General features: G+C 54.5%; 36 protein-coding genes. 14 read left to right on the top strand and 22 right to left on the bottom strand.

Features of this window, described 5'->3' with window-relative positions; genetic code table 11:
• The 8 genes from Q3O12_RS09405 to Q3O12_RS09370 all read right to left on the bottom strand — a co-directional run.
• Positions 1–210 (bottom strand): hypothetical protein (locus Q3O12_RS09405; protein ID WP_301670202.1); only part of this gene is annotated, 210 nt, incomplete at its 3' end.
• Between the two features lie 118 nt (positions 211–328).
• On the bottom strand, positions 329–1,720 hold the full coding sequence (hrpA, locus tag Q3O12_RS09400) for an ATP-dependent RNA helicase HrpA (protein ID WP_301670204.1): 1,392 nt from the start codon (positions 1,718–1,720) through the stop codon (positions 329–331).
• 189 nt (positions 1,721–1,909) lie between these two features.
• The gene (locus Q3O12_RS09395; RefSeq protein ID WP_301670201.1) at positions 1,910–3,319 is read right to left on the bottom strand and encodes a chloride channel protein; all 1,410 of its coding nucleotides are present in this window, start codon (positions 3,317–3,319) and stop codon (positions 1,910–1,912) included.
• 71 nt (positions 3,320–3,390) lie between these two features.
• Positions 3,391–4,611, bottom strand: a complete 1,221-nt coding sequence (gene argJ / locus Q3O12_RS09390) for a bifunctional glutamate N-acetyltransferase/amino-acid acetyltransferase ArgJ (RefSeq protein WP_118784174.1) — start codon at positions 4,609–4,611, stop codon at positions 3,391–3,393.
• A gap of 65 nt (positions 4,612–4,676) precedes the next feature.
• The gene (locus Q3O12_RS09385; protein ID WP_118784175.1) at positions 4,677–5,369 is read right to left on the bottom strand and encodes an LrgB family protein; all 693 of its coding nucleotides are present in this window, start codon (positions 5,367–5,369) and stop codon (positions 4,677–4,679) included.
• A complete protein-coding gene (locus Q3O12_RS09380) occupies positions 5,366–5,713 on the bottom strand; it encodes a CidA/LrgA family protein (RefSeq protein ID WP_003710651.1) in 348 nt (115 codons plus the stop codon). The genes Q3O12_RS09385 and Q3O12_RS09380 overlap by 4 nt, the downstream gene beginning before the upstream one ends.
• Positions 5,714–5,852: 139 nt before the next feature.
• Positions 5,853–6,071: a hypothetical protein gene (locus Q3O12_RS09375; protein ID WP_096108886.1), complete on the bottom strand. Its 219-nt coding sequence runs from the start codon at positions 6,069–6,071 to the stop codon at positions 5,853–5,855.
• An 18-nt stretch (positions 6,072–6,089) separates the two neighbouring features.
• On the bottom strand, positions 6,090–6,671 hold the full coding sequence (locus Q3O12_RS09370; protein WP_114936015.1) for a C40 family peptidase: 582 nt from the start codon (positions 6,669–6,671) through the stop codon (positions 6,090–6,092).
• 244 nt (positions 6,672–6,915) lie between these two features.
• On the opposite strand from Q3O12_RS09370, the gene hslO reads away from it, so the two are divergent.
• Positions 6,916–7,824 carry an Hsp33 family molecular chaperone HslO gene (gene hslO, locus Q3O12_RS09365; RefSeq protein WP_301670203.1) on the top strand — a complete coding sequence of 303 codons (909 nt, stop codon included), beginning with the start codon at positions 6,916–6,918 and terminating at the stop codon, positions 7,822–7,824.
• 85 nt (positions 7,825–7,909) lie between these two features.
• Here the strand turns inward: hslO and mgtE are convergent, their stop codons facing one another.
• The 3 genes from mgtE to purL all read right to left on the bottom strand — a co-directional run bounded on the left by mgtE (position 7,910) and on the right by purL (position 14,400).
• A complete protein-coding gene (gene mgtE / locus Q3O12_RS09360) occupies positions 7,910–9,364 on the bottom strand; it encodes a magnesium transporter (protein WP_301670200.1) in 1,455 nt (484 codons plus the stop codon).
• A 233-nt stretch (positions 9,365–9,597) separates the two neighbouring features.
• Positions 9,598–10,350 carry a hydroxyacylglutathione hydrolase gene (gloB, locus tag Q3O12_RS09355; protein ID WP_013449586.1) on the bottom strand — a complete coding sequence of 251 codons (753 nt, stop codon included), beginning with the start codon at positions 10,348–10,350 and terminating at the stop codon, positions 9,598–9,600.
• 93 nt (positions 10,351–10,443) lie between these two features.
• Positions 10,444–14,400 (bottom strand): phosphoribosylformylglycinamidine synthase, encoded by a 3,957-nt coding sequence (gene purL / locus Q3O12_RS09350; protein ID WP_301670199.1) that lies wholly within the window; start codon positions 14,398–14,400, stop codon positions 10,444–10,446.
• Positions 14,401–14,623: 223 nt separating this feature from the next.
• Here purL and Q3O12_RS09345 point away from each other — a divergent pair, with 223 nt between their 5' ends.
• The 3 genes from Q3O12_RS09345 to Q3O12_RS09335 all read left to right on the top strand — a co-directional run bounded on the left by Q3O12_RS09345 (position 14,624) and on the right by Q3O12_RS09335 (position 15,989).
• Entirely contained in the window at positions 14,624–14,959 is a 336-nt protein-coding gene (locus tag Q3O12_RS09345; RefSeq protein ID WP_003754652.1) for a hypothetical protein, read from the top strand.
• Between the two features lie 123 nt (positions 14,960–15,082).
• A complete protein-coding gene (locus Q3O12_RS09340; protein ID WP_025456947.1) occupies positions 15,083–15,421 on the top strand; it encodes a P-II family nitrogen regulator in 339 nt (112 codons plus the stop codon).
• A gap of 94 nt (positions 15,422–15,515) precedes the next feature.
• Positions 15,516–15,989, top strand: a complete 474-nt coding sequence (locus Q3O12_RS09335) for a DUF2004 domain-containing protein (protein WP_003713577.1) — start codon at positions 15,516–15,518, stop codon at positions 15,987–15,989.
• A gap of 32 nt (positions 15,990–16,021) precedes the next feature.
• On the opposite strand, the gene Q3O12_RS09330 is transcribed toward Q3O12_RS09335, so the two are convergent.
• From Q3O12_RS09330 to fetA, 6 genes are all read right to left on the bottom strand, one after another.
• Positions 16,022–16,780, bottom strand: coding sequence for an iron ABC transporter ATP-binding protein (locus tag Q3O12_RS09330; RefSeq protein WP_301670198.1), 759 nt, complete (start codon positions 16,778–16,780; stop codon positions 16,022–16,024).
• A 78-nt stretch (positions 16,781–16,858) separates the two neighbouring features.
• The gene (locus tag Q3O12_RS09325; protein ID WP_301670197.1) at positions 16,859–17,485 is read right to left on the bottom strand and encodes a hypothetical protein; all 627 of its coding nucleotides are present in this window, start codon (positions 17,483–17,485) and stop codon (positions 16,859–16,861) included.
• Between the two features lie 88 nt (positions 17,486–17,573).
• The gene (locus Q3O12_RS09320) at positions 17,574–18,545 is read right to left on the bottom strand and encodes an iron chelate uptake ABC transporter family permease subunit (RefSeq protein ID WP_301670196.1); all 972 of its coding nucleotides are present in this window, start codon (positions 18,543–18,545) and stop codon (positions 17,574–17,576) included.
• Entirely contained in the window at positions 18,535–19,503 is a 969-nt protein-coding gene (locus tag Q3O12_RS09315) for an ABC transporter permease (RefSeq protein ID WP_301670195.1), read from the bottom strand. The genes Q3O12_RS09320 and Q3O12_RS09315 overlap by 11 nt, the downstream gene beginning before the upstream one ends.
• 166 nt (positions 19,504–19,669) lie before the next feature.
• Complete coding sequence (locus Q3O12_RS09310) at positions 19,670–20,629, bottom strand: siderophore ABC transporter substrate-binding protein (protein ID WP_301670194.1); 960 nt, start codon at positions 20,627–20,629, stop codon at positions 19,670–19,672.
• 135 nt (positions 20,630–20,764) lie between these two features.
• A complete protein-coding gene (gene fetA / locus Q3O12_RS09305) occupies positions 20,765–22,900 on the bottom strand; it encodes a TonB-dependent siderophore receptor FetA/FrpB (protein ID WP_301670193.1) in 2,136 nt (711 codons plus the stop codon).
• Positions 22,901–23,501: 601 nt separating this feature from the next.
• Between fetA and groES the strand changes: the two genes are divergently transcribed.
• The 4 genes from groES (at position 23,502) to Q3O12_RS10875 (ending at position 27,972) form a co-directional block, all read left to right on the top strand.
• The gene (gene groES / locus Q3O12_RS09300; RefSeq protein WP_002235240.1) at positions 23,502–23,792 is read left to right on the top strand and encodes a co-chaperone GroES; all 291 of its coding nucleotides are present in this window, start codon (positions 23,502–23,504) and stop codon (positions 23,790–23,792) included.
• Between the two features lie 92 nt (positions 23,793–23,884).
• Complete coding sequence (gene groL, locus Q3O12_RS09295) at positions 23,885–25,519, top strand: chaperonin GroEL (RefSeq protein ID WP_301670192.1); 1,635 nt, start codon at positions 23,885–23,887, stop codon at positions 25,517–25,519.
• An 828-nt stretch (positions 25,520–26,347) separates the two neighbouring features.
• A complete protein-coding gene (locus Q3O12_RS09290; protein WP_301670191.1) occupies positions 26,348–27,883 on the top strand; it encodes a sodium-dependent transporter in 1,536 nt (511 codons plus the stop codon).
• Entirely contained in the window at positions 27,880–27,972 is a 93-nt protein-coding gene (locus tag Q3O12_RS10875; protein WP_304685361.1) for a methionine/alanine import family NSS transporter small subunit, read from the top strand. The genes Q3O12_RS09290 and Q3O12_RS10875 overlap by 4 nt, the downstream gene beginning before the upstream one ends.
• 52 nt (positions 27,973–28,024) lie before the next feature.
• Here Q3O12_RS10875 and Q3O12_RS09285 read toward each other — a convergent pair whose 3' ends face one another.
• The 3 genes from Q3O12_RS09285 to lptM form a co-directional block, all read right to left on the bottom strand.
• Positions 28,025–28,459: a toxin-antitoxin system YwqK family antitoxin gene (locus Q3O12_RS09285; protein WP_301670190.1), complete on the bottom strand. Its 435-nt coding sequence runs from the start codon at positions 28,457–28,459 to the stop codon at positions 28,025–28,027.
• A 181-nt stretch (positions 28,460–28,640) separates the two neighbouring features.
• The gene (gene lysA / locus Q3O12_RS09280) at positions 28,641–29,885 is read right to left on the bottom strand and encodes a diaminopimelate decarboxylase (RefSeq protein ID WP_301670189.1); all 1,245 of its coding nucleotides are present in this window, start codon (positions 29,883–29,885) and stop codon (positions 28,641–28,643) included.
• A gap of 10 nt (positions 29,886–29,895) precedes the next feature.
• Positions 29,896–30,066: an LPS translocon maturation chaperone LptM gene (gene lptM / locus Q3O12_RS09275; RefSeq protein ID WP_002225850.1), complete on the bottom strand. Its 171-nt coding sequence runs from the start codon at positions 30,064–30,066 to the stop codon at positions 29,896–29,898.
• Positions 30,067–30,136: 70 nt separating this feature from the next.
• Here lptM and cyaY point away from each other — a divergent pair, with 70 nt between their 5' ends.
• The 6 genes from cyaY to mnmE all read left to right on the top strand — a co-directional run bounded on the left by cyaY (position 30,137) and on the right by mnmE (position 36,233).
• Positions 30,137–30,460 carry an iron donor protein CyaY gene (cyaY, locus tag Q3O12_RS09270; RefSeq protein WP_301670188.1) on the top strand — a complete coding sequence of 108 codons (324 nt, stop codon included), beginning with the start codon at positions 30,137–30,139 and terminating at the stop codon, positions 30,458–30,460.
• Positions 30,461–30,492: 32 nt separating this feature from the next.
• Positions 30,493–30,912, top strand: a complete 420-nt coding sequence (locus Q3O12_RS09265) for a DUF2251 domain-containing protein (protein WP_301670187.1) — start codon at positions 30,493–30,495, stop codon at positions 30,910–30,912.
• A gap of 21 nt (positions 30,913–30,933) precedes the next feature.
• A complete protein-coding gene (gene luxS, locus Q3O12_RS09260) occupies positions 30,934–31,440 on the top strand; it encodes an S-ribosylhomocysteine lyase (protein WP_118778050.1) in 507 nt (168 codons plus the stop codon).
• A gap of 129 nt (positions 31,441–31,569) precedes the next feature.
• The gene (locus Q3O12_RS09255) at positions 31,570–31,788 is read left to right on the top strand and encodes a hypothetical protein (RefSeq protein ID WP_373323078.1); all 219 of its coding nucleotides are present in this window, start codon (positions 31,570–31,572) and stop codon (positions 31,786–31,788) included.
• A 193-nt stretch (positions 31,789–31,981) separates the two neighbouring features.
• Entirely contained in the window at positions 31,982–34,672 is a 2,691-nt protein-coding gene (glnE, locus tag Q3O12_RS09250; protein WP_301670185.1) for a bifunctional [glutamate--ammonia ligase]-adenylyl-L-tyrosine phosphorylase/[glutamate--ammonia-ligase] adenylyltransferase, read from the top strand.
• A 214-nt stretch (positions 34,673–34,886) separates the two neighbouring features.
• Positions 34,887–36,233: a tRNA uridine-5-carboxymethylaminomethyl(34) synthesis GTPase MnmE gene (mnmE, locus tag Q3O12_RS09245; RefSeq protein WP_301670184.1), complete on the top strand. Its 1,347-nt coding sequence runs from the start codon at positions 34,887–34,889 to the stop codon at positions 36,231–36,233.
• Positions 36,234–37,512: 1,279 nt separating this feature from the next.
• On the opposite strand, the gene Q3O12_RS09240 is transcribed toward mnmE, so the two are convergent.
• Entirely contained in the window at positions 37,513–39,939 is a 2,427-nt protein-coding gene (locus Q3O12_RS09240) for a TonB-dependent hemoglobin/transferrin/lactoferrin family receptor (protein ID WP_301670183.1), read from the bottom strand.
• Between the two features lie 31 nt (positions 39,940–39,970).
• Positions 39,971–40,933 (bottom strand): Slam-dependent surface lipoprotein (locus Q3O12_RS09235; RefSeq protein WP_301670182.1); only part of this gene is annotated, 963 nt, incomplete at its 5' end.

The raw sequence follows: 40,933 nt of genomic DNA, 5'->3' as shown, positions 1-40,933 counted from the left end.
GGGGGGGGGGAATGGAATATCCCATTCTAATTGAAAAGAATCAGAACCCTGAGTTAGTAGATTTAAATGATTTTGTAAATAGGTAATACTGACAGATTTGTACAATTCAGCAACTGGTGATGTGGTATTTTGTAAATAATGGGTTATACAGGCAAGTTCATGCATGTCGCTATCAAAATTCAGCTTTTTTCTGACTGTAGAATATTTCATAAATTTCATCTTCCAAATTATATTTTATACACGTTTTTTTGAATTAAAGTGGTAGCCTATTTCAAAGCGGAACCGTCTGAAATATTGAGTTTACTGATATAAACTAAGTATTCTATTTTCAGACGGCCTCCACCGCACCCAATTCCAGCAATACCTGAAAACCGTCATTAATATACCTCTGGTCGGGGGCTTCGAGAAACGGAAACGCTGCCACATCGCCCAGTTTCAACGCTGCCATGCGCAGGATAACGGCGGCGAGGTTGCTGCGGACGATTTCGGGGTCGGTGAATTTGGTGCGGCTGTTGAAATCTTCTTCTGAAAACAGCCGGATACACACGCCTGCGGAGACGCGGCCGCAGCGTCCGGAGCGTTGGCGGGCGGCAGCTTGGGAGATTTTTTCGACATGAAGCTGCTCCACTTTCGCCCGTGCGGAATAGCGTTTGACGCGTGCGAGGCCGGTGTCGATGACGTATTTGATGCCCGGCACGGTGAGCGAGGTTTCGGCGACGTTGGTTGCCAGCACGATGCGGCGTTTTGCGCCGGAGGGGTGGAAGATTTTGTGCTGCTCGGCGTGCGACAGGCGTGCGAACAGGGGCAGGATTTCGTCGTTGCGGCGTAGCGTGGATTTGCGCAGGGCTTCGGCGGCTTCGCGGATTTCGCGTTCGCCCGGCAGGAACACCAAGATATCGCCTTCGCCGTAGCGTGCCAATTCGTCCGCCGCGTCGACAATCGCGTCCGTTAGCTCCACTTCTGCGTCGTCTTCGTCTTTGCCGGTCAGCGGTCGGTAGAGGATTTCAACAGGATAGGTGCGCCCGCTCACTTCTAAAACGGGCGAGCCGTTGAAGTGTTGGGAGAAGCGTTCTGCGTCTATGGTTGCCGAGGTGATGATAACTTTCAAATCGGGGCGGCGCGGCAGCAGCTGTTTCAGGTAGCCCAAGAGGAAGTCGATGTTCAGGCTGCGTTCGTGCGCTTCGTCGATGATAATCGTGTCGTAGGCGGCGAGATAACGGTCGGTCTGGGTTTCCGCCAGCAGGATGCCGTCGGTCATCAGCTTGACGTAGGCATCGCGCGAGGTGTGGTCGGTAAAGCGTACTTTATAGCCGACCGCGCTGCCGATTTCGGATTTCAGCTCTTCGGCAATCCGCTCTGCTACGGAGCGCGCGGCCAAACGGCGCGGCTGGGTATGCCCGATTAATCCTGCCACCCCACGCCCGAGTTCCAAGCAAATCTTGGGCAACTGCGTGGTTTTGCCCGAACCGGTTTCGCCGCAAATAATCGTTACCTGATTCTTGGCAATGGCTTTTTTGATTTCTTCGAGCTTCTCGTGAACGGGCAGGGTGTTGTCGAATTCGGGTTTTGGCAATGCGGCCAAACGCTTCAAAAAGATTTCGTGCGATTTTCGGTATTTTTCTTCGACTTTGGACAAACCGCCGTATTTGTTGGGATTTTTGAAGGCGGATTGCAGGAAGTGGCGGTCTTTGGAGAGGGTTTGGGAGAAATCGGGAAACATGATTGGTGCGTGTGCGGTAAAAAATAGAATTATAGCAAACGCTTTAGTTGGGTTCGGGCAATATCGGGATGGGGAAATGCCGTCTGAAAACCGCATTCTGTCGTTCAGACGGCATTGTTGTTGAAGTTTCAAGCAGCGGCGGAACGGTATTCAAATCAAGGCGGCTGCCGTCATTTGATTGGGGGCGTTTTAATTTTCAGACGGCATTCCCGTTTTGCTGTTTGCGGCTTGCGGTCTTGCGGGCGCATTGCCGGTTTGGGAGGCGGTTTCCTGAAGCACGCGCTGGCGGAAGCGCATTCCCGATGCGTGGTAGAACGGACGCGGCGAAAACTGGCGCGAAACCTGCGAGGCGAAAATGCAGGCAATCAGCATCCAAAACAGCAGGCTTTGTCCGCCCGTCATTTCCATAACGATGACGGCGGAAGTAATCGGCGATTGTGTCGCGCCCGCTAAAAATGCCGCCATGCAGATGAGGACGATGATGTTTGCACCCTGCGATATGTCGGCGATGGCGGCGATATGCTCGCCCAAAGCCGCACCTATGGTCAGCGAGGGAGTGAAAATGCCGCCCGGAATGCCTGCCCAATAGCTGAATACGGTGGCGAGCCATTTCGCCGCCGCCAGACCGAAGGGGGCTTCGTAAACGCCGTGCAACGCCTGTGCGGCCTCGTGGTAGCCGGTGCCGTAGGTTTTGCCCTGATAAAGCGTGCCCAATGCGGCAAGCAGCAGCCCCATGACAGCCACGAGCAGCAACGGACGGTTGCGGACGAAGCCTTGGATTTTGCGCGGGGAAAATGCCGCCGCGCCCTGATAGAGCAGCCGTCCGAACAGACCGCCTGCCGCGCCGCAAACCAGCCCGGCCGCCACAACCCACATCAAAATATTTTCCAACACGCCGCCGTTGAAACCGGAAAAATACGGGTTGTTGCCCTGAATGGCGACCTGTATGAAACCGGAGGCGAGCACGCCCAAAAGAATCTGCCGCTCCCAACGCAGCATAATGCCGCGCCCGAGTTCCTCAATGGCGAAAATCACGCCTGCCAGCGGCGCGTTGAATGCGGCTGCCAAGCCGCCCGCCGCGCCTGCCGCCATCAAATCGTTTTCCTGCATCCCTTTGAATGCCAAACCGTGTTTTTTGCACCACGCGCCCCACGCGCCCATCACTGCCGCGCCGACTTGGACGGACGGGCCTTCGCGCCCGATGGACGCGCCGAACAGCATACCCAAAAAGGTCAGCGGGATTTTCAGCAGTGTCGGTTTGAGGCGGAGCAGCCGTGTTTTTTGTGCGCCGTAGGGCAGCGACAGCGAGGCGATGACTTGGGGGATGCCGCTGCCCGATGTGTATGGCGCATATTTGCGTGTAAACCAGGTGATGGCGGGTAATCCCAGCGGCAGGGCAATCCACGCGAACCACGGGTATTGCTGAACCAGGCTGGTGTTCAGTTCCAGTGCAAAGTCGGCAAGTCGGGCGAAAAACAGCGCAGTCAGGGCGACAAGCGCGGAGCCTGCCAGAAGGAACATAAAGGCGATGCTTTTGCGCGAAATGCGGCGGGTTTGGCGGATTTTGCGGCGTAGATTGCGGATAAGTGTGCGGAACATAAGGCGGTGGCGGGAAAAACGGCTTTCAGACGGTCCTGCCTGCCGGCGATGCCGTCTGAAGGCCGGCGGGTTTAGGAGCGGTAGTCGGCGTTGATGGAGACGTATCCGTGCGACAGGTCGCAGGTATAGACGGTGGCGGCGGCCTGTCCGCGATGCAGTTTGATGCGGACGGTGATTTCGTCTTTCGCCATCACCGCCTGTCCTTGCGCCTCGGTGTAGCTTGCGGCGCGTCCGCCGTGCTCGGCAACCAAAATATCGTCGAGATACATTTCCACGAGGCCGGTGTCGAGGTCGGCAATGCCAGCATAACCGATGGCGGCGAGCAGCCTGCCGAGGTTGGGGTCGGAGGCGAAAAAGGCGGTTTTGACCAGCGGCGAACGGGCGACGGCGTAGGCGGCTTGGCGCGCCTCTTCGCGGGTTTTGGCGTTTTGCACTTCGATGGTGATGAACTTGGTCGCACCCTCGCCGTCGCGGACGATGGCTTGGGCGAGTTCGAGCGCGAGGCTGCACAACAATTCTTTGAGTTGGGCGTAGCGCGGGTCGGCGATGTTGTCGATTTCGCTTTGGCTGTTTTTGCCGGTGGCGATGATGACGAAGCTGTCGTTGGTGCTGGTGTCGCCGTCAACGGTGATGGTGTTGAAGGTTTCGTCGGCGATTTCCTGCGTCATCAGTTGGAGGACGGGCTGGGAAACTTTGGCATCGGTGGCGATAAAGGCGAGCATCGTCGCCATATTCGGATGAATCATACCGGAGCCTTTGGCGATGCCGGTGGCGCGGACGGTGTGCTTTTCGCCGACTTTGCCTTCGCGCGATGCGGCTTTGGGCACGGTGTCGGTAGTCATAATGGCGCGTGCCGCAACGTCCCAAAAGGCAGGCTGCATTTTGGGCAGGGCGGCGATGATTTTATCGGCGGGCAGCGGCTCGAGAATCACGCCGGTGGAAAAGGGTAATACCTGATTGGGCAAACAGCCCGCCCATCCGGCGGCGGCGGCACAAACCGCCAAAGCGTCCTGCCTGCCTTGTTCGCCGGTGCCGGCATTGGCATTGCCCGTGTTGATAATCAGGGCGCGCACGCCGTCTTCGTCGAAAAGGTGCGATTTGGCGACGCGGACGGGTGCGGCACAGAAACGGTTGGTCGTGAAGACTGCACCGACGGTGCTGCCGGCGGCTATGTCAATCAGCGTCAGGTCGTTTTGATCGGGTTTTTTGATGCCGGCTTGGGCGGTATAAAGGGTGATGCCGTCGATGCCGTAGAGTTGTTCGGCGGTTTTTTCGGTCAGTTTGACAGCCATAACGGTTCTCCTTGTGTCGTGCGGTGTTCAGACGGCATCGTCTGCCTATGCCGTCTGAAGCGGTTTCAAAATTCTAAAAGGGGTATCATCAACGGGGCGATGAGTGCGGTTAATACGCCGTTGAGGGTTAAGCCTAATCCCGCGTATGCCGCCATACGCCGGCTGCGTTCGAGCGAGGCGGCGATGCCCATCGCGTGCGAGGCCGTGCCGAGCGACATTCCGACCGACGAGGGCATAACGACCGTGTTTTTCAACATTTTGTAACCGGCAATCTGCCCCACCAAACCGGCGATGATGACGGTGGCGGCGGTAATGGCGGGAATGCCGCCGATGGAACGGGTAATTTCGATGGCGATGGGGTTGGTTACGGATTTGGCGGCAAGCGAGAGGACGACTTCGTGTTCCGCACCCAGCCATTTGGCGAAATACATTCCCGTAACGATGCCCGTAATGCTGCCCGCAAGTTGCGAAACGATGACGGGCAGCCACTGGTTGAAGATTTTACGGCGGTTTTGGTAGAGCGGCACGGCAAGCACGACGACGGCGGGCTTGAGCCAGAAATCGATAAACTGTGCGGCGTTGTGGTACACCGCATAATCGATGTCGAGGATTTTCAGGTAGGCAATCAGCACCATGGTGCTGACGAGTACGGGGTTGCAGAAGATGTTGCCCGTGCGCTTTCTGACAATGATGGCGAGCGCGTACACGGCAAGCGTGAGGAAAAGCAGGATGCTGGGCTGCCTGAGGATTTCGTTCATCGGATAATACCCCGTATCAGGCGGTGGACTTTGCCGGTAACGATTAGGACGCACAGCGTGCTGGCGGCGGTGGCGGTCAGGATGGGAAACCAGCCTTCGGCAATCAAATCCAAGTAGCTGATGACGGCGACGCAGGGCGGTACGAGGAACAGCGTTAAGTTTGCCATCAGCGCGTCGGTCAATTCTTGCAGCCACGCGGCTTGAACCCATCCTGCCTGAAGCATGAAAAACAGGATGCCCATACCGATAATGCTGCCGGGCAGTTTGATGCCTGCAAGGAAAACGGCGGCTTCGCCGGCGGCGAGGCAGCCGAGGATGATGAGTAGTGCGCGGATGATGTTCATAGCGGGTGTCCGGATGCCGGCGTGGTATGATTTATTTTGTTAATTGTTTAATCATAACGGTATTTATGCCGTCTGAAAAGCCGGAAGGCGGAAACGGAAAACGGCACGGACGAACCGTGCCGCATCGCGCCTGCCCTGTTTAAGCTTTGCAGTAAGGGTTTTCCAAGCCCTCGATCAGCGTGTGCAGGTAAGCGCGCAACTGGTTTTCGCCGCACCCCATCAGCAACGCGTCTTCAAACGCATCTTGTGCCGTCTGATACAGTTCGGTCATGTTTTCGGTCATTACTTTGACTTTTTCGGTACAGGATACGATTTGTCCGCCATCATCGTACCATTTGGGCATTTCGGGCATACTCATTGCGTATTCCTTGGAAAATCAGTTCAAAAAGCGGGACGGATCGTTTTTCTTGACCCGGCGGGCGAACGCATATTTGCCGCTCCAATATTTGTGGCTCAGGCTGGTGATTTCGATATTTTTCCCCGTGCGCGGCGCGTGGATGAAGCGGTCGTTGCCGATATAAAGCCCGACATGGGAAATCCGGCTGCCGCCCAGCGTGCGGAAAAACACCATATCGCCCGGCTGCAATTCGCTCCGGGAAACGGGGGAGCCCATCCGCGCCTGTTCTGCCGCCGTGCGCGGCAGGTTGATGCCCATCGCGCGTCTGAAGATGTGCTGCATAAAGCCGCTGCAGTCGAAACCGGTGGCGACCGATGTGCCGCCGTAGCGGTAGGCGATGCCCAAGAGCCCCATCGCGCTGCCGATGAGTTCGTCGGCATTGCCCGCCCGCCGGTCGGGGGCTTGGTTGACGGGTAAAACGGGCTGTTCGTTTTCGGCAAACTGTTTGAGAATCTGCTCGCGGGTGCTGAGCAGGTTGGTCAACTCGTCGGCAAAGGCGGGACGGGCGGCAAATACCGACCACAATACCGCCAAAACGACCGTCTTGAGAAAAGAATCCATATCGGCGTTTCCGTGCAGGGGCATCATACCGCCGTGCGATGTTATGCTGTATCAATTAAAAATATCTTGTTGATTGTATATAAAAAAACAGGCGTTTGGCAAAAAACGGCTTGTTAGATTTAGTTAATCTATTGATTTTGTTTGTTTTATCAGATATCCGGACAGGCGCGTCCGCAGCCCGACCTTGTTTTCGCGCCGACCGCAACCATATAGCCGCCATCCGAATAACCAGTCAGGGAAAATGATGAACCGAACGCCTGCCGATTGCGCCGATGCGCGTACCCGCTTTATTTTCGACGATATGCCCGTGCGCGGGCTGCACGTCCGTCTGGAAAACGTGTGGCAGCACATTGTAAAACAGAAAAACTATCCCGCCGCCATCCGCCGCGCTTTGGGCGAGCTGTTGGCGGCGGGTGTGCTGCTGTCGGGCAATTTGAAAAACGAAGGCACGCTGATTGTGCAGGTTCAGGGGCAGGGGCGGCTGAAAATGCTGGTTGCGGAAGCGGCTTCCGACCGTACCGTCCGTGCGACCGCGCGGTGGGACGAAACGGCGGAAATCGGTGAAGATGAAAGTTTGGCCGGCCTTTTGGGCGAGGGCGGCGTATTCGTGCTGACGCTGCAGCCCAAAGACGGCGAACCCTGGCAGGGCGTAGTGCCTTTGGAAGGCGGCGGTATCGCGCAAATGTTGGCGAACTATATGAAGCGTTCCGAACAAATCGATACGCACATCGTCCTGTCTGCAAGCGACGAAGCGGCGGGCGGTCTGCTGGTGCAGCGTCTGCCCGAAGCGGTGTCGGATGAAGGAGCGTGGGAACACGTCAGTACGCTGGCGCGCACGCTGACGGCGGAGGAGCTGGCAGAATTGGATGCGCAACACGTTTTATATCGCCTGTTCCACGAAACGCCGCCGCGCGTGTTCGAGCCGGAAACGTTTGAATTTTCATGCACCTGCTCACGCGGAAAGGTCAGCGATATGCTGCTGATGCTGGGCGGGGAAGAAGTCGGCGGCGTGGTGGTGGAACAAGGCAGCATCGAAGTCGATTGCGACTTCTGCCACAGCAAATACGTGTTTGACGAAACCGATGTCAACGCGCTGTTCGGAGAGGATGTAGTCGGCGTTGCCAAAGGGCTGCCCCGGCATACCGTCCAATAATCTTGAACAACAAGGATAAATAGTCAAATGCCGTCTGAAACAGCTTCCGCTTCAGACGGCATTTTTGCGCGGGTTCGGACGGCATTCAAAGCAGGAACAGGGTGGCGAGACCCAAGAAAATCAGGAAGCCGCCGGAGTCGGTAACGGCGGTAATCAGTACCGAACTGCCCAGTGCGGGATCGCGTCCGAACTTTTCCATAATGACGGGAATCAGCACGCCGACCGTTGCCGCCAGCAGCAGGTTGAGCGTCATCGCGGCAATCATCACCAGCCCGATGCCGAGGCTGCCGTAGAGCAGCCACGAAACCGCGCCCATGACGGTTCCCCAGATAATGCCGTTGACCAGGGCGACGCCGACTTCTTTTTTCAACAGCCGCCCCGCCTGCATATCCGTCAGCTGCCCCATCGCCATCGCGCGGACAATCATGGTAATCGTCTGGTTGCCCGAGTTGCCGCCTATGCCGGCGACGATGGGCATCAGCGCGGCGAGTGCGACGATTTTTTCGATACTGCCTTCAAACGCGCCGATGACGCGGCTGGCGACAAATGCCGTACAGAGGTTGACGGCAAGCCACGTCCAGCGGTTTTTCACCGAGTCCCACACGGGTGCGAACAAATCTTCTTCTTCCTGCAGACCCGCCATATTCAGCATATCCGCTTCCGATTCTTCGCGGATCACGTCCACCATTTCGTCAACGGTAATCCTGCCGATCAGCCTTTTGCCGTCATCGACCACCGGCGCGGTAACCAAGTCGTAGCGTTCAAATGCCTGCGCCGCTTCTTCCACGTCGTCTTCGGCGCGGAAACGCACGACATCTTTCGCCATCACGTTTTCCACCAAGTCTTCGGGGTCGGCAACCAAAAGTTTGCGGATGGGCAGCACGCCTTGCAGCACGTCGTTTTCATCGACCACGAAAATCTTGTCGGTATGGTCGGGCAGGCGCTCGAAGCGGCGCAGATAACGCAGCACCACTTCGCAGGCGACATCGGCGCGGATGCTGACCAATTCGAAGTCCATAATCGCGCCGACTTGGTTGTCTTCATACGACATCGCCGCCTTGACTTGGGCGCGTTCTTCCTCGTCGCGCGTCTGCAGTGCTTCGTAAACCACTTGGTGCGGCAAATCGTCTGCCAGCTCCGCCAGTTCGTCCGCGTCCAAATCATCGACCGCCGCCAACAATTCGTCTTTGTCCATCGACTCGATCAGCGTTTCGCGGACTGCATCGGACACTTCCAGCAGCACTTCGCCGTCGTCTTCCGGTTTGACCAAAATCCAGACGATATTGCGTTCGCGCGGCGGCAGCGATTCCAACACCGCCGCCACGTCGGCAGGGTGCAGCTCGCTCAAGAGGACGGTCAGCTCGGTCAGCTTGTCGCGCAGCGGCGCGTCTTCGAGCGGTGTGCCGTTTTCGATTTGTTCAAAAGCAGGTTCGAGGATTTCGCAGAGAGAGTGGACACGGTCGAAATCGGCGGAAACGCGTTCTACATCGTTTTCGATACCGTCGTTTTCAAGGTTCGGAGGGGTTGGTTCGATGCTCATAAATGCTCCGCCCGCCGTGTGCGGGGAGGCATTCCGGCGGGATGGTTATTGCGGGTTTGAATCGGATGGGGCGTTCAGTAAAAACGAACTGGGAAGGTCCATAATAAAAGCCCGAAAAATCAGGCACGGGATTGGAAACGGCATTATTCTACTCCTTTTTGCGGGAAACGGCTTGCCGTTTGTCCGACAAAATGCCGTCTGAAGCCTTCAGACGGCATTTTTCGGAGGACAGGTCAGCGGTAGGCGTTTTTCAGTCCGCGCAGGGCGGCGAATACTTCCAAACCGCTGTTCAGCGTTTTGCCGACCAGGGCTTCGGCACGTTGGCGGACGGCGGGGATTTCTGTCCGCAAAAACGGGTTGACGCGGCGTTCGTGGGCGAGGGTAACGGGCAGGGTGGGCGTATGCTCTGCCGCTTTCAATGCCGTCTGAATGTCGGCGTTGTCCGGCTCGATATGGGCGGCAAAACGCAGGTTGGCGGCGGTGTATTCGTGCGCCGGATAAAACAGGGTGCCTTCGGGTAATTGGTCGAACCGTTGGAAGCTGTCGTAAAGTTGTTCGATTGTGCCGGTGAACACGCGTCCGCAGCCGGCGGAAAAAAGGGTGTCGCCGCAAAAGACGTGTATGCCGTCTGAAGTTTCCATGAGGTAGCTGATATGGCGGCCGGTATGGCCCGGGGTTGCCCAAACGGTAACCTGCACGTCGCCGAAGGTGAATTGGGTGCCGGCGGTTACGGTGTGGGTGGCGGCTTCGATGTCGGTTTCGCCGTAAACGGGCGATTCCATATAGGCGCGCCATAATGCGGCAGCACCGCCTTCGTGGTCGGGGTGGGGGTGTGTAACCCAGGTTTGGGCGAGCATAAGGCGGTTGCGGACGAGGAATTCCAAGACGGGCGCAGGTTCGGAAGGATCGACGCAGACGGCCCGGTTGCCGTGCTGTATCATCCAGATGTAGTTGTCGGTCAGGGCTTTGACGGGTGTGATTTTCATGAGTGTTCCCCGGCGGCGGATGCCGTTTAAAGGATGGTATGCCGGAATGCCGTCTGAAATATTTTTCAGACGGCATTGGTTTGAGTAGGGCGGTTAGCCCAAGGCTTTTCTTGCACCGGCAAAGAGGCGGTACCAGCCGGACAATTCCGTCCAGTCTTCCGGTTTCCAGCTCATTTGCGCGGCGCGGTATACGCGTTCCGGATGCGGCATCATGATGGTCACGCGGCCGTCGGCGTTGGTTACACCGGCAATACCTTGCGGCGAGCCGTTAGGGTTGAGCGGGTAGGTTTGGGTAACCTGGTTTTGTCCGTCCACATATTGCAGCGCGATGCCCAAATCAGCGGAAATATTGCCGCCGTGAAGCGCGAAGTCGGCGCGGCCTTCGCCGTGGCTGACAACGACGGGCAGGCTGGAGCCTTGCATTTCGTTCAGAATCAGCGATGCGGATTTTGGAACATGAACCATACTCAGGCGCGCTTCAAACTGTTCGCTCAAGTTGCGTTTGAACTTCGGCCAGCCCGCTGTGCCGGGGATGATTTCGGCGAGGTTGCTGACCATTTGGCAGCCGTTGCACACGCCCAATGTCAGCGTGTCCGGATCGGCAAAGAAGGCGGCAAATTGGTCGCGCAAGGCGGGGTGGAACAGAATCGATTTCGCCCAGCCTTCGCCCGCGCCGAGTACGTCGCCATAGCTGAAGCCGCCGCACGCCGCCAGCATTTTGAAGTCGGCAAGGCGGACGCGGCCTGCCATCAGGTCGGACATATGCACGTCGTAGGCATCGAATCCGGCGCGGGTGAAGGCGGCGGCCATTTCGATTTGCCCGTTCACGCCCTGTTCGCGCAGGATGGCGATTTTGGGTTTTGCTCCGCTGTTGACGAAAGGTGCGGCGATGTCTTCGTTCACGTCGAATTTCAAGTCGGCAAACAATGCGCTGCGTTCGTTGTCGCCAATCAGGGCGAACTCGCTGTCGGCGCAGGCGGGGTTGTCGCGCAGGCGTTGGATGGCGTGGCTGGTTTCCTGCCATGCCCGTTGCAGGTCGGCGCGGTTTTGTTCTAGGAAATAACCGTAACCAAAGAAAGAAACAGTCTCATTGTCAAAATCAGGAGAGCCAATCCGGCTGACCGCACCGGTTAAGCCGGCCGCTTCAAATGCCGCATCAACGTAATCCCTATCTTGTTGGCGGATTTGGATAACCGCACCTAATTCTTCATTGAATAAGATTTTAATGGCGGCATGATTATAAAGTTCGTCAGATAAGTCTTCGGCCGGGTCGCCTTGGAAATCCGGGTAATGAATCGGCAGGAATTTATCCATCAGGCAATCTATATCGGCACTGATACCACACCGCCCCGCAAACGCCATTTCCGCCAACGTGGCAAACAAGCCGCCGTCGCTTCGGTCGTGATATGCCAAGAGTTTGTCTTCGGCGACAAGCTGTTGAATTACGTTGTAAAACGCTTTCAGACGGCCTGTATCGTCCAAATCGGGCGCGTCGCCGGTCATATTGTTGTACACCTGACCGAACGCGGAGCCGCCCATACGCGCTTTGCCGAAGCCCAAATCGACAAACAGCAATACGCTGTCTTCGACGTTTTTCAATTCGGGCGTAACGGTTTTGCGTACGTCTTGAACCGGCGCGAACGCGGAGATAATCAGGCTCAACGGCGAAACGACGGATTTTTTCTCTTCGCCGTCCTGCCATACGGTTTTCATCGACAGGCTGTCTTTGCCCACGGGAATGCTCAAATCCAGTGCCTGACAGGCTTTGGAAACGGCTTCGACGGTGCGGTAGAGTTTTTCGTCTTCGCCCTCGTTGCCGCACGCCGCCATCCAGTTGGCGGAAAGTTTGATGTTGCCGATGTCGCCGATATTGACCGCCGCGATATTGGTAATGGCTTCGCCGACGCACATTCTGCCCGAGGCAGGCGCGTCAAACAGGGCGGCGGCCGGTTTTTCGCCCATAGACATCGCTTCGCCGCGATAGGTGTTGAAGCCCATCATAGTCACGGCGCAGTCGGCTACCGGGGTTTGGTATTTGCCGACCATTTGATCGCGGTGCGTCAAACCGCCGACGCTGCGGTCGCCGATAGTAATCAGGAAGTTTTTGGCGGCTACGGCAGGCAGGCGCAAAACGCGGTAGGCGGCTTCGGTAATGTCGATATCGCCCGCGTTAAACGTTTTTTTGGACGGCGCAACCGTTTTGTCGGTACGCGTGGTTTTGGGCGGTTTGCCGAGCAAGACGTTCAGCGGCAAATCGACGGGGTTGTTGGAGAATAAATCGTCGCGTACTTTCAAATGGCCGTCGCCGGTCGCCGTGCCGACTACGGCAAACGGGCAGCGTTCGCGTTCGCAGATGGCGCGGAAGGCATCCAAATCTTTTTCCAAAATCGACAAGACATAACGCTCTTGCGATTCGTTGCACCAGATTTGCAAAGGCGTTAAACCGTGTTCTTCCAGCGGCACTTCGCGCAGCTCGAATACCGCGCCGCGTCCGGCATCGTTGACCAGTTCGGGGAAGGCGTTGGACAGACCGCCCGCGCCGACGTCGTGGATGGAGATAATCGGGTTTTTGTCGCCGAGCTGCCAGCAGCGGTCGATGACTTCCTGCGCGCGGCGTTCGATTTCGGGGTTGCCGCGTTGCACGGAGTTGAAGTCCAAAGACGCGTCATTTGTACCGGTATTCATCGAAGAAGCCGCGCCGCCGCCCAAGCCGATAAGCATACCCGGGCCGCCCAGTTGGATCAGCAATGCGCCTTCGGGGATTTCGTCTTTGTGTGTTTGTTGTGCCTGAATGCTGCCCAAGCCGCCGGCAATCATAATCGGTTTGTGATAGCCGCGAACCTGGCCGTCGAATTTTTCTTCAAAGGTACGGAAGTAGCCCAAGAGATTTGGACGGCCGAATTCGTTGTTGAACGCTGCGCCGCCGATCGGGCCTTCAATCATGATGTCTAAAGGGGAAGCAATATGGCCGGGTTTGCCGTAGGCTTGTTCCCAAGGCTGCTCCAAGCCAGGGATATTCAGGTTGGAGACGGTAAAGCCGGTCAAGCCTGCTTTCGGACGCGAACCTTTGCCCGTTGCGCCTTCGTCGCGGATTTCACCGCCCGCACCTGTTGCCGCACCCGCAAACGGCGCGATGGCGGTCGGGTGGTTGTGCGTTTCCACTTTCATGATGATATGGGTGTCTTCTTCGTGGAAACGGTAGCCTTGGTTTTCTGCCGCATTCGGATAGAAACGCTCGATTTTCGTGCCTTCGATCACAGACGAATTGTCTTTATAGGCAACGACTGTGCCTTCGGGATGCGCATTGTGCGTATCGCGAATCATGCCGAAAAGGGATTTCGGTTGTTTTTCGCCATTGAGGACGAAGTCGGCGTTGAAGATTTTATGGCGGCAGTGTTCGCTGTTTGCCTGAGCGAACATCATCAATTCAACATCGGACGGATTGCGGTTTAAAGCCTGATAGTTTTCAACCAGATAATCGATTTCGTCGGCGGAGAGTGCCAAACCCATTTCGGTATTGGCTTTGACCAATGCCTCTTTACCGCCGCCTAAAACATCAACGGTAGAGAAAGTTTCGGATTCGAGATGGTGGAATAATTTGGATGCCGTCTGAAAATCGGGCAGCACGGATTCGGTCATGCGGTCGTGCAGCAACGCTGCCCATTGCTGTTTCTGTTCATCGGTAAGCGCACCTTCCAGCCACACCGCCATGCCGCGCTCGATGCGTTCGATGCCTGCCAAACCGCAATTTTCCGCGATATTGGTTGCTTTGGAAGCCCACGGCGAAATCGTACCCAAACGGGGCGTTACCAAAAATAAATGCAAGCCCTCGCGCGCTTCGGGCGTTTCTTTAACGCTTTGCGCCGCCAACAAGGCTTGCAGTTTTTCGACAGTCGCGGCATCAAGTGCTTTCTCGCTGCCGACGAAATACCAAAATTCGCTGCTTAATTTGACTTCGGGCAGGCCGAGTGCGGCGGCTTTTTGCAAGAGTTTTTCAACACGGAAATCGGAAAGGGCGGTAACGCCGCGCAAGGGCAAAACGACAGACATGATTCAGCTCACAAATGCGGTTGGGAAAATGTCATTATACGCGAAAAGGACGGTTTCGTTAGCGCGTGTAAGCGAAGAAATGTTTACAATTTTACAAATACAATCAATGTAAAAACCTTTGTCATGTCAGTCGCGTTCTGAGAAATGTAATTTATATTCTGAAATATAGTAAAATCACGTCCGCTTTTGAAATTGTTTGGACAAGCTAAGAAGGAGTTATGCAATGTTTATTGTTTGGAGTGGGAAGGGGCTTTTGGTTGTTTTGTCTCTGATTATCGGAGTTATCTGTGGTTTTGCCTTGGGAGATTGGTTGAAAGATGCAATTTCCTCAAATTTCGTTTTTATGTTAAGCCTTTGTATTGCTGCACTTTGCAACTACTTCTTTAGTAAGTGGTTTATTTCCGATAAAGTAAAAACCTATACTGACAATGAAACAGGAGAAATAATCGGCGTGAGAGACAACTCAAGCCTGTTTTTTCTGCGCAACCGGTATTGGACATGGATTTTCGTCTTTTTGGCTGCTGTTTTTTTTGTAATGTTCATAATCGAACAATTTTAGCAACGAGGCATTGATATGTATGTTTTGCATGTCAAACACATTGTTTTATCGGACAGTAATCCCCGCAGGATGTCGACTCAAGAATTTCCGTAGATGCAAATATGGAATCCTAAAGGAACAATCATGAAAAAAATCGAAGCCATCATCAAACCTTTCAAACTCGACGACGTGCGCGAAGCATTGACCGAAATCGGCATTACGGGCATGACCGTCAGCGAGGTTAAAGGGTTTGGAAGGCAGAAGGGGCATACGGAGATTTACCGGGGCGCGGAATACGCCGTCGATTTCCTGCCCAAAGTCAAAATCGAGCTGGTGTTGGCGGATGACGCCGTGGAACGCGCGATTGACGTGATTGTCGAGGTGGCGCGTTCGGGCAAAATCGGCGACGGCAAGATTTTTGTGCTGCCGGTCGAGGAGGCAATCCGTATCCGCACGGGCGAACGTTCGGACGCGGCGGTTTGAGTGTTTGGAATGGAAATGCTGTCTGAAACGCGGAATACCCCTTTTCAGACGGCAGGAAAACACCACCCTGCCAATAATTCAAGGAAAACCAATTATGCCTGTTTCACATCCTTATTTTGAAACCTTATCGGCAGGAAGCCCAGAAAACGGACCGGACGTTTGCTGGGAACGCGAGCTGCCTGTCAACGGCGATACCGTCGAAGTCTGTTTATGGACTGGCGGCGACGATGAACTGACTGCCGAAAAATTAGACGCATTCGCCGCGTTTTTAGCGCGTTTGGAAGAAGCGGACAAAATGGCCCGAGCCGCCATTGCCGAATATTTAACCGAAGACGGCGAATATTTGAATTTCCACATCACTGAAATAGAAGATGCGGACTACCCCGACAACCCCGAAGAATTTGCCCGCGCCATGCGTTTGGAGAGCATCTCTTTATGGACGGAGGAACTGCCAGACTGCGACTCGATTGTGATGGACTACATGATAGACCGAGAAAAAAGCGACGAAATACTGGCCGTCAAACTGTTCGCCGACGGCGGCATATGCGGCATCGACTGGGAAAGTTAGCCCCTTTTCAGACGGCATTTTCTTTTTGAGCTTCAGATGTGGTGGACGATGAGTTTTTTGCCTTCGTAGTCGAGTACGTCCACATCCATGTCGAACAGTTCTTTGATGTTGTGTACGGTGAACACTTCTTCGGGCGTGCCGGTCAGGGCAACTTTGCCGTTTTTCATGGCGACGACGTGGTCGGCGTAGGCGGCGGCCTGGTTGATGTCGTGCAATACGACGACGGTAGTGCGTTTGTGTTCATCGGTCAGCCGGCGCAGGATTTGCATGAGGGAGCGGGCATGATACATGTCGAGGTTGTTCAGCGGTTCGTCCAGCAAAACGTAGTCGGTGCGCTGGCAGAATACCATGGCAATCATGGCGCGTTGGCGTTGGCCGCCGGAAAGCTCGGTCAGGTAGCGGTCGGCGAAGTCTTGCAGGTGGAACTCGGCAAATGCTTCTTTGACGATGGTTTTGTCGTTTTCAGACGGCCTGCCTTGGTGGTAGGGATAGCGGCCGAACATGAGCAGGTCGCGCACGGTAATGCGGCTCATGATGCTGTTTTCTTGGGTGAGGATGGAGAGCGTGCGGGCGAGTTCGGCGGTAGGGGTGGTTTTGATGTCTTTACCTGCGTAGCTGATATTGCCGTGTACCAAGGGCTGCAGGCGCGCCATAAAGGAGAGGAGGGTGGACTTGCCTGCGCCGTTCGGGCCGATCAGCGCGGTAATGCCGCCTTCGGGAATGTCGAGGCTGACGTCGTTGAGGATGGGGTTGCTGCCGATGGTGTGGCTGACGTTGCGGATGGTAATCATAGGCGGGTCCGAAAATGGAAATTGGGGTTTCAGACGGTCTTTAAATGATGAGGCCGTCTGAATTTTATTTCTGTGTGGTTAGATTTCGCTGACGGTAACAAATTCGGGGTTGTCGGCTTGGTCAATCAGGAAGGCGCGGACGCGTTCTTGCCAAAGATCGCCGAATTGTTTGAGTTCGTCAGCACTTGCGCTGCCGCTGACGGCTTTGGGCATGATGTCGCGCATTTGCGGTGCAAAGGGTTGGAGCGCGGCGTTGAGGCTGACGGCAACGGTTTTGCCGGTATCGCGGCGGCGGAGCGCGAGTGTGCCGTTGATTTCGCCTGCACCAAAGGACAAGAGGTGGCGGCGGGCAAAGCGCCCGGCTGGGCCTACGCCGCCAAAGCCGGTTTCAGGTGCCGCGCCGGTAAGGAGTTGGACGACGGAAGCGGTAACGCCGGTCGTGCCTTCGTCACGCTCGCCCTGCATAAAGGCTTCGATGTCGCCACGTTGCGGCAGCTCTGCGCCGTAAAGGGCTTTCAGGCCTTTGATGACCATTAGGTAGGCTCCGGCGACAGTCGGGCAGGAGTGGCCGCACAGGCGCACTGCATCGGCGTAGCGGTAAGTGAGGATGCCGTTTTCGGCTGCACCGAGGAAGTCGGCCAATGCGTCTTGGACGGTAATGGTCGGGGCGTCATCGAAGAATGAAGGGAGGCGTTCTGGTGTCATGAGGGTTGTCCTTTATGGGTTTGCTTAGGCCGTCTGAAGGTTTCAGACGGCCTGAATTTATTTTTGCGAGCGTTTGGGCACGTTTAATTTATTTCTTTTTCAACACCAAATATAAAAATACCAATCCGCCTGCAAATTCGACGACCACGCTCAATACGGCCTGCATGCCGAGGAAGTGTTCGAAGATGGTTTGCCCGCCGACCAACAGGATGCCGCCGACACAAAAAGTCATGGGCAGGCGGACGGAATGTTTGACCGACGGGGAAAAGTGGTTGGCAAGCGAGGCGGCGAGAAGCCCGAAAAAGCTCACCGGGCCGACCACGGCGGTCGCCGTCGCCACCAATGCGGCAATCCAAAGCAGTATCCATAAGGTGTTGCGCGTGTAGCTGATGCCCAAATTGACGGCCTGGTCGCGCCCCAAAAGGTGTACGTCCAAGCGGTAGCGTTCGCGCCAAACGACCGCCGCGCTGACAATCAGAATCAGCGCGCCTATGCCCAAAAGCTCGCTGTGGACGGTATTGAATCCGGCAAACATATTCGCCTGCGCCGCCGTAAATTCTTCGGGGTCTATCATGCGCGAAAGCAGCGATGACAGGCTGCGGAACAAAATCCCGAAAATCACGCCGATTAAAATCATGCGCGACAAATCGCGTCCGCCCTGTTTGATGAGCGTGTAGAACAGCAGCAGCGAGCCGCCCATCATGACGACCAGTTCAAAGCCGAATTTACCCGTCAACGGCAGGGAAGCATAGCCTACGCCGCCGAGCGTAAACACCAGCAAGGTCTGCAAAAACACATACAGCGAATCGAAACCCAAAATCGAAGGGGTCAGAATCGGATTGTTGGTCAGCGTTTGAAAAAGCTGGGTGGACACGCCGACCGCATACGCTACCAGCAGCAAAGCCGCGAGCTTGGTCAGCCGCAGGTGCAAAACAAAATCCCAATCGCCTTTGACGTTGAGCGTCATAAACAGAACGCAGGAAACCAGCAACAGTGCGAAAGCGATCCACAACGGACGGCTGCTTCCTACCATAAAACCGATATTTTTTTCAGACGGCATGAGCAGGTTTCCTTAATAAAAGCCATAAAAACAAAGCCGTCCCCATCACACCAAAAACTGTAGAGACCGGAATTTCAAACGGAAACACAATCACGCGTCCGACAATATCGCACAGCAACACCAAAGACGCGCCTAGCAAAGCCACCGCAGGCAGGCTTTGGCGCAGTTTGTCGCCCATCAGGCGGCTGATGATGTTCGGCACGACCAGCCCGATAAACGGAATATTGCCGACCGTAACGATAACCAGCGACGTAATCAAAGCCACAATAATCAAACCCGACCACAACACCGCCGTCCGGTTCAGACCCAGATTGACGCTTACTGCCTCACCCAGCCCCAGTATGGTCAGCCGGTCTGCAATCAGGTAGGCAAATAATGCCAATCCGCCCGTAATCCAAAGCAGCTCGTAACGTCCCAGCAGTACGCTTGAAAAGTCGCCCTGCTGCCATACGCCGAGCATTTGCAGCATCTCGAACTTGTATGCCACAAATGTTGCCACCGCCTCAACCACGCCGCCGAAAATAATCCCCACCAGCGGCACCATTAATTGCGCCGTCGGCGGCAGACGGCGGATAAGTATCATAAACACCAGCATTCCGATTAGCGCGGCAACGGCGGCAACCGACATTTTGACCGGCAGCGGCGCGGCAGGCAGCAGCAGGGACATCAGAAGCAAACCCAAAGCCGCACTCTGACCCGCGCCCGCCATAGAAGGCTCGACAAAACGGTTGCGCATCAAAATCTGCATAATCATCCCCGCCACCGCCATCGACGCGCCCGTCAGCACAATCGCAAACGTGCGCGGCAGGCGGCTGATGAACATCACTTGCTGGCTGTCCGACAGCGAAAACACATCAGACCAGCGGAAATCGGCAACGCCGACCGACAGGCTGACGGCAAACAACACCGCCAGCAGCAGGAGGTTGGTCAGGTTGAGGGAAAAAGGTTTGGCAGTCATAAACAGAAGGGAAAAGCGTTAAGGCGTAGAAGATTCAAACAAGGCAGTACGAACCGTCGGAGTGGAAAGCCTTGTTTGAAACCTCCGTATCGGGCAAATGCCGTCTGAAACACGGAGATTCAAACCGCCTCCTGTGTTTCAGACGGCATCGAATGCCGCCGTTTCATTATTTTGCCGCGTTAAAAGCGTCGGCAACCTGTTTGCTTGCATTCAGCAGCTCTTGCGCGCCGCCGGCCGCCAAATAAGTTTCGGGAACAAGGTAAACCACCTGTCCTTTTTTCCATGCGGTTGTTTCGGCAACCAGCGGATTGTTCAACACGTCTTTCGCCGCCTGACCCTCTTCGCCGATGGCCGCGCTGCGGTCAAGGACAAACAGCCAGTCGGGATTTTTCTCTTTCAGGTATTCAAAGCTGATAGGCTGACCGTGGCTGCCTTCTTTAATTGATTCATCGACAGCGGGAACGCCGATGTCTTTGTGCAGCCAGCCGCCCAAGCGTGAAGACGGGCCGAAGGCGGACATCTTGCCGCCGTTGACCAAAATCACCAAACCTTTGCCTTTGCCTTGCGCGGCAGTTTTCGCGGCTTCAAAAGACGCGTCGATTTCCGCCTTCAGCTTGTCGGCTTCCGCCTGTTTGCCGAAGATTTGCGCCAGCGCGTCGATACGCTCTTTGGCACTTTCTTTGAGGTTGGCGGTATCGGCGGTCATTTCGATGGTCGGCGCGATTTCGTTCAATTTGTCAAACGCTTTGGCTGCGCGGCTGCCGATGATGATGAGCTGCGGTTTGTAAGCGTTGAGTGCTTCGTAATCCGGCTCGAACAGCGTGCCGGCAGGTTTCGTGGATTTGAAATATTCGTCCAAGTAGGGCAGGCGATTTGTGTCGACGGACAAACCTGTTTTTACGCCCAATTTGTTTAAAGTATCGAGCATACCCAAATCGTAAACGGCAATGCGCTCCGGATTTTGCGGCACTTTCGCATCGCCGCGCGCCGTTTTGATGGTCAGGGACGCGCCTTCGGTTTGGGCGGTGGGAGCGGTTTGCGCGTTTTGGTTTGAAGCGGAATCTTTCGGAGAACATGCACCCAAAGCAAGGGCGCAGCATACGGCTGAAGCAGTTAAACGTAACATAGGATAATTTCTCTGTTGTGGGATTCGAGGATGCAGGCAAGACAGGCGGGGCATCAATACCCGACCTGCAATATCCGAATGCCGCCTTCAACGCCAAACGGGTTTCAGACGGCATCCGGATTTTACACTATGTTTTTAGAACTTGTAGTTCACACCCAAGCGTACATCACGTCCGGTACCTGGTAGGGTATTGGTCCAGCGTTGACTGTGCGGATAGTAGAACTTGTTGAACACGTTGTTAACTGAAAGATTGACATTGAGCGTGTCTTTGCCCAGCGGTTTCCAGTTGGCGAAGACATCGTTCACGCCGAAACCTTTGCGTACAACGTTTTCCAAGTTGCCGCTGCGGTCTTTTTGACCTGCCGCCAATATCGAACCCACGGCTTTTTGAACATAGCGTCCGCGCCAGCCGATTTCCAGATTTGGGTTTTTGAAGCGGTAGGCAAGGGAAGCCGTCCAAGTACGGCCGGTTTGTGCGCCAAATTCAGGGTTCGCGCTCAACAGCTTGTCTTTGTGCGTATCGTAAAAGCGCGGTTTGCTGTGGCTGACGCCGACTTTGGCAGTCAGGCCTCCGATGCGGTAGGACGCGCCCAATTCGTAACCGTGGTTTTTGATGTAGCCTGCGTTGACGGCTTCGCGGACGGCGACAGAGTCGTGGCGGTTTTGCGGATTGGCAAGCGCGTCTTTGATGGTCTGCCAGAAGTAGCTGCCGTTTGCGGCAAACGTGCCGTCGTTGTAGTTGAAGCCGATTTCGGTATTGCGCGCGCGTTCGGCTTTGGTACCGTCGGCAATCGAGATGATGCCGCGCTTGCCGTGGGTTTGCAGCGCGTCATACAGGCGCGGGCTGCGGCTGGCGTAGTTGTGGCTTGCGCTGAAGCTCCAGTGTTCGTGCGGCTGCCAAATTACGCCGAAACTTGGGTTAAGGCTGCTGCTTGAAACGGTTTTGCCGTCGTGGGTTTTCACCTTGAAGCGGTCGTAACGCAGCCCGCCGGTCAGGGTAAAGCCGTTAATTTCGTGAATGGCTTCGATATACGCGCCGGTATCGGTTTTGGTCGGGTTGGACAGTTTGTAGGCGTGAACAGTGGCTTCATTTGCACGGTTTTTTTGCATTTCTGCCGAGGTTGCACCAGTTTTATCTTCAATTTTAAATTGCGAGTTCAAAAACGCTTGCGGTTTGATTTCCTGATGGCGGTAGTTGATACCGTATTTCAACAGGGTTTGTTCGGCAAGGCGGCTGTCGAAGTTGAAATTCATACCCCGAGTGGTGATTTGGGTATGGTTGGGGCCGACCACATTGCCTGCGTAACCGCTGCCGCTGTCATCGGCGGAGTAGCGTTCGTTTTCCAACACATAGGCGTTGGCGTTCAGTTTTTCGACAAAGCCCAGGTTTTTACCCGTGTACTCCAAGTTGGTGTTGGATTGGGTAGTTTCGCGGTATGAGGGCTTCTGTCTGTCTTTTTTAGGATTGGGATCGAAGATTGTAAATTCTTCACGCACAGTGCGGATGCCCCGGTGCTGGTCTTTCATATGGCTCAACACGATGCGGTGGTCGCCGTCGCCGAAGCTTGTTCCGATTTTGGCGAGGTAGCTGCGTTTGTCCAGTGCGCTGTACAGTACGGTTTTGCCGCCGTTGGGACTTTTGTAGCCTTTACCTGCTTCGTAATCTTTTTCATCGTTGCGGTTGTAAGAGAACAAACCGTCGAAGTTGCCCTCTTTGCCGAATACGCTTGCGCCGTAGCTTACGCCTTCGTTGCTGGCAAAGCCGCTGTTGAGGCGCACGCCCCAGTTTTTATCCAAGCCTTTGAGCAGGTCTTGGGCATCGACGGTTTTGGCGATAATCGCGCCGTTGGTCGCGCCGATACCGGCAGAGGCGGAACCCGCGCCTTTTTGTACGGAAACGACTTTAACCAAAGCGGGATCGACAATAAATCTGCCTTGGTGGTAAAGGATTTGGCTGTCGGAATAGGCGTTGTCCACCTTGATGTCGACAGAGTTCTGACCCATGCCGCGCAAGGTCATGTGTTGGGACGTGCCGTTACCGCCGCCGAAATCGATGGACGGCTCTTCTTTTAAGAGTTCGCGCATATCGGTTGCGGTGCTTTCGTCTTTTTGTTGAAGCGTAACGATGTTGGTACGGATTTTACTGCCTTGGCGGTCGCCTTTTACGGTAACGGTATCCAGTACGACCTTGGCATTATTTTCTGCCGCGTGGGCAAAACCTGCCGCAAGTGTGAGCGAGAGCAGGCTGAGGCGGAAAAACGGGGCGTTCATTTGTTCGTCCTTTTGAGTGTATGAAGGGAAGTTAAGTCAAACCGTTAAGATTTGGCAGGATAAGAAAAATAATTAATAATTATTTTTATTTATATTAACAGGGGGGGGGGGATTTTTGCAAAGCTGATTATCGTTTTTATTTGCGAAGTGTTGTTTTTTGTTGACAGGTTTTGTCGGAAATGTAAAAAAACGGCGGGAATATAGTGGATTAACAAATGCGGGAATGACGAAGCCTGCGCGGGAATGACGAAGGGTTAAAGAAATGACGAGAAACGGCGGTAATTTATCGGGAATAACCGAAAACGAACGGAAATCAGGACAAGGCGACGAAGCCGCAGACAGTACAGATAGTACGGAACCGATTCACTTGGTGCTTCAGCACCTTAGAGAATCGTTCTCTTTGAGCTAAGGCGAGGCAACGACGTACCGGTTTTTGTTAATCCACTATAAATTTTTTCCGCCTCACTTGAATTTGCCCGCACACACCCTAATTTTGTCGACTTATACGGGCAGCTGCTTGACGGCTGTCCGGTTTCCACTTCAATCTGTCCGAACCGTTCGGGCAGATGATTGTTTTCAAACCATTTATCGGAGCATAAATATGACCATCCGTCCTTTACACGACCGCGTTGTCGTCAAACGCTTGGAAGCTGAAGAAAAAACCGCCTCTGGCATCGTTTTGCCGGGCGCGGCCGCCGAAAAACCCGATATGGGCGAAGTCATCGCCGTGGGCGCGGGCAAAATCGGTAAAGACGGCAGCCGCCGTCCGCTGGATGTTAAAGTCGGCGACAAAATCATCTTCGGCAAATACAGCGGTCAAACCGTAAAAGCTGACGGCGAAGAGCTGTTGGTAATGCGCGAAGAAGATATTTTCGGCATCGTTGAAAAATAAATACGGACACGATGCCGTCTGAAACGGCAAACCGCCTTCAGACGGCATAAACGGTTTTATCAGACAGTTTTAATGATTTTTGGAGAATTGAAATGGCAGCAAAAGACGTACAGTTCGGCAATGAAGTCCGTCAAAAAATGGTTAGCGGCGTGAACATTTTGGCAAACGCCGTCCGCGTAACCTTGGGCCCCAAAGGCCGCAACGTAGTGGTCGATCGCGCATTCGGCGGCCCGCACATCACCAAAGACGGCGTAACCGTCGCCAAAGAAATCGAACTGAAAGACAAGTTTGAAAATATGGGCGCGCAAATGGTGAAAGAAGTTGCGTCCAAAACCAACGACGTGGCGGGCGACGGTACGACTACCGCCACCGTATTGGCGCAATCCATCGTTGCCGAAGGTATGAAATACGTTACCGCCGGTATGAACCCGACCGACCTGAAACGCGGTATCGACAAAGCCGTTGCCGCTTTGGTTGAAGAGCTGAAAAACATCGCCAAACCTTGCGATACTTCCAAAGAAATCGCCCAAGTCGGCTCTATTTCCGCCAACTCCGACGAACAAGTCGGCGCGATTATCGCCGAAGCGATGGAAAAAGTCGGCAAAGAAGGCGTGATTACCGTTGAAGACGGCAAATCTTTGGAAAACGAATTGGATGTGGTTGAAGGTATGCAGTTCGACCGCGGCTACCTGTCTCCTTACTTCATCAACGACGCTGAAAAACAAATTGCCGGTTTGGACAGCCCGTTTGTTTTGCTGTTCGACAAAAAAATCAGCAACATCCGCGACCTGTTGCCTGTTTTGGAACAAGTGGCAAAAGCCAGCCGTCCGCTCTTGATTATCGCTGAAGACGTAGAAGGCGAAGCCTTGGCGACTTTGGTGGTGAACAACATTCGCGGCATTCTGAAAACCGTTGCCGTTAAAGCTCCGGGCTTCGGCGACCGCCGCAAAGCGATGCTGCAAGACATCGCCATCCTGACCGGCGGCGTGGTAATTTCCGAAGAAGTCGGCCTGTCTCTGGAAAAAGCGACTTTGGACGACTTGGGTCAAGCCAAACGCATCGAAATCGGTAAAGAAAACACCACCATCATCGACGGCTTCGGCGACGCAGCCCAAATCGAAGCGCGTGTTGCCGAAATCCGCCAACAAATCGAAACCGCAACCAGCGAATACGACAAAGAAAAACTGCAAGAGCGTGTGGCTAAATTGGCAGGCGGCGTGGCAGTGATCAAAGTCGGTGCCGCTACCGAAGTGGAAATGAAAGAGAAAAAAGACCGCGTGGAAGACGCGTTGCACGCTACCCGCGCAGCCGTTGAAGAAGGCGTGGTTGCAGGCGGCGGCGTAGCCCTGTTGCGTGCCCGTGCTGCTTTGGAAAACCTGCACACCGGCAATGCTGACCAAGATGCAGGCGTACAAATCGTATTGCGCGCCGTTGAGTCTCCGCTGCGCCAAATCGTTGCCAACGCAGGCGGCGAACCTAGCGTAGTCGTGAACAAAGTGCTGGAAGGCAAAGGCAACTACGGTTATAACGCTGGCAGCGGCGAATACGGCGATATGATTGAAATGGGCGTACTCGACCCCGCCAAAGTAACCCGCTCCGCGCTGCAACACGCCGCGTCTATCGCCGGCCTGATGCTGACCACAGACTGCATGATCGCTGAAATCCCTGAAGAAAAACCTGCTATGCCTGACATGGGCGGCATGGGTGGTATGGGCGGCATGATGTAAGAAATGCCGTCTGAAGCCTTCAGACAACAAGCCGCACGGTCAACGCCGTGCGGTTTTTTTTGCGAATAAGTGCGGCTAAGGCGCAAACCTTAAAATTGCCAACGCCGTTCTTTGCATTTTTGTTTTTTGATACGCGCGCTTTTGTTTTATTTCCCGCCATCCCAAAAACGAAGAGCGGCAGGAATTTATCGGAAAAACAGCAACCTTTCCGCTGTCATTCCCGCGAAAGCGGGAATCTAGGTTCGTCCGGTTTCGGTTATTTCCGATAGATTCCTGCCGTGTTGGGGTTCTGGATTCCCGCCTGCGCGGGAATGACGGGACTTTAGGTTTCTGTTTTTGTTTTTCTGTTTTTGTGGGGATGACGAATTTAAATATTGTAGGAATTTATCGGAAATTTAATATTCCACCATAGAAATTTATCGGAAAAACAGCAACCTTTCCGCCGTCATTCCCGCGAAAGCGGGAATCTAGGTTCGTCCGGTTTCGGTTATTTCTGATAGATTCCTGCCGCATTGTGTGTCTGGATTCCCGCCTGCGCGGGAATGACGGGACTTTAGGTTTTTGTTTTTCTGTTTTTGCGGGAATGACGGGGAAGTTGGCGGTTGTTTCTTATGGAGTGGTTTTTGTATTTGGATAAAAAATTTTTCGTTTTCAAGCCTTCACCGCTTGCCATCGGCGTTAAATTTTTTTACGATAAGCACATAGATTGTAAACAATCGGCCACAAGCCGGTTTGTTTTTTCAGAAGACATTATCCCTGTCAGACGCTGTTTCTATATATTTTGCCTATAACGGCTTGTTTTTAATAAATAACTCAAGAGGTATCAACGTGTCTGATTCCAAAACGAAAGAACGCGCCACATTCGGCACGCGCCGCGCGTTTATGATTGCCGCCATCGGGTCCGCCGTCGGCTTGGGCAATATTTGGCGTTTCCCCTATATTGCTTTTGAAAACGGCGGCGGCGCGTTCATCCTGCCCTATCTGGTCGCGCTTCTGACGGCGGGCATCCCGCTGCTGCTGCTCGATTATGCCATCGGCCACCGTTACCGTGGTTCTGCGCCCTTGGCTTTCCGCCGCCTCGGACGATGGTTTGAGCCTGTGGGCTGGTGGAACGTGATGACCAATATCGTCATCTGCATCTATTACGCGGTGATTATCGGTTGGGCGGCAAGCTATACCTATTATTCGGTCAACGCTGCCTGGGGTGCGGATCCGCAGGGTTTTTTCTTTAAGGACTTCCTGCAAATGGCGGGACCGGAAGCCTTGGGTTTGGATTTTGTCGGCAAAGTGGCCGGTCCTTTGGCGGGCGTGTGGGTTTTTACCGCCGCCATTATGGCTTTGGGCGTGCAAAAGGGCGTGGCGCGCGCCTCGTCGTTCTTTATGCCGCTGCTTTTGGTGATGTTTTTGATTATGGTCGGCATTTCGCTGACGCTGCCGGGTGCGGCAAAGGGCTTGGACGCATTGTTTACGCCCGACTGGTCGAAACTCGCCGATTCCAAGGTCTGGGTGGCGGCATACGGGCAGATTTTCTTTTCGCTTTCCATCTGCTTCGGCATTATGGTTACCTATTCTTCTTATTTGAAGAAAAAAACCGACTTGGGCGGAACGGGGCTGGTGGTCGGTTTTGCCAACAGCAGCTTTGAACTGCTCGCGGGTATCGGCGTGTTTGCCGCATTGGGCTTTATGGCGCAGGCGGGCGGTAAGGCGGTTAATGAAGTTGCCTCCGGCGGCATCGGTTTGGCGTTTATCGCCTTTCCGACCATTATCAACCAGGCACCGATGGGCTGGCTGATCGGCATATTGTTTTTCGGTTCGCTGGTGTTCGCCGGCGTTACGTCGATGATTTCCATCCTTGAAGTGATTGTGGCGGCGATTCAGGACAAGCTGAACATCGGGCGCGTCAACGCCACGCTGCTGGTCTGCATTCCGATGGGCATTGTTTCCACGCTGCTGTTCGGTACGGCGACGGGGCTGCCGGTTTTGGACGTGATGGACAAATTCGTCAACACCTACGGCATTGTGGCATCTGGTTTCTTGTATGTTTTGGCGATTATCGTATTCCGCAGGCTGCTGGAGTTGCGCAGGCACCTGAATGCCTTGTCCTCCATTCGTGTCGGCGGCTTGTGGACGGCCTGCGTCGTGTTTACCGTCGTGATGCTCGGCTATATGCTGTATCAGGACACCGCCGGATTGTTGGAGAAAAACTACGGCGATTATCCGGATGGTTTCCTCAATATTTTCGGCTGGGGGATGTCGGCGGCATTGGTCGTGTTCGGACTGCTGCTTTCGCTGCTGCCGTGGAAACACGGTCAGGATTTTAATGTCAAAGACGAACACGAACATGAACAAGGAGAAGAAAAATGAGTACTTCCGCCATTGTGATGATGATTGTCTCAATCGTGATAATCTGGGGAGGTCTGCTGCTTTCCCTGTTAAGGCTGCCGGAAGAGTAAGCCTTTAGAGCGTTAAAAATGCCGTCTGAACTGTTTCAGACGGCATTTGCCTTTACGGCTGCCATTCGCGTTCCACCTTGCCCGACGCATCCAAAGTTTGCGCTCGGATGATATGCCCGTCCCGGTACAGGATGCGCGTCCGCAATATGCCCTGTTCGGTATAGCCTTGCGACCAGCCTTGCGCCACGCCGTTTTCAACCGGCGTGTGCGAATGCAGTTTGCCGTTTGGGTGGTAAATATCGACAAAGCGGTCGAACACGCCGTTTTTGACGATGCTTTTCAATACGCGCCCGTTTGAGGCGCGGGTGCTAAATGCACCGTCCGGCGTGCCTGAAGGCGGACGGCTGTATGGGTTGGCGGGTTGGATGGGCGCGGCAGGCGGCAGTTTGTAAAGCGGGGTTTGTGCGGCGGGCAGGCCGGAACAGCCCGCCGAAAGGAGGGTGGCGGACAAAGCGGCAAGCAGGAGGATAATCGGGGCGTGTTTCATTTCAATTCCTTAGATATTGCACCCCATAACAGGGGCGCGTAATTTTTTTCAACCATTCCCTTCGGCAGCCCTGCGCGCCGGGGATTTGTTGCGTCGTCATTTGAAAACAGGCTGTGTTTGAATATTCCGCCGATGCGGCCCTAAGATGTAACTTTAAACGGATAATGCCGTCTGAACCGCTTCAGACGGCATTTTGATGTTCGGCTTGCAGGCAGGCGAGTTCGTTTGCCATTTGCTGTTCTAAGGTTTCGCGTCGGCGGATGAGTCGGTATTCGTTGCCGTCTACCAATACCTCCGCCGCACGGTTGCGCGCGTTGTAATTGCTCGCCATACTGGCCCCATATGCGCCCGCGCTGCGGATAAGCAGCAAATCGCCTTCTTCGCAGGCGATGGTGCGGTCTTTGCCGAGGAAGTCGCCGGTTTCACAAATCGGGCCGACGATGTTGGCGGTCAGCGGCGCGATGTTTTTTGGTTCTACCGCTTCGATGTGATGGTAAGCATCATATAGGGCGGGGCGCATCAAATCGTTCATCGCCGCATCGACCATCACAAAGTTTTTCTCTTCACCGTGTTTGACAAACTCGACGCGTGTCAGCAGCGAACCTGAGTTGCCGACCAAGCTGCGGCCTGGCTCAAGAATAAGTTTCAGACGGCGTGTCCCCATCAGTTTTTGAACCGCTTGGGCATACGCGCCCAAATCGGGCACTTTTTCGTCTTGGTAAACAATGCCGACGCCGCCGCCCAAGTCCAAGTGTTCCAACACAATGCCTTCGGCGGCAAGCGCGTCAACCAAAATCAAAATGCGTTCGCAGGCTTCGACCAGCGGGCTTAAGTCGGTCAGTTGCGAACCGATGTGGCAGTCGATGCCGATGATTTTCAAATTGGGCTGTTGTGCGGCATGGCGGTAGGCTTCGAGCGCGTCGGCATAAGCAATGCCGAATTTGTTGGCTTTCAGGCCGGTGGAGATGTAGGGATGGGTTTTGGCATCGACATCGGGGTTGACGCGCAGGGAGACGGGCGCGGTTTTACCCAAACGCGCGGCAACCTTTTGAATGCGGTCGATTTCGGGGATGCTTTCCATATTGAAGCATTTCACGCCTGCATTCAGCGCGAACTCGATTTCCGCCTCGCTTTTGCCCACGCCTGAAAATATGGTTTTTGCCGCATCGCCGCCTGCCGCCAAAATGCGCGCGAGTTCGCCGCCGGACACAATGTCGAAACCGCTCCCCAAAGAAGCAAAGTGTTTGATAATGCTCAGATTGCCGTTTGCCTTGACGGCGTAACAGACGAGCGGGTTTAAAGCGGCAAAGGCGGTTTGGTAGTGTTCAAATGCTTCGGTCAGCGCGGATTGGCTGTACACATAAAGTGGCGTGCCGAATGCTTCGGCAAGGCGGGGGTAGGGGACTTGTTCGCAAAATAGGGTCATGTTTTCGTTTTCATTTTTGGGTTTGTGGAGCGGATTGCGGTTTGCTTTGAAGTTGCAAACCGGTTTGGATTACGCCGAAACGCGCCTTGTCGCCTTCTTTGGGCAGGTAGAGGTCGCCTTTGTAACCGCAGGCTGAGAGCAGGAGGGCGGTTGCCGCCGCAAAAAATACGCCGTATTTCATCGGTAAACTTCCTTCATAAGCGCGAATGTGGCAAGATTCGGTATCTTAAACAAAAAACACGCAAAAAGCTATGATGACCGAAAGCGAGTTTATCCGCGCGAGCGAAGCATTATTTGAACACATCGAAGACCAAATCGACGAAAACGGCTGGGATTTCGACTGCCGGTTTGCCGGAAACGTCCTGACCATCGAAGCCGGAGACGGCACGCAAATCATCGTCAACCGCCACACGCCCAATCAGGAATTGTGGATTGCCGCAAAAAGCGGCGGCTACCATTTCGCCGAGCAAAACGGCAAATGGCTGGCAACGCGAGACGGACGCGATTTTTATGATGTTTTAAACGAAGCCCTGAGTGCGGCTTCGGGCGAAGCGGTGGCAATTGCCGAATTGTAATTTGAGAGTGATCACAAAGAGAGCGTTACCCAATGGCACAATTACCGCTATATCTGACTTCCGAAATCAAAGATTTTACTGTCGGCACGCCCGAAGTTTTACAATCATTTTTCGAACATGTCCCTTATGGCGTCGTCTTTGAAGACGACGGCGACACAGGCTACTTTTATGCTGCCTCGAAAGATGGGATTTTGGATGCTTTGCACATCTACAATGTCGAAGATGTATCCGACAAACATATCCCCAATCATGTCTTGATTTTATGGGATGATGCCTGCACCATAGCCGCATTGTGTGTCAACGACTACATTCATGCCGTCTATGATTTTGTCGAACAGGCAGGATATTGCCGCAACGGCTTCCCTGAGGCACACGGAGAATGGCTGAAAGTCACAGACCGCGTCTTGGACGATGAATTGCTGGACAAACTCCTCTCCCGAAAATCTACATAACCCGCACAAAAGGATACCCAAATGCCACTACTAGACAGTTTCAAAGTCGACCACACCCGTATGCACGCCCCCGCCGTACGCGTGGCGAAAACCATGACCACGCCCAAAGGCGACACCATTACCGTATTCGACCTGCGCTTTTGCGTTCCCAACAAAGAAATCCTGCCTGAAAAAGGCATACACACGCTGGAGCATTTGTTTGCAGGCTTTATGCGCGACCACTTGAACGGAAACGGCGTGGAAATCATCGACATTTCCCCGATGGGCTGCCGCACCGGTTTTTATATGAGTTTGATTGGTACGCCTTCCGAACAGCAGGTCGCCGACGCATGGCTCGCCTCGATGCAGGATGTGGGCAATGTCAAAGACCAAAGCAAAATTCCCGAATTGAACGAATACCAATGCGGCACCTATCTGATGCACTCGCTTGCCGAAGCGCAGCAAATCGCGCAAAACGTGTTGGCGCGCAAAGTGGCGGTTAACCGAAACGACGATTTGGCTTTGGATGAAAGCCTGCTGAACGCTTAATCTGTTTTGAAATGCCGTCTGAAAGTCAGAATCTGTCTTCAGACGGCATTTTGTTTTCCGACAGTTTATAAACTGTCGTTATTTCTTGACAGAAACAACGACCTTATTTATTTGAAACGATTGGAGGACATGATTATGGGTTTTTGGGATAGCGCGGCAAAAGCAGCAAAAGCAGTAGGCGAGGGAATGATTGAAGCAGCCAATGAGCATAAGGCGTTGAAAATGGAATATGCGGAGAAATCAAGTGAGGAGCTGCATGAAATCGTAAAGAGTGATGGTTTTTTTAAAAATTCCACACGAGAGAAAGGTGCAGCTTATGCTGTTTTAAAAGAGCGTGGCAAGATGTGAACAGGAAACGGCGGCATTTGCCGCTGTTTTTTTATTGGTAGGAGTCCGTCCAAATATCAGGGCAAGGTTTCAGACGGCATCGAAGATTGCTATGATATAGTGGCTTGACTTTAAACCGGTACGGCGTTGCCTCGCCCTGATCCAAAGTTAAACCACCATAACATTCCCATCATCCTTCCAAACGGAATCTGAAATGTCCGACCACCGCCTCGACACTGCACTCCGCCATTCCCTGTTCCTTGCCCGCCAGCTCGACAACGGCAAACTCAAGCCTGAAATTTTCCTGCCCATGTTGGACAAGGTTTTGACTGAAGCGGATTTCCAAGCCTTTGCCGACTGGGACACAATCCGCGCGGAAGAAAACGAGGAAGAATTGGCGCGGCAGTTGCGCGAGTTGCGCCGTTATGTGGTGTCGCAGATTATCGTGCGCGATATCAACCGCATCAGCGATTTGAACGAAGTAACCCGTACGATTACGCTGTTTGCCGATTTTGCCGTCAATACCGCGTTGGACTTTGCCTACGCCTATTATCGGGACATGTACGGCACGCCGATCGGGCGTTATACCAAATCGCCGCAGCATTTGAGCGTGGTGGCGATGGGCAAGGCGGGAGGCTATGAGTTGAACGTGTCTTCCGACATCGATTTGATTTTCATCTATCCCGAATCGGGCGATACCGACGGCAGGCGCGAACGCGGCAATCAGGAATTTTTCACCAAAGTCGGGCAGAAACTGATTGCGCTGCTGAATGACATCACCGCCGACGGGCAGGTGTTCCGCGTCGATATGCGGCTGCGGCCGGACGGCGATTCGGGCGCGCTGGTGTTGAGTGAAACCGCGCTGGAGCAATACCTGATTACGCAGGGGCGCGAATGGGAGCGCTACGCGTGGTGCAAAGGCCGCGTGGTTACGCCGTATCCGAACGACATCAAATCGCTGGTGCGCCCTTTCGTGTTCCGCAAATATCTGGATTACGGCGCGTATGAGGCGATGCGGAACCTGCACCGCCAAATCCGCAGCGAAGTCAGCAAAAAAGGCATGGCGGACAACATCAAACTCGGCGCGGGCGGCATCCGCGAAGTCGAATTTATCGCCCAGATTTTTCAGATGATACGCGGCGGGCAAATGCGCGCGCTGCAACTGAAAGGTACGCAGGAAACGCTGAAAAAACTTGCCGAAACCGGGATCATGCCGTCTGAAAACGTCGAAACCCTGCTCGCCGCCTACCGCTTCCTGCGCGACGTCGAACACCGCCTGCAATACTGGGACGACCGGCAAACCCAAACCCTGCCGACCTCGCCCGAACAGCGGCAACTGCTCGCCGAAAGCATGGGTTTCGACAGTTATGTCGCTTTTTCAGACGGCCTCAATGTGCATCGGAACAAAGTCAATCGGTTGTTCAACGAAATTCTAAGCGAACCCGAAGAACAAACGCAAAGCAACAGCGAATGGCAATGGGTTTGGCAGGACAAGCCCGACGAAGAAGAGCGGCAAGGTCGTCTGAAAGAACACGGGTTCGATGCCGAAACCATCGCCGCAAGGCTCGACCAAATCCGGCACGGCCATAAATACCGCCATCTCTCCGCACACGCCCAGCCGCGTTTTGACGCCATTGTGCCGCTGTTCGTACAAGCGGCGGCAGAGCAACCCAATCCGACCGATACATTAATGCGGCTGTTTGATTTCCTCGAAAACATCAGCCGCCGCTCCGCCTATCTCGCCTTCCTCAACGAACATCCGCAAACCTTGGCGCAACTGGCGCAGATTATGAGCCAAAGCTCATGGGTGGCGGCGTATCTGAGCAAATATCCGATTCTGCTGGACGAACTCATCAGCGCCCAGCTTTTGGATACCGCATTCGACTGGCAAGCCCTCGCCGCCGCCCTTTCAGACGACCTCAAAGCCTGCGGCGGCGACACCGAAGCGCAAATGGACACCCTACGCCGCTTCCAGCACGCCCAAGTCTTCCGCCTCGCCGTCCAAGACCTCGCCGGACTGTGGACGGTAGAATTCCTCTCCGACCAACTCTCTGCTCTCGCCGACACCATCCTCGCCGCCGCTCTGCCGTGCGCGTGGGCGGACATGCCCAAAAAACACCGCGACACCCCTCAATTCGCCGCCGTCGGCTACGGCAAACTCGGCGGCAAAGAACTCGGCTACGCCTCCGATCTCGACCTCGTCTATCTCTACGACGATCCCCATCCCGACGCAGGCGACGTGTACAGCCGCCTCGCGCGCCGCCTGACCAACTGGCTTTCCGCCGCCACCGGCGCAGGCAGCCTCTACGAAACCGACCTGCGCCTGCGCCCCAACGGCGACGCCGGCTTCCTCGCCCACAGCATCGCCGCCTTCGAGAAATACCAGCGCGAAAACGCATGGACATGGGAACACCAGTCCCTCACCCGCGCCCGTTTCATCTGCGGCACACCCGAAATTCAGACGGCCTTTGACCACATCCGTACCGAAATCCTCACCGCCGAGCGCGACCACACCGCCTTGGCAGGCGAAATCATCGAAATGCGCGAAAAAATGTTCCCCACCCATCCGCCGGTTGACAGCAACGTCAAATACGCGCGCGGCGGAGTGGTCGACGTCGAATTTATCGTCCAATATCTCATCCTTGCCCATGCCCGAAAATATCCGCAACTTCTCGACAACTACGGCAACATCGCCCTCTTAAACATCGCCGCCGACTGCGAACTCATCGACAAAACCCTCGCCGAACAAAGCCGCACCGCCTACCGCTTCTACCGCCAGCAACAGCACAACACCAAATTGCGCAACGCGGCAAAAACCGAAGTAAGCGACGAATTACTGTCCCATTACGGCAATGTCAGGAAATTGTGGTGGGAAGTGTTCGGGGAGGAAGCCAAAACGCTTTGAGCTTAAAGCAAGTTCAGATAAGAACGCCCATGCCGCAAGGGCATTCGATACGACAGAAACGCACTGTAGCGGCGGGTTTCACACCCGCCCAAACTACGTCCGTTCCGACATCTTCCAAGCGACCGTAAAAAATGCCGTCTGAAAGCCGAACCGTCGGACTTCAGACGGCATTTGCTATAATCACGGCTGTTTTTGATTGTTTTTCGGGGGTTTTATGTCGGATAACGTTCCAACGATTGCGGCAGTCGCTACCGCACCAGGGCGCGGCGGCGTGGGCGTGATACGCATATCGGGGAAAAACCTGCTGCCGATGGCAGAGGCTTTGTGCGGGAAAACGCCCAAGCCGCGCGTGGCAACCTATGCTGATTTTACGGACGCGGACGGACAGGCAATCGACAGCGGGCTTTTGCTGTTTTTTGCCGCACCGGCAAGTTTTACGGGCGAAGATGTCATCGAGCTTCAGGGACACGGCGGGCCGGTGGTGATGGATATGCTGCTGAACCGCTGTTTGGAACTGGGCGCGCGCCTTGCCGAACCGGGCGAGTTTACGAAGCGTGCGTTTTTAAACGACAAACTGGACTTGGCACAGGCGGAAGGCGTGGCGGATTTGATTGACGCATCCAGCCGTTCGGCGGCGCGTCTGGCGTTGCGCTCGCTCAAGGGCGATTTTTCGCGGCGGATACACGGTTTGGTCGAAGATTTGATTACCTTGCGGATGCTGGTCGAAGCGACGCTGGATTTTCCCGAGGAAGACATTGATTTTCTCGAAGCGGCAGACGCACGCGGCAAATTGGACGGCTTGCGCCGCGCCGTGGATGATGTGCTTGCCAACGCGCAGCAGGGCGCGATTTTGCGCGAAGGTCTGAATGTCGTATTGGTCGGCGCGCCGAATGTGGGCAAGTCCAGCCTGTTGAACGCGTTGGCTGGCGACGAAGTGGCGATTGTTACCGATATTGCCGGAACGACGCGCGACGCGGTCAGGGAACGTATCCTGATTGACGGCGTGCCGGTGCATATTGTCGATACGGCAGGTTTGCGCGAGACGGACGACGTGGTCGAACGCATCGGCATCGAACGCAGCCGCAAGGCGGTATCCGAAGCCGATGTCGCGCTGGTGTTGGTCGATCCGCGCGAGGGTTTGAATGAAAAGACGCGGATGATTTTGGACGCGCTGCCGCCGGAGTTGAAACGCATCGAAATCCACAGCAAATCCGATTTGCACGCACACGTGGCAGGCGGGTTCGGTACGGGCGCGGAAACCGTCATCGCGCTGTCGGCGAAAACCGGCGACGGCTTGGACGCGCTGAAACGGACGCTGTTGCGCGAGGCCGGTTGGCAGGGCGAAAGCGAAGGGCTGTTTTTGGCGCGGACGCGGCACGTCAACGCACTCAAAGCGGCGCAGGAAGAATTGTCGCTGGCGGCATTGTGCGGCAACCATCAAATCGAGCTGTTTGCCGAACACTTGCGGCTGGCGCAGGTCGCGTGCGGCGAAATCACGGGCGAGTTTACGGCGGACGACCTGCTCGGCGTGATTTTTTCGAGGTTTTGTATCGGAAAATAAACGGATCGAAAGCACCGGGGCAGTGTCCGGCTGAACATTCCGTTATCCCATAAAAACGGTAATCCGATCCGTTCGGTTTTAGTTTTTTGAATTTCGGGCAACGCTTGAATCTTCATTCCGCGCAGGCGGAAATTATCGGCGCGGTACGGCAACTTTTTTCAATATGAAAAGACCGTTATTCCTGTAAAAACAAAAAAATCAAAAACAGAAAATTGAAATATCGTCATTCCCGCGCAGACGGGAATCCAGCCCCGTCGGCACGGTAACTTATCGGGAAAACGGTTTCTTTAGATGTTACGTCCTAGATTCCCGCTTGCGCTAGAATGACAGGATTAAAGTTTCAAAATTTATTCTAAATAACTGAAACTCAGCGAACTAGATTCCCACTTTCGTGGGAATGACGAATTTTAGGTTGCTGTTTTTGGTTTTCTGTCCTTGTGGGAATGATGAAATTTTGAGTTTTAGGAATTTATCGGAAAAAACAGAAACCGCTCCGCCGTCATTCCCGCGCAGGCGGGAATCCAGCCCCATCGGCACGGAAACTTATCGGGAAAACGGTTTCTTTAGATTTTATGTCCTAGATTCCCACTTTCGTGGGAATGACGGCGGAGGTTGCTGTTATTTCGGATAAGTTACTGCGGTTTTGGGTTTCCGGATTCCCGCCTGCGCAGGAATGACGGGATTTTGGTTTCAAAATTTATTCTAAATAACTGAAACTCAACGAACTAGATTCCCGCTTTTGCGGGAATGACGTGGTGCAGGTTTCCGTGCCGGTTTGAACCGGTGGGGATGGTGCGGGAATGACGGCGTAAAAGTGGGCTGTGGGGCGGGAATGGCGGGCTGTAGGGCAGGATGTAGGGTGGGCTTCAGCCCACCAACCCAACCCAACTGAACCAATCCGCCAATCCCATCATTTCCGCCGTTTTCAGACGGCATTGGTTTGTCGGCACAAGTCGGCGCGTAACGGCACAGGTAAGATTGGTGGAATGATTGGGTTGGTGGGCTGAAGCCCACCCTACAGCCTGCTCTATACATCTGCCTTATGTGAATACCTAAACCGTCATTCCCGCGCAGGCGGGAATCCAGGTTCGTTGAGTTTCAGTCATTTCCGATAAATTCTTGCAGCTTTGCGTTTCTAGATTCCCACTTTCGTGGGAATAACGGAGAGTTGCGGGATTGGGCTTGGTACAAGCCTGAAAGGGGGCGGCGGTGCGACCGTAAAAAATGCCGTCTGAAACCCAAATCATCGGGTTTCAGACGGCATTGGCACATCAGGAGCTTAGAACTTCGCTTCGATGGTGAAATTGTAGCTCCTGCCCGGCGAGGTAAAGCGTTGGATGCCGGCGTGGGTTTTGTTGTCAACGCGGTTGACCGTGCCGAACTCGCGGATGCTGCGTAAAGATTCCCAAGTGTAGTACTGCTTGTTGGTAATGTTGTACGCGGCGGCGCGGAGCGTAACCTGTTTGCCGATGTTGAGGTAGGCGGAAAGGTCGAACAGCGTATAGGCCTTGCTGTGTTTGGCATAAGGCCACGGGTTGTTCAAGTCGTCGTTGCTGTGTACGGTGTCGGACGGCTTTTTGGCGGCGGTGCGCGTGGCGTAGGCGTTGATGCCCCAGCGTTTGGAAGGCGCGTCATAGCCCAGGCTGTAAACCGCCGTCCACGGCGAAAGCGCGTTGATGGGCGTTTCTTTGCCGTTGTTTTGCGTTGCCTTGCCTTTGATGTAGCTGACGTTGAGGCCGGTGTGCAGCCCTTTGGGCAAACCGATACTGTCGAGGTTCCACGTGCCGTTAAACTCTATGCCTTTCACCCAGGCGGCGGTGCGGTTTTGGTTTTGCCAAACGGGCGTGCCGACCAATGCCGTGCCGTTTGAAAGCGGGGCGTAGCGTGGATTGTTTTTATCGTTTGACGAACCGCCCATATACGTCAATTCGATAAAGTCGCGGTATTTGGTTTTAAAGCCCGAGAGCTTGAAGTTGCCCGCCTTGCCGCTGCCCGCCAGACCCAATTCCCAGTTTTTGGCTTTTTCGGCTTTCAGTTCGGGATTGGCTTTCAGGTAGAAATCGGGGTGCGGGAACAAGAGCCAGGTTTCGTCCGAAGTCGGGGCGCGGAAGCCGGTGCTGTATTTTGCCAACAAGTGCAGATGCTTGGTAAACCGCCAGTCAAATCCCGTGCCGTAGCTGAAGCCGGCGTGCGCGCGTTCCGAACCCAAATGGGGAATCTGCATGCGGATGGCTTGGGGGTATTTCGGATCGTCTTTCGCGCTGCTGCTGTTTTTGTCGTAGCGTATGCCCGCGTTCAGACGGAAGCGGTCGTTGCCGCCCAATTGGAACGCATTGTTCCAATAGGCAAATTTATATTTCGACCGGTTTTCGATCAGCATCGTGATTCTGGTATCGCTGGTAGTGGGGATTTTGGGGTCGTACAGTTTTACGTCATAGCTGTCACTCAAGTTGGCATTGTCCCCCTTGCCGCCGCCCAAGCCGTATTGCGCCGCCCAAACGGCTTTGGAAAAGTCGAGTTGTTTTTCAAAATCGGCAGTCCATTGCGCGGTGTTTTGGCGGATGTGGCGGAACGAATGGTAAACCTCGCTGTTGATGCCCTTTGTATCGTAATCTTTCGGGATGTCCCAAGTCCAGGTGTCCATATCGATGCGTTGTTTGTCGTAACGCAGCTTGAGGCTGTCCCACGGGCCGTGTTCCAACTCGTTTTTGTATTCGACGCCGGTGCGGCGGCGGTAGCTCACGTCTTGGCGGTGGCGGTAGTCGCCCGTCGCGGGAAAGTAAATTGTACCCACCCACAAATTAGACAGCTCGTTGGTAAAACGGTCGGTGCGCGAGTCTTCAAAAATCCAGCCGATGCGGTTGCGGTCGTTGAAATTGTAGCCCAGCTTGAACAGGGTGCTTTTGTTTACCCATTCTTGCGGGTCGGGGCGGGAGCGGGCAACCCCTGCGGCTTCATAGTCCTGGTAACTGCTGAACGGTTTGTTTGGGTCGAAAACATATCCCTTGTTTTTAATGGGGACATCGCCCTCGGTCGAGCGGTTTTTGGTTTCTTTGCCGAAGCGGCGGGTATAAACCAATAAGGCATCCAAACCAAAGAGCCTGCCGGCGGCGGTGATGCTGCTGAACTTCTGGCTGTTTTTGCCGACGCTGCCGCCCTTTATCCCCAAATGGTAGGGCTTGCCTTCGGAAACATAATCGCTTGCGGATTTGGTTTGGTAATTGACTGCACCGCCCAATGCGCCGCTGCCGGATTTGAGCGAGTCCGCGCCTTTGGTGATGGTTACTTCCGAGAAGTTTTCCGGCTCGGAAGTGTTGCGGTTGGCGTTGAAGTTGCCGTATGCGCCGAACAATTCTTGGAAGGCTTCGGAAGAGCGGCTTTCCGCCTGCGCCAGCCCGTCAACGTTGATGGCGACGCGGTCTTTGTCGACACCGCGTATGGTAAAGCCGTTGGAGCCCGCCCTGCCGCCTTCGACGACGGAAATGCCGGGGTCGTAGCGCACCAGGTCGTGTTCGTCGTTGACCAAGAGCTTGTCTAAGGTTTTTCGGCGGATTTTTTCTTCGCCGAGTTTTTGGGTTTTGTGCGTGCCGGTAACGGTGATTTCGTTCAGCGTTCGGGCGGACTGCGGCGCGGGGTCTGCCGCAAAGGCGGGAAACGCTTGGGCGATGGCGGCGGCAGCCAATACGGGCTTGAAGGGGAAGGGCATAAGAAAACCTTTTTTAAAAGCGGATGGATTATTATTTTTTGAGATGGTCGGTACTCATATCAGTGGTTTCATTAGGTTTTTTTTCATAACTCACGCCGCCGAATACGGTATCGAGGGAGCGGTCGTCTTGAAAAGTGATTTTGCCGCCTATGCTGGTTTCGCTGTCGCGGTAGCCGTTGAATTTGCCAAAAAACTTGCCTTCCAAGTTGCCGGTTTTGCCGCCGGAGGTGGCAGTGCCGGAAAAGTTCAGACCGTCAATCATTGCGTCTTTAATTTCCACATCCGGTCCGTAATCGCTGTTGCCGCGGATTTCGCCTGCCAGTTTGTTGCTGTTGAAATTGGCGGTAATAAAGGAAAGGACGGGGGTGTTTTCATAACCGTAATAAATGCTGCCTTTGGGCGGCGTATAAGAGGAGGTAACAAATTGCCCGTTTCTGACGCGGATGCCCCAAACCTGATAAGTGATTTTGCCTTTGGTTTCGGGTGTGGTGCTGCCGACAGACTCCGGCGTTTTGCCGACGGGGAAGCCGCCGGCGAAGAGGTCGATTTTGCCGTTGGGGCCTATCCACGCCCCGAATTTCATATAATCCTGCTTGGTGATTTCTGCGAAATCGTTAGCCCCGGATTCGCTGCAACAGATAAAGATGCGGCTGCCGTCGGCAAGCCGCTGGCCGGCGTGGCGGTCGGGCATTTTGAAATCGGGGGTTTCGTTGCTGGGGGGTATTATGGGGTCGGCGTAGGTTGAAAGGGCGTATTGCGCGCCGCCGGGTGTTTTGAAGATGAATGATGTTTCTTTGATTTTGTAGTCGGGGAAAGGTTCTTTTTCTACTTCCCGCTGCTGAATGGAAATGCCGGATGTGCTTCCGGTGCCGGCGGTGTTGATGTTTTTAATGTTGCCGTTATCGCTTGATAACGTTACCTCGCCGGCGGTCAGCGGCGTGGCGGTGGGGATGGACACGGGGACGTGCGGTTCGGCTACCCCCCCCCCCCCCGC

The organism is Neisseria benedictiae (genome assembly GCF_958267435.1).
Lineage (GTDB): Bacteria > Pseudomonadota > Gammaproteobacteria > Burkholderiales > Neisseriaceae > Neisseria > Neisseria bergeri.
The sequence above is the reverse complement of the archived record's forward strand: the minus strand, read 5'-3'. Positions and strand labels throughout refer to the sequence as shown.

Excerpts from the sequence above, each read along its gene's own strand:
- fetA (WP_301670193.1), bottom strand. The coding sequence starts at position 22,900 with ATGAACGCCCCGTTTTTCCGCCTCAGCCTGCTCTCGCTCACACTTGCG.
- luxS (WP_118778050.1), top strand. The coding sequence starts at position 30,934 with ATGCCACTACTAGACAGTTTCAAAGTCGACCACACCCGTATGCACGCC.
- Q3O12_RS09380 (WP_003710651.1), bottom strand. The coding sequence starts at position 5,713 with ATGAACATCATCCGCGCACTACTCATCATCCTCGGCTGCCTCGCCGCC.
- hslO (WP_301670203.1), top strand. The coding sequence starts at position 6,916 with ATGAACCGAACGCCTGCCGATTGCGCCGATGCGCGTACCCGCTTTATT.
- Q3O12_RS09335 (WP_003713577.1), top strand. The coding sequence starts at position 15,516 with ATGCCTGTTTCACATCCTTATTTTGAAACCTTATCGGCAGGAAGCCCA.
- purL (WP_301670199.1), bottom strand. The coding sequence starts at position 14,400 with ATGTCTGTCGTTTTGCCCTTGCGCGGCGTTACCGCCCTTTCCGATTTC.
- Q3O12_RS09330 (WP_301670198.1), bottom strand. The coding sequence starts at position 16,780 with ATGATTACCATCCGCAACGTCAGCCACACCATCGGCAGCAACCCCATC.
- lptM (WP_002225850.1), bottom strand. The coding sequence starts at position 30,066 with ATGAAATACGGCGTATTTTTTGCGGCGGCAACCGCCCTCCTGCTCTCA.
- groL (WP_301670192.1), top strand. The coding sequence starts at position 23,885 with ATGGCAGCAAAAGACGTACAGTTCGGCAATGAAGTCCGTCAAAAAATG.
- gloB (WP_013449586.1), bottom strand. The coding sequence starts at position 10,350 with ATGAAAATCACACCCGTCAAAGCCCTGACCGACAACTACATCTGGATG.
- lysA (WP_301670189.1), bottom strand. The coding sequence starts at position 29,885 with ATGACCCTATTTTGCGAACAAGTCCCCTACCCCCGCCTTGCCGAAGCA.
- cyaY (WP_301670188.1), top strand. The coding sequence starts at position 30,137 with ATGATGACCGAAAGCGAGTTTATCCGCGCGAGCGAAGCATTATTTGAA.
- Q3O12_RS09345 (WP_003754652.1), top strand. The coding sequence starts at position 14,624 with ATGTTTATTGTTTGGAGTGGGAAGGGGCTTTTGGTTGTTTTGTCTCTG.
- Q3O12_RS10875 (WP_304685361.1), top strand. The coding sequence starts at position 27,880 with ATGAGTACTTCCGCCATTGTGATGATGATTGTCTCAATCGTGATAATC.
- Q3O12_RS09310 (WP_301670194.1), bottom strand. The coding sequence starts at position 20,629 with ATGTTACGTTTAACTGCTTCAGCCGTATGCTGCGCCCTTGCTTTGGGT.
- mgtE (WP_301670200.1), bottom strand. The coding sequence starts at position 9,364 with ATGAGCATCGAACCAACCCCTCCGAACCTTGAAAACGACGGTATCGAA.
- Q3O12_RS09395 (WP_301670201.1), bottom strand. The coding sequence starts at position 3,319 with ATGTTCCGCACACTTATCCGCAATCTACGCCGCAAAATCCGCCAAACC.
- Q3O12_RS09315 (WP_301670195.1), bottom strand. The coding sequence starts at position 19,503 with ATGACTGCCAAACCTTTTTCCCTCAACCTGACCAACCTCCTGCTGCTG.
- Q3O12_RS09320 (WP_301670196.1), bottom strand. The coding sequence starts at position 18,545 with ATGCCGTCTGAAAAAAATATCGGTTTTATGGTAGGAAGCAGCCGTCCG.
- Q3O12_RS09265 (WP_301670187.1), top strand. The coding sequence starts at position 30,493 with ATGGCACAATTACCGCTATATCTGACTTCCGAAATCAAAGATTTTACT.
- hrpA (WP_301670204.1), bottom strand. The coding sequence starts at position 1,720 with ATGTTTCCCGATTTCTCCCAAACCCTCTCCAAAGACCGCCACTTCCTG.
- Q3O12_RS09340 (WP_025456947.1), top strand. The coding sequence starts at position 15,083 with ATGAAAAAAATCGAAGCCATCATCAAACCTTTCAAACTCGACGACGTG.
- Q3O12_RS09255 (WP_373323078.1), top strand. The coding sequence starts at position 31,570 with ATGATTATGGGTTTTTGGGATAGCGCGGCAAAAGCAGCAAAAGCAGTA.
- Q3O12_RS09375 (WP_096108886.1), bottom strand. The coding sequence starts at position 6,071 with ATGAGTATGCCCGAAATGCCCAAATGGTACGATGATGGCGGACAAATC.
- groES (WP_002235240.1), top strand. The coding sequence starts at position 23,502 with ATGACCATCCGTCCTTTACACGACCGCGTTGTCGTCAAACGCTTGGAA.
- Q3O12_RS09285 (WP_301670190.1), bottom strand. The coding sequence starts at position 28,459 with ATGAAACACGCCCCGATTATCCTCCTGCTTGCCGCTTTGTCCGCCACC.
- mnmE (WP_301670184.1), top strand. The coding sequence starts at position 34,887 with ATGTCGGATAACGTTCCAACGATTGCGGCAGTCGCTACCGCACCAGGG.
- argJ (WP_118784174.1), bottom strand. The coding sequence starts at position 4,611 with ATGGCTGTCAAACTGACCGAAAAAACCGCCGAACAACTCTACGGCATC.
- Q3O12_RS09385 (WP_118784175.1), bottom strand. The coding sequence starts at position 5,369 with ATGAACGAAATCCTCAGGCAGCCCAGCATCCTGCTTTTCCTCACGCTT.
- Q3O12_RS09240 (WP_301670183.1), bottom strand. The coding sequence starts at position 39,939 with ATGCCCTTCCCCTTCAAGCCCGTATTGGCTGCCGCCGCCATCGCCCAA.
- Q3O12_RS09325 (WP_301670197.1), bottom strand. The coding sequence starts at position 17,485 with ATGACACCAGAACGCCTCCCTTCATTCTTCGATGACGCCCCGACCATT.
- glnE (WP_301670185.1), top strand. The coding sequence starts at position 31,982 with ATGTCCGACCACCGCCTCGACACTGCACTCCGCCATTCCCTGTTCCTT.
- Q3O12_RS09370 (WP_114936015.1), bottom strand. The coding sequence starts at position 6,671 with ATGGATTCTTTTCTCAAGACGGTCGTTTTGGCGGTATTGTGGTCGGTA.